The following is a 57,671-nucleotide window of genomic DNA, read 5'->3' as shown; positions in this document are numbered from 1 at the left end:
GAGAGGTGTTAAGATTTGCCATTCTTGCTCTGTCAAATCTCCCAATAAGGAAATATTAATATACTCAGTTAAGTCTAATTCATATTCAAATAAGAGACTCATGGAAATTGCCGAAAATAATTCGGTGGCATCTTCGGGTAAGATTCCAGTGATATCAACTAAAAGAGTAATAGGCTTTTCTGGAGGTGTTTCCATTAATTGAAGGATTACTTCTAGTAATTCCTCGCCAATTTCTTCTTCATAATTTGACCAATCGGGGAAAACAATTAAGTTACTTTCACTGAGATTTAATTTTTGGGTTAGTTGTTGGGCTTTATTTTTCTCGATACTATCTTTAATAATTGTCCAAATATTTCCAATATATTTATCTTGAGAGAAATTATTTTTAATTATTTCTCTTCCTGCTTCGCCCATTTTTTTTGCTAGTTCTGGATTTTCAGCTAATTGAATCATATACTCTGCCATGCCATCCACGTCTCCTTCGTCAACCAAAAACCCTGTTTCGTTTTCGATAATGACATCTTTGATTCCACCATGTCTTGTAGAAACAACGGGGATTCCCATGGCACAGGCTTCCACAACAGAAATAGACGTACCTTCTGAATCACCATAGCTAGGTTTTAAAGAATGTTGTACAAATGCTCTAGCTATACTTAGATTTTTGGCTACTTCTTGATGAGATACTGCACCGAGAAAATCTATATTTTGTTCTATTCCTAATGATTTAGCTAATATTTTACAAGATTCTAATAATACACCTTCACCCATCATAATTAATTTTGCTTGAGGATATTTTTGACAAACTTGGGCAAAGGCTAAAATTGTTAGGGTTGGAGCTTTTTTGTCAACAAAACGCCCTACTGCAACAAAAGTAATAGCTGATTTTTCTGGATGAGACTGTGTGAATAATGATAAATCAACGCCACAGGGATTATAGTACAGTTTTTCTTTAATTGCCCCCAGAGATAATAAGTGTTTTTCCATATCTCTTGAACCAACGATAATCCCTTCAGCTTGTTCAAAGAGAATAGGATAAAATCTACCTGCATTTTGTAACACATTATGGTGGTAGGCATCGAAACCATGAAAATGAACGATTAACGGAAGATTTAATTCCTTACAAATATCCATCATTGCAACACCAATATGTCCATATTCAGCTAAAACAGCATCTACTTCTCGATCTATAAAAAATTGTTTTAATTCTTCTTTATTCTGTTGTAATGGAAAAGCAATATTTGGTAAGTTAATAGTCTCTGCTGGTAATTTATTTATATGGTCATGGATAAATGTTTCTGAGTAAGCGTTAGGATTTACATGGGCTACAACAACAGTATAAAGTCCTTCTTTTTGTGCTAGTCTTTTTTGATTTCTTATTTGTCTAAGTTCTTGTTTTAAGAAAATATTGGTTTTTTCTATTGTGGAAAAAAAGTTAACTAATCTTTGTTCAACATCTATGATAACCTGAACAAATTTTTCATCTCCTAGAGGATATAATTCTTTCCGTAGAGAGTTAAAAAGAAAATAGCGGTGAAAATATAAATAACCATATTGATTAATTTTGCTCGTTTCAGTGATTCCTCCTTCATGCTTACGATAAATACTCATAACTTTGGGAATTCGACGAATCTTACCTTGAGAAGCAACAATAATAAAAAGTGGCATATCACCACTTGCATATCTTAAAAAATCTTTTGGTAATTTATCCGCACTATTTTTGCGGAAAAGAAATGAAGATGTCTGAAAAGGAGACCATACAGAAATTACATCTTCTAAAGTGAACTCTAAACGATTTATATTATATAAAGTACCTTTAATTTCTCCTAATCCCTTTGCGCAAAGTATTTGAGTATCATGAAAAACTCCTGTACATTCTGGATCTTTTTCTAATACATTTGCTTGTTGCTGAAGTTTGGTTTCATCTGTCCAATAGTCATCCCCTTCTAATAAGGCAATATATTTTCCCCGACAAGCCTCTCTAATACGAATACCATTTAATCTTCCATTACCTGTATATTTTCCAAGGTTTTCTTTAGCTAATAAAACTCTAATTAATTGGGGATATTTTTTCTGATATTCTAAGACAATTTCTGTGGTGCCATCGGTGGAACAGTCATCGCCGATTACTATTTCAAAGGGAAAGTCTGTTTTTTGACAAATAACACTTTGTAGGGCTTCTTGGACGTACTTTTGATGGTTATAGGTGATAAAGCAAACACTGACTAGGGGATTCTCTGTTATTTCTGCCGAGCTTATTTCTTTGGTGTTTTGCTCAATTAATTTGTTGGCTATGTCCCATGTCAGTTGTTTCATATCGTCTTTTTCGGGGTATCACTAGATTATTCTCGATCTAATCTCTAATTTACCCAAGATAATGAATATTGCTAAATGTTATTTTTATATTCCTACATAATTCTTAACATTTATTCTGATAACGATCGCCCTTAACCTTCCAAAAACTTTTTTAATTCATTGGCTATTTAGCTTTTATGTTTGTCTGGTTTCTAAAATGGGATCAGGTGGAGTCTCCCACTTGGCGATCGCCTTCGGTGGTGCTGTGCGATCGCCTTTAATCATAGATTATCATAATGAAAACGACAAGCAAGAAAATCAATTTGAGTGGCACTAATGCGATAAATCAAACGATGCTCTAAATCAATTCTTCTTGACCAAATATTACCCTCCATATATTTTAAAGGTTCTGGTTTGCCGATGCCTTGAAATGGATTTCTCATGACTTCAGTAACTAAATCTAATATTTTTTCCGCCCTTTTTTTGTCATTTTTAAACCACCATTGTAAATCACTTTTAAACTGACTACTAAAACCTGGAACTTGGGGAAAACTTGGCTGTTTATCCTCTGAAGTAGAGTTTTGTTTCTTGTTTTTACTCAATTCCTAATTCCTCTTTCAATTCCTCTAAAGATTGGGGTTTAATTTTACCTGTCATGGATTCTTCTAACGCCTCGAATAAATGATGAGAATTAGCAGGATTTCTGAATAAATAAACGGTTTCAACTAAGCTACGCAAATCAGACTCGGCAATTAAGGCAACATTTTCACCCTGACGACGATTGATAATAAAAACTTGATGATCTTCTACAACTTTATCTAAAAGTTTAAATAATCCATTTCTGGCTTCTGTGGGGGAGGTTATTTCATAGCTAAACATGATTTACTCTCAATTTTTTTTATGTACATAATAATGTACATTTTATCATGGTTTTTATTTTTTGAGATAAAGGCGATCGCACTGCACTATATTTCCCCTGATCGCCCGAATTACTAAAATTCATAGATAATATTAACCAATAGCAAACTCTGTAAATTCTCTTTTATAGGGAGCTTGAAAACCTAATACAATATGCTCTTTTGCTACCCCTGCATCTAATAATTGATTAGCAATACCGACTTCTGTACCATCTCTTTGAATCCAAATTTTATCGTCTTTCAAATCCACATGAATAATCACACCATAAATTCTAGTTTGATCATCCCAACCAATATTTAAAACCTGATAATGGTGATTATGATCATCAAATATTAATTGAATTTCTGTATCATTTTGAGAATGATTAATCGAGTGTTGAGTTAAAATATCCTTGACTAATTGAATATAGTCTATTCTTTCCATAAAACCACCTCTTGCTTAACAGATTTAATAGCTATAAGCACTGCTTGATGAAATAAATCTTTTGCGGACATCTCTTTATCTTCTTTTTGATTACGGAGCAAACATTTCCCCTAACTTAGATAAAACTTCATCTTGAATAGAACTATCAAGAGTACCAAGTTTTTTGACTAAACGAATTTTATCAACAGTTCTAATTTGATCTAAAACAATTAATCCTTCTTTTTCTTGAAAGTTACACCTAATCCGAGTCGGGTAAAGTTTACCTTTACTGGTCATAGGTGCAACAATAACTGTTTTAATATAATCATTCATTTCATCAGGGGAAATAATCACACAAGGACGAGTTTTCTGAATTTCACTGCCAAGAGTAGGATCAAGATTGATTAAGTAAATATCAAATCGCTTCATCTACCACTCCCATTCTTGTTCATCCCAATAGGATAGCGTCTGAGTGTCGCTATCCAATAGTTGATCATCATTTTCAGAAGCCATTTCTTGAAAGGATTTTGCCCAATTTAACCTTACTTTGTTTTCTTCTGAAGCACGAATTATTATTGTGCCGTCTTCAATGGATAAATCAATTTGATCTTTGATTTTGGCAATTTCCAGCAGAGTTTTGGGTAGTCTAACCCCTTGAGAATTACCAATTTTCACTAAACGAGTATGAATAGTATTTTCTATCATTTTTCAATCATTTTCAATTTAAGTAATTACATTGTAGTTACTGTTTTGTACTGATGTCAATATTGTTATCTAAAGTGCGATCAAGCGTAGCTTGCCACTTCGTGATCGCATCTTGTTAAGATAGATTTAAGTTTTCTACTTTGGATAGAATGTTATCCCAATTATATAAACTTATATTTGGATGTTTTTTAATATCAAAATATTGTGGTAAATTTTTCATATTTGAGGGCATTTCTTTTTTCCATTTATGACAAAGTTCTTCTAACAAAGACTGTGGATTTTGACAAAATTTTTCATAATCAATAGTAAAAACCTTTGTTGAATCAATAGAATTTAATCCTGTTTCAATAGCTAAATTTGTTACCATAACTTGCCAAACAGTTTGATAAATTGGCTCAAGATTAATGACTTTGTGATAGTTAGGGGGTTTAAAAGAATACCATTGTTTAGCATCACCAAAAAATTTTTCTCTAGCACGAACTAAAGAATTTGCATTAGTTTTTATATCTCTTTTCACAAATAAAAAATAAGAATTTTCATATAAACTTGATAATAAAGGTATATGCCAATTTAAAATCATTCCTTTCAAAACTAAGGGTAATTTTTTTACCGATTGAAAAGCTCTTAAATCCTTAATAAATTTATCTGTATTTACATCCTTAATAACTTCTGGTGATAATTTTTGAATATCGCCAAAAATAAAAAATCTCCTCCAAAAATACCAAAATTCATGGGGTGACATTACTCCTTTAGTTTTTCCTAAATTAGAAGTAAATAAAGAAGTCTTATTTTTAGTAAAAATTTCTTCTCTAAAATCATATTCTATTAACATTTGCTGTAATTTTGCTCCCAAATAAGGAGCATAATAAAATCGAGAAATAAAATTAGTCGGATAGGTAAATAAACCAGATTCAGTTAAGTATTGATAAACCAATGTTGAGCCACTTCTAGCACAACCCATAATATATAAAATTGGCTCATCACACAAATCTATATCTGAGATTTCTTTTTCTTCTAAAGGATTAAAAAGATTTTCAAAATATTTAAGTAATTCTTCTAATTCCTCTGGTTTTTGATGTTCAATTAATCTTTTTTTATTGTCCATAATCCATAATAGCTTTTATGATCAAATCCATTTCTTCAAAACTGTAACGTTGATCAATTGGTAAGGGTAATAATTGAGATGTTAAATGTTTTTCCCATTCAAAACCCTCAGTTATACGATTAACACATTCTCGCCATAAAATAGGCACAAAAATAAGTTTTTCCCAAAAATATTCATGTTTAATCGATTTTACAGGTAAATAAGGATAACAAAAAGGAATAGAATTATTATCTAATTTTATTACTTCTGACGATAATTGATTATGAGAACCTAATATTTGATCAAGATAGAGATAATTTTGACAGCGTTTTTGAGCAACATCGTTATAATCTATTTGACTGAGAATAATTTCTGATAATTCAGAGATTAAAGCTATTTCATCACCGTTAAGTTTTTCATTATCTTGAAAAATTTTATAACCTTCCTCCAATATTCCTTGATGACGAAGTAATAAATGTTCACAACGATAATTTTGATTTCTTTTCAAGTTATTTAAAGATGATAAATAAATATTATCAGGTGTATAAAGATAAGCACCATCAGGTACACCAAAAAATTTACGAGCAGAATTAAAATATACTGATGTTTTCATTTTTGGTTGATAAAAAAAAGATTGAGTATTATCAACCCATAATTGCTTATTATGCTTTTTAACTAATGTTTCTAAATATTTATTTTTTAAGCCAAAATAATTAATATAAATTAAAATATCATTGGGATTTACAACTAAATTATCAGCTTTTATTTCTAGTTTTTCATTAAGTTCATAAAAAGAATAATTAACATTATAGTTTTCTAAAGGTTCAATTAAAGCATCACAAGTATAATAAGGAATAAAAACTTGTTTTAGTGATTGACTTTTAATGAGAAATTGAAGGCAAGATCGTCCACTTTTTAAAGTTAAATTTGCGTTAGGATGCCAATTTTTCTGCTGTTGATTTAATTCAAGTTCAAAATAACCGCCGATAGGTTTCATTTGCTTAACTCATATTGATTAACCATTGTTAAGATATCTTCGGGAGAGTTCCACATTAAGACATCAATTATAGAAAGATTGGGAATAAAATTTTTAATTCCCTGATTATAAGGTGTAATAATGGGTTGTAAAAAACTTAACTCAATTCCATTGTTTTGAAAAAAGTCTTGATCATATAAATCTTTTCCCCCCGGCAGATTAATATAATGAGTTGTTTTTTCTCTAATGCAAATATCTAAAATTCTATCCTGTCCTTTTAGGTTGTTTTTAGGATAAATTGATGATGTTTCTACTATTTCCGTATTTAAACCAATATAATCCTTTAAATAGATTAAACTACGATATAAAAAACTAGATAAATTATAATTCTCTATTTTAAAAAGTTTGTTTAGTAGATCATAAACCTGATTAAAATATGGGGCTTTACCATAAAATATTTTCAATGTTTTTAACAATTTCTCATGAAATACATCTTTAGAGCTTATATTTATTTCTTTAATTAACTTATTTTGACTAGCTTTATCTAAAGACAAAGTAAACCATTTGGCTTCACCATTAATAATAATTTTATTTCTATTAATCCAACCTCTATTTATATAGTTAACATCATCAAGAATAATGAATTTATCAACTGCATGAATTAATTGAAAATAACCAATATAAGGAAAAAAATAAGGTTGCATAATCGCTAGTTTCATATTAGTTTTAATTTTGACGCTCCATTTTATGACCAATTAATCTCTCAAATATTTGAATTCTTTTTTCTGCTTGTGCTGTGCGAGAACGATAAAGTAAGGTTTTTTCTTGTCCTTTTATTGCTAAATTTTTTAGTTTGTCTCTATGCTGATCATAGTATATGAGGAGGTCAAAAATATCTTGTGAGTTTTCCGTTATTTCTACAACATCTTGACCAGAGATATATGGTGTTTTTAACCTCAAAGGGTTTGTTGAAAATAATGCACATCCACACATTGAACCATCGGGAGACATAGGAAAACCATTAAACTGTCCATCATTTAATAATCTATATGGATTAAGAATAATGTCAATATAGGGGTATAAATCGATTAATTCATCTCTGGAAAGAACTCCATGATAAATAACCTCTTGAGATGGTTTAGGCGCAAAAGAGATATTTTCATAATCCCAGTTTCCCACGATATGAAACCGAAATTTGGAGTCAGTTGAGAATAATGATTTGGTGACTACATCACAGAAAATATCAAAACCCTTATCAAATCCGTTGTTGCCGTAATTATAAGCAACAAAAGCAATATCTAACCGCTTTTTATGGCAAACATCAGGACGAGTTTTTATTTCATTGGCTTCTATTTGAGAAAAGCCACCATAAATAGCTTCACTTCTACCTTTTAAAGAGGGTATTTTTTTCAGCAAATAGTCATTAATAATTTCTTGAGTTGTGATTAAATATCTAAAACTAGGAGATTCGACAATTCTTCTACAGTTTATATCACTGATCTCATTATCAAGAAAAAATCCTCCTCCGGGAGTTATACAAGCACAAAAAGGTATTTTAAATTTTTCAAAGATGGGAAGAAAATTCAAAGTCTCATTAACCATTAAAGAATATGCTAGTTCTGGTTTTAGTATTCCCACTTCATTGATAACATAAAATTTATTTCGCCATAGAGGTTTTTGCAAAAAATGACAATATTTATTAATCGCCCTTTTGATTTCTTCCCAAGTCTTGTAAGTTCTTGAGTTCCCGTGAATACATATACTATTAGTAAAATGCTCTAAATAATAAGAATGTTCAGCATGACGAAAACCACCTATAATAGGTGTTTTGGGATGTATTGTGTCGAAAATAGCCAATTCAACTGGTATATAACCCTGTTTTTCATAAATTAAGTTGTAGTGTTTACGTACACTTTTATATTCTTTATTCAAATTATTCTGTCCTGATGAATTTAGATTTACTATCTTATAATTATCTTTTTGTAAATTACTAAATATATCAGGGGTTATTTCAGAAACAAAATTCAACCCTAAACTATCGCTAATTTCTAAACCCTCCTCTAAAGTTAGGCTAGTAATGACACTAGAAAACATTAGCTCCGCTTCTTCTTGACTAATACCAGTAATATCAATTAAAAGATTAGTATTCTCAAAATTACTGACCTTTTTGATGAGGTTAACTAAATCTTGATATAACAAATCTTCTGGTTGAGTCCAATCAGGAAAAGTGATTAAATTAGCGGTCATATAGTTATGATAATTAGAATAAAATGATTGAGACAACTTAACCTAAATACTCTTGGGCAAATTGTAACATTTCCTTGGCTTGAGAAATAAACTTATCAGCGTCATTTTTATTTAGGTTTGGGTTGATGTGATAATCACCTCAATTTCTTTGATCTTGTGCATCAATTAAATAACGATGATATTGAGGGGGAATTTTCTTACTTTTAACTAAATGTTTACCAACTGCCGAGATTACTGCCGAATGACTAGAAAATGATAAATTTTCTTGTAAAAGTAAGGCTTCAGCTATATAAAATATTGCATAATAAGCTCTGGAAGTAGCAAATTCAGGATAGTCTTTTTAATTCAATTCCTTCGACGCATTTAAACTTCTTTCAGCTTTAATTAATAAATATTCTTGCTCTTTAATCATAAAATAATTCCCTCCCGCCTAACATTAAGAAAAAAAGGAGTTTTACTATTTCTGTAATCAAAACTATTAGTAAATGAGCGAGATATTACCATATCATAATTTAAAGAAAGTTTAGCAATAAAATCGCTAGTTTTTTCGATTTCTTGGGAATAATGAAAATCATTTTTTAAGACGATTAAAATATCCACATCAGAATCTTGACGATAATCTCCTCTAGCACGAGAACCAAATAAAATTATTTTGTCTAATTTATCTTGATATAATTCTTGAGTAAAATTCTTAACTTCTGCCAAAATTTTCCTTTGATCAATCATACTATTACCTAAAGAAGATTGATTAGTTTTAAATACAGTAGCTTTCATTTAATTTACTTTTTTAAATCAGATTTCGCATTTTACCTTTAAGTTTATAGTTAAACCTAGCAAATTTAACACTTCAAAAATAAGAGACATTTCTGGATTATCATTATTAAGCAAATCATTAAATAATTGATTATTTAAGTGTTCTTGACTTGCGATAACAACATCTCGTAAAGCCGAGATAAATAGAGAAACACCACCTTCTTCTAAATAACCGATGACAAATTCTTTATCCGTCATCAAATCACTTTTAAAAGTCTTGTAAAAATCTTTCAATTTCATGGTGATAATCCTCCCATAATTTAACTACTTTTTTTATATCACTTAGTTGACTACTTTTATCCCCTCCCATCAATAAAACGATGATAGTATCTCCAAAGGGACTAAAATAAATTCTATAACCTGAACCAAAATCGAGTTTGATTTCCGAAACTTTTCCAATCTCCTAAATTTCTTTGAGAAATTCTTTTTAATCTCAATAAAATTCTTCTTCGGATTTGTTTATCCTTAATTGCATAATACCATTTTTCAAATAAACAGATACCATTTTCATTTTCCAAAACCTTAATAATAAATTTTTCACTCATATAATAAAAGTTAGATTATTGACTATTTATTGTCTTTATTCGCAATACTACAAGTATTATCAAGAATAAACTTAATTAGATCAGTGATTTTAATGATTTTATCAGGATTCATATTAACTCCCGTGGGCAATAACATGACTTTATTTGATAGTTTCTCTGTTTCTGGTAATAATAAACCTGCATGGGGAAAATAAGATTTATAGGGTTGCATTCGATGACATCCGGGGTAAAAATAACGCCGAGCAATGATATTTTCTGCGGTTAAAATATCTACGAATTTATCTCTACTAATATTAGTTATTTCTTCATCAATTTCTAAAACAATATATTGATAATTACATTGTTCTTGTTGATTGTACGTAAATAATTTAATTCCTTTTATGTCTTTTAATTCTTGTTGATAACACTGATAATTTTGATGGTTAATTTCGATAAATTCATTAATACTTTCGAGGGATGTTAAACCCATTGCTGCACATACTTCGCTCATTTTGCCGTTTGTACCAATATAAATTACGTTATCCAATCCTGAAAACCCAAAATTTTCCATTAAAATTAGTTTTTCCGCTAATTCATCATTATTGGTAACGATCGCACCTCCTTCAAAACTATTTAAAAACTTAGTAGCATGAAAACTTAACACCTCTGCATCACCAAAACTACCGATCATTTTCCCTTGATAAGAACATCCCATAGCGTGGGCAGCATCAAACATTAATTTAAGGTTATGCTTTTTAGCAATGGTCGTTAATGCCTCGATATTGCAAGGTTGCCCCCAAACATGAACCCCAATTATTCCCGTAGTGCGAGGGGTAATCATCGACTCTATTTTATCAGGATCAATGGTATGAGTAATGGGATCTATGTCACAAAATACAGGAGTTATTTCCTGCCACTGTAGGGCGTGGGCAGTGGCGATAAAAGTAAAGGAGGGGATAATTACTTCTCCCGTTAATTCTAAGGCTCTGATGGCTAATTCGAGGGCAATAGTGGCATTACAAACGCTGACGCAATGTTTCACTCCTAAATAATCGGCGATTTTCTGTTCAAATTCTTTAACAAAAGGGCCTCGATTAGTTAGCCAGTTGAGATCAAGCATATCATTGATGCGATTTAAAAATTGAGTGCGATCGCCCAAGTTTGGTCTGCCAACGTGTTGTTTTTCTGAAAATAAGGGTTTGCCACCAAATATTGCTAAATCTTCTATTTTTGTTTTTAGGTTATCACTAATCAAGGTCATAGAAAAATTAATTAATAGTGTTTATGTTTTATCATGCCCTGATTTTGAGTAGATGTGATCGAGCTTTTGGTTAAATTTTGTGATGAGTGGGATTTGGGAAGCCAGTTTTCATCGAGGATTTGTTCAGGAGGTGCGATCGCACTTATGCCAAAAATAGATTAATTTTCTATAAATTATAAAATATACACTAATTATTAAACCCATGAATCGTATTGAAAAAGATAGTATCGGTGAAATAGAAGTAAAAAGCGATCGCCTCTGGGGTGCTCAAACTCAACGCTCTCTCCATCATTTTTCTATTGGGGAAGATATGATGCCCATAGAAGTTATTCGGGCGTTTGCCATTGTCAAAAAAGCCTCGGCTATGGCTAACGAAGAATTAGGGAAATTACCTTTAGAAAAAGCGAAATTAATTATTCAAGTCGCCGATGAAATTTTGCAAGGCAAGTTAGATGAACATTTCCCCTTATATGTATGGATGACGGGAAGCGGAACACAAACTAACATGAATGTTAATGAAGTCATTTCCAATCGCGCCATTCAAATTGTGGGGGGTGAGTTGGGCAGTAAAAATCCCATTCATCCCAATGATGATGTCAATATGTCTCAATCATCTAATGATACTTTTCCTACCGCTATGAATGTAGCCAGTGCGATCGCAATTCAAGAAAGATTAATACCCAAGGTCAAAAAATTAAGAGACGCATTAGCCGAAAAAGCACAAGCATGGAAAAATATTATAAAAATTGGTAGAACTCATCTTCAAGATGCAGTACCCTTGAGCCTAGGACAAGAATTTTCAGGTTATGTGGGGATGTTGGATGATAACCTTACCCGTATTAACCAAGCCTTACCCCATGTCTATCAATTAGCTTTAGGAGGTACTGCTTTAGGTACTGGTATTAACGCCCCCATCGGCTTTGCCACAAAATCGGCTCATCATATTGCCAATATCACTGGTTTACCTTTTGTTAGCGCTCCGAACAAATTTACTGTCATGGGTTCTCATGATGCGATCGTATCTTTGAGCGGTACACTAAAAACCCTAGCCTGTTCACTATACAAAATTGCTAACGATATTCGCTTTCTTGCCTGTGGCCCTCGTGCAGGATTAAATGAGTTAGAATTACCCGCTAACGAACCGGGTTCATCAATTATGCCGGGAAAAGTCAATCCTACTCAGTGTGAGGCTTTAGCCATGGTTGCAGTACAAGTTATGGGCTATGATACCGCCGTTAGTTTTGCCGGAGCGAGTGGGATGTTAGATATGAATGTTTATAAGCCTATGATGATTTATAACATTTTGCAATCAATCAAGATACTTAGTGATAGTTGTAACAATTTTACTGACTTTACCATCAAGGAAATGAAGCCCAATCGTCAACGTATCGAAGAATTAGTTAATCAATCCTTGATGTTAGTCACTGCATTAACTCCTAAAATTGGTTATGACAAAGCCTCAAAAATTGCCCATTTAGCATATGAAAAAAATATCACCTTAAAAGAGGCAACCTTAGAGTTAGGTTATTTAACCGCAACAGAATTTGACGATTGTATTGACTTACGCCAAATGGCTTACCCTCATAGTGAATAGTTGATAATTAAGAATTAAAAATCCCGTTCACGACAGAAGGGAGTGTAAGAGCCTTCGGTGCGAACTCTCATCTTCCCTGAAACCTGACACCTGAAACCTGACACCTCATCTCCCTAATCCCCTAATTTTAATGAAAAAATACCCTGAGTGGGCATTGAAAAAAAAGAAAAGTTGTTCGACTATGAAATAAGAATTCTGCACTTCGTGAGAAAAAAGGAAATGAAATTAAGAACATTATCCAATTTGGGATTGGGGTTAGTATTAGCCAGTGTAATCCATCAGCCAAAAACTTCTGCTCATGGGGTGGCGATCGACTATCAAGCTACAGAAGCGATCGCAATTCAAGCTAAATATGATAGTGGAAAACCAATGAGCAATGCTCAAGTAGTAGTTTATGCTCCTAATAATCCGACTCAGGCTTGGCAAACAGGAGTTACAGATAGTGATGGTAAATTTACTTTTGTACCTGAACCGAATGTTAACGGTAATTGGACGATTAAAGTAAGATCGGCAGGTCATGGTAGTGTAGTTAATATTCCTATTGAGCCATTACAGGCGGAAAATGACCATCAAATTCAAGAAGAAATATCAGAAAATCCTAACACTAATTTGGGGCAAAGCCCCCGTGCTAGTTCGTCCATCACAGGAGAATTATCAACCCCCCAAAAAATTTTAATGGCACTAACAGGTAGTTGGGGTTTTGTGGGTACAGCTTTATTTTTTTCTCGCAAAAAGCAGGAATCAAAAGTTAGTAATTAGTATTAATTATTAATGATTGAAACAATTATTATTTCTCTCATCTCATCTATAATTTCTTATCTCTAATTTTTCTCTAGTTATTTTATGCACATACCTGATGGATTATTACCTCCTGCTGTCAGTATCTCCGGATATGCGATTACAGGAGGTGTAACTTGGTTTTCTTTAAAACAAATTCATAAACAGACAAACTATCAAGAAGAAATCCCTAAAGCATCTTTACTAACTGCGGCTTTCTTTGTTGCTTCTTTAATTCATATTCCCATTCCTCCTTTCAGTATCCATCTCGTTTTAAATGGAGTGATGGGTTTAGTTTTGGGTTATTATGCTTTCCCCGGTATTTTAATTGGCTTATTTTTTCAAGGGATGTTTTTTCAACATGGGGGGTTATCTACCCTCGGAATTAACGCTATTATTATGGGTGTTCCTGCTTTGTTAGCTCATTATATATGGTCTTTTCGTACCACATCTTTTTTTAATACTCCCTTCGGCAAGTCCACTTTAGCCTTTTTGGGAGGGGGGCTAAGTGTTTTTTTATCTGCCTTAATTTTTGTCTTTATTACTATTAATAATATTGCCCCTGATTTAGATATTGACGCAGAAAAAACAGCTATTTTTACTTCTCTAATTGGTTATGCTGTTCAAGCCTTAATTGAAGGAATTTTAACAGTAATGTTAATTAGTTTTTTGGAGAAAGTCAAACCAGAATTAATCGGTCTTGAAAATTCGGAAGGGAGAAGTTAAAACAGTTAAAGAAATAATATGCACTATTATAAGCATATAAACATAATTTTTATCCCTCACAGTTAATCAGGGGATTGCATCATTATGAATGAAATCTTGTGCGATCGCTATCAAATACTTCATCCTCTAGGTAGTGGGGGATTTGGAGAAACCTTTTTAGCAGTGGATTTACACAGCCCAACTCAACGAAAAGTAGTAGTAAAAGCCCTTAAATCCGTTAACCATAATACTAGCTCAGAAATCATTGAAAAATTATTTCTTAAAGAAGCCCAAGTATTAGAAGAATTAGGACAAAATTGTCCCCAAATTCCCACCCTTTACGCCTACTTCTGTCAAGATGATAAATATTATTTAGTACAAGAATACATAGAAGGAAAAAACCTCAGTCAATCAGGGATTCTATCTTCTGATCGTTGTTTAACAATCTTAACATCCCTTCTCGATACCCTCAAATATGTTCACAGCAAAAATATCATTCACAGAGATATAAAGCCTGAAAACATCATTATCCGAGCCTCTGACGGGCTTCCTGTGTTGATCGATTTTGGCGCGGTGAAGGAAACAATGGGGAGTTTCAACACTTCATCAGGTTCAACGGTTTCCTCTGTCGTCATTGGTACAAGAGGATTTATCGCCCCTGAGCAAAGTATGGGAAGAACTGTTTTTAGTACAGATTTATTTGCACTAGGGTTGACCATGATATATAGTTTAACCGGAAAATATCCCATTGAGCTTCCTTCTAACAATTTAACGGGGGAGTTAGAATGGCAAAATTTAGTGGCGAATCTGCATCCTTCCCTTGCAAGGGTATTGGAAAAAGCGATCAAAATGGAAATTTCTAATCGTTATCTCACCGCCGAAGCGATGCAAGAGGATTTATATTTAAGTCAGTTTCAAACCGTTGCAGTTGTTCCTCCGAAAGGCGAGAATATCAAAACTTCTAACATTAATATCGAAAAAAATACTGATCCTATTCCTGTAGTTCAACCTCCTGTAAGTCAGCCAATATATCCAGAGCCAGAAATTAATACTTCAAGTAATAGTTATCCGAAACAGAATGATAAATCTTCATCGAATATTCTGATTATTTTATTAATTTTAATATTAGCTTTATTAGGTTCTTTGGTCGGGTTTTTTATTATTCAAAATATCAATCAAACTCAACAAAAAATAGCTGAAATTGAGCAAGAAAAAGAGCGAATAAAATCACAATTATCAGAAGAAAATCTTAATAAAGAAAGAGAAGAATTAGAGGCTCTAAAACAGGAAGTGGAGCAACAACGCTTGGAGGCGGAAAGGCTTTATCAAAAAGCTAAAGAAGAAGATCGTAATAAAGAGAAAATTAGTAATACTACAGGTTCTTTTGATAGTGGCAGTCAAAATATAAGTGCTATCGTTTTTGATCCCCCTTCCAATATTAGAACAACACCTAATGGGGAAATTATTTGTAGCGTAAATGCCGTTACTTCTATTACTATTAATACTTATGGTTCTGCAAATGGTTGGTATGTAACTGATTTTTGTGGTAGAAATGGCTATATACATCATAGTCAAATCCATTTTGAAAACACTGTTCATGTTGAAAAAAATCCTAGTTGTTTAGTTACTAACATCAAAACTGGACAATTAGCTGTGCGTAAAAGTCCGGGGGGAGAGTCACTTGCTGGGTTAAATAATGATGATGTTGTACAATATATTCGAGGGGATTTTCCTTGGTATTATATAAGAGTAATTGAAGGATCTAATCGCTCTTTGAATGGCAGAACTGGATGGGTAAATGCTAATTATTTAGAATGTGCTTGAGACTAGGAATAAATTTTTAAAAATATAACTTTAGTACATATTAAAGATAATTTTTCAGGAATTAAATTCCACTAAATAAAAGCATGAGTATCTAACAATATTTTCATATAATATCCCCTAATATTTCGGGTGGTAAGGGATCATTAAAATCATCACTCATCCAACCTTTATCCTTAAATAAACCTGCAACTCTTTTTCCATTCGATTTATTTTTTTCAGTTGTTGCTCTAAGGGTAAATCTTTTATTTTCGTTAAAATCATCTCGGTTAAATCAATCGTTTGAGTAGTCATAGGTTTAAGATTATTTATAGTTAACATATTTATCCTGAAGTGTCGAAATTAGTTTATGAGGAAATGCTAAAATCAATTTAAAGATTACTTTGAGAAATTAATAAAAAAAGAAAAAATTTATGGTAACTTTAACAATTACAAAAAATCAAATATTGAATTTAATTGATCAACTTTCTTTATCGGAACAAGAAGAAATATTAAAATATTTAATGCAAAAAACTAATTTAGATCCTGATGATACTCCCAATGAAATAGTGATAGAAGGGATTAAACAAGGGCTTAATGAAGCATTCACGGGGCAAACAATTCCTTTATCCCAGATGTGGGAGGGAATTGATGTCGAATAATTCGTTACCCGTCGAAATTTTATTAACACAATACTTTAAAAAAAATTTGACTCAATTAGCTAAACGTTATCGCTCTATTCGTAAAGATTTAGAGCCTTTAATTGAGTGTCTGAAACTAGGAGAAATTTTGGGGGAACAGATTTCGGGTTCTAATTATCAGGTTTTTAAAGTTCGTCTTAAAAATAGTAATATTCAAAAGGGTAAAAGTGCAGATTATAGAGTTATTTACTATCTTAAAACTAGCAGTAAAATTATTCTAGTGACAATTTATTCTAAGTCAGATTTTTCTGATATTTCAACCAAAGTTATTGAACAAATTATTGCAGAATTTGAAAATCAATAATCAACCTTTTTCTCGTAAATCTATTTATAATTAAGAATTAAGAATTACCAAAAGAGAAGTCAGGAAAAAACTGCACATTATAAGCAGAAGTCCTTTAAAGGATGTCTTTTTATTAACAATAGTATCATATTTTCTTTATTTTAGGGGATGATCCTGCTTTTTACGAAGATAAAACCTTTTATCCTGAAGTGTCGAAATTAGTTTATGAGGAAATGACGAATAAAAATCCTAATCTTCCCTAAAAAATTTGTTTTAAAAAGCTCCTATATTGAGCTAATTATTATTTACCAAATAGTATTAATAGAATAATTATGGAAGATAGAATCGATGGTGAGAATTGGGATTTTTTCTATCATAGCTTGAGCAATGAGTATTCTATCAAAAGGATCTTTATGATGTAAAGGCAAATTTTTTAACTCCCAAATATGCTCTAATTCTATGGACAAAATTTGAAGATTATTAATATTTCTCTGCTTAGTAATTATTTGAGACAATGGATTATCAAAATGTAGTTTATTGATAGATATTTTAATCTGCATTTCCCACACACTAGCAATACTCAAGTAGAAAATATTTTCTTTATCTTCTATTAAACTTAATCCATTTAAAGATAATTTTTCAGGAGTTAAATTCCACCAAATAAAAGCATGAGTATCTAACAAGATTTTTATATAATATCCCCTAATATTTCAGGTGGTAAAGGTTCATTAAAATCATCACTTATCCAACCTTTACCCTTAAATAAACCCGCAACTCTTTTTCCATTCGATTTATTGTTTTCCCCTGAATTTTTGGTATATTTATGAGCAATGAATTCAGTAAAATCTAAAATTTCTTGTTGTTGCTCTAAGGGTAAATCTTTTATTTTCGTTAAAATCATTTCGGGTAAATCAATCGTTTGAGTAGTCATAGGTTTAAGATTATTTATAGTTAACATATTTATTTTATAAAAACTTAAGACAGTTTTTGCAGAATTTTTACTTTGATCAGAGTTTTAGGAAAAGAAGGCAAGAGTATTAGTTTTAATGTACTAGCTGTTTTCATGGAAAAATCTTTTAAAATATTTGAATTGCTTTACTAAAACTAAAAATTAATTTCTCCTGATTCTAATAAGCTCCATTGATTATTATTAATTTTTTTCAATTTTGCAGGTTTTATTACTTTTATATCTTTCCCTAAAGATGCGATCGGAATTTCTCCATGAGTTATAAATAAATTCGCTAAACGGGTTAAAATTAAACTATTTTTATCAAATATTCCTAAAGGATCAGGAAATAAATATAATCCTTTTTCTCCTTGCTTTAATAAATATTGACCGAGAGAATCAGCCTCTAAATAAATATCTTTAGTAGAGCTTTGTAGAAGTTTATTAACAGTTGTTTCAGTGAGTTTTAATTTAGTATTTCCTCCACCCAAAGTAGCAAATTTTTCTGGTTCAAGATGATATAATTCTACCCATTTTATTTCTTCAGGTTCTAGTTTTTGAATGCGTTTTTCTAAAGAATTTAGTTTTATTTTTAACTCATTATTATTTTTATTTAGTTTTTCTAAAACGTTTAATAAGCCTTGAAGACTTGAAGGCATTGTTTCTTGATTTTCTGTTAACTTTTCTAATTCTGCGGTTAACTTTTGAGTGGGGGATGTTTTACCTAAATAAAGTATTCCTTTTTCGATTATTTCCCATTCTTTTCCACTGGGAATCATATTTAATAGGGCTGGTTTAATTATTATATAGTTATCATTATTTGTGTCTTTTTCTCCTTGTATTTTAAACATATTGTGCAGACTTCTTAATCTACTTATTCTTAATTTTTTGCTCTGATTGGGTAATAAATAATATTTTTTCTCATCTAAATTTTCTAATAAAATTATCCAGTAATTACCGCCAATACTCTTTTCTACTATTGTCTTATCCTCAGAGTGCGATCGCCAACTTTGTGCGGTGATAGAAACTTCCACTACATACTCTTCTAAAATAGAAGGAACATCATTATAAATATCTATTAATTTTTCTGGGGAAAATTTTAACGGTTTTGGTTGTATATCCTTGGGAACAGATTTTAAGATAATTGCATCTTTTGATTCAAGTTTTTTTACTCTTTTTTCTAATTTTTGTACATATTTAATAATTTCTTGAATGTCTGATTCTGAATTAGTCATAATCTTATTTACTTCAGTTAAAATGAAGAATTAAAAAACTCCGAACCCCGAACTAATCTAATTTTAATTTTTTTGAATTCCAATACAAAAACGTCCAATTACTGCATCACCATTTTCATTTTCTAGTGTTTCCAGACTTAAACTTTTTAACTTATTCATAAAAATAGATAAATTCTGAGTTTTTGAGCCATCGCCTAATTCTCCGGCATTTACACTCCAATCATTCCACCAGTCTAAACTGGTTACATCATCTAATATTAAATCAACTTCAAATAAATAAATTTGTGGATTAGATAAATTATTAAGATTGAGATTAGTAACAAACTCTAAATTTTGTTTTTGTTCATCCAGTTTCAGATTATCAATTATTAAGGCTTGACGCAAAGTGTTACTAGAGTTTTCGATAAAGTTTTGTTTTTCTTGAGTATTTTCTAAAGGAGTATTATTTTCTTGATTATTAGCCGTTGATTTTTGGGATTCTTCTTTAGCTTCTGTTGATTCTGCGTTAGTTTCTTCTTCTTTTTCTTCTAATTCAGGTTCTTCTATATTCTGATTGTTTTTACCATAGGTAAAGACTTTAGTTTGAGTGATCAAATTATTTTCATTAATAAATAAAGAATAATTATTATTATCATTCGTAGCTAACTGGGGAAAAGCAACAGAGTAGTTAATTTTAGGTTGCATTTCAGTGGGGTTAATCACTTCTATTAAGTCATAAGTATCTTGATTTTGATCTTTAGGAATCACTACCACATTATCATCAGTAAGGCTATAAATTCTTTGTAAATCTCCTGTTTCTGGCAAAACAGAATTGCGTTCTATGGTTGAAAAATTCCCTAAATTGACTGCTTCCTTGAGAATATTTTGACTAGGAAAAATAAACATTTCACTGTAGCTTTGAAGTTGAGAATCTAGTTTTTTTATCTCATTAAAAGAGTCGATTATTTTATCATATTCTCCTATGAACAAAACATAAAAAGGTCGATAGGCTTCGGAAGATTTACCTTGGGTATTATAAATAAATTTAGCACTGCCTGTATTGGGATTAAAGACTGTACCATTAAACTGACTTTTTACTGCCCAGACTCCAATGGTGTAGTTTTTTCTTCCTTCATTGAGATAGTTCTTACTTAAGGCTTCTGCAATTCTACCAGCGTCATCCCCTTCTAAATCTGTAACAATAACCGTTAATTTTTCTTTACCCTGTGGGGGAGGAGTAATAGCGGATTGAATAGGACTAGATACGGGTTTATAAGTACCATCATTGCTATCATAGAAAGTGGTTGACTTCGCAATTTTACGGAAATCATCTCTGGTGATATTTTTTTCGTCCCCGATGCGATGATATGTTACATTTACATTGCTAGTGCCGATAATACTATTCGATAAAACTTCAATGGTTCTGGTATAGTTGCTATTGGGAATCGTGACATAACCTAACATGGAATCACTACCGTCAACGTGAACTGCTATGTCTAGTGTGGGGTTGCTAACATAGTTGGAATTTTCACTCGCCCATTCTGGCATTGCACAGGATATTTCTTCTACAGGTTTTTTTTGACAACCAATGAGAAAAGATAGAGATAGAGTCAGGGGGATAAGATATTTGATAGTTTTTACACGCAGGTTGCCCATGAATTCTTTGTTCTATTATCGATGTCAATTTTAAGTATAAGTCATAGCAATCCGATTTGAATTTGGAAAAAATTATGATCAAGTTTTTGAATTACCGTAAATTTTTTCCTAGATATGAAAGAAAACTTAATAAGTCTTATAGATTGAATGAGTGTAAAATACACCTAATGAGTTTTTATATTTACATTCACTTAATTAATGGTTTGTTAATCGATGAAAGTCGGAGAAATTATTAGGATTATTGTCTTTGCTTTGGTGGGTTTCTTTGTGATGATGTGGTTGCAACCCTTTCTCTATGAGCAAAGATTTTTTGGTGTAATTAAAAGTATTCCTATCCGTGATTGGATTCAACAATATTATGTCGCCGCTTGGATTGTGTTTGGCTTTTCTGTACTATTTACGGTTTTATGGTACATCATTTTACTGAAGAATCAGGGGGGGAGTGCTGATTCATTTAAGTTATTGTGGGTTGTGGGTGCTGGTTTGCTGGTGCTGGTTGTTTCCTTGGCGGTGTATTTTAATAATCAAGATGAAAATGGGGAATTGATTCAAGAAACAATGTTTTCCATGATCGGATTATTCTTGTTTGACTCTCTTTTCCTATTATATTGGTTGCCCACTGTTACTAGCACCCCCGGACTATTAAAGCGTAAAACTGTACCTTTTGCTATTCCTGTAAATGATTTAATGAATCGGAATTGATGTTCATATTGAGGAAAATTTTATGAGTTTTTATGTTATCGGCATTGGTGGCACGGGGGCGAAATGTATAGAAGCGATCGCACATTTGGCTTCTGTGGGTTTAATTCCTACCAATATGTTAAAAGTTTTATATATAGATGCAGATGAAACTAACGGTAATCTACAGCGATCGCAGCGTACGGTTAGTATTTATCAAAGATGTTTTCAACTACTTAAAGGGAAACATCAAGAATGTGCATGGATGACCACAAACCTTGAATCTTATGGAGTTTGGTCACCTTTCACCAACAACAACGCCGATCGCAAACTAGGGTCATTTTTCTCCTACGAAACCTTAAAACAGACTTCTCCCCCATTGGGCAACCTATTCGATGTACTTTACACCGAAGACGAAAGACAAGTATCCCTAGAAGTGGGCTTTAGGGGCAGACCTGCGATCGGATCTAGTATTATGACCCAAATTAACCTCGAAAGCCTTGAACAAGAGCCTTGGCGCAGTTTGATCAACGAAATCGAAAATAATGCGGGGGGCGGTTCTCAAACCAAAGTCTTACTCTGTGGATCAATTTTTGGCGGTACAGGCGCATCAGGCTTACCCACTATTGGACGATTAATTGCCAATAAACTAGAAAAAGACGGGGTAAGAGATAGGGTGAAAATCGGTTGTATTTTTGGCTTACCCTATTTTAATTTTCCTAAAAATAGTAATACAAATGAACAAGTTTACGCCAGTTCCGATCTCTTTTTACTCAACACCGAAGCCGCTTTAAGATATTACAAAGAACAAGCTAACCAGTTTGACACTAAATATCTCATCGGTAATCAGAGTATGGAAAAACTAGGGGATTTTAGCGTGGGAAAAGACACCCAAGTCAATCGCCCTCACTTTGTGGAATTTTACGCAGGTTTAGCCGCCCGTCATTTTTTCTGTGATAATCCCCCCGAAGGGGTACACGTTATGAGTCGCAATGAAGCGGGGATTTTACAGTGGGATGATATACCCCATGTAGAAGAAGTGAAAGCCAAGCTAGTCAACGCGGCCCGTTTTGCCTTTATCTGGTTAGCGGATTTTGAAGATCAATTACAGAAAGCGAAAACTGCTGGTATTAGAGAATTAAACGGTTTAGCGTGGTTTGATAAATTCTTTAGAGGGACAAAAAAATTCATTGGAGGCTACCAAAGACCACATTTACCAGATTTGAGTGAATCTGATCAACAGGATGCCATTAAAAGCGTTACCGCTTGGTGTGAGGACTTTTTGCGATGGTTAAAAGATATTCACTACTGCGATAACGAAAGGGTACAACTGTTCAAAGCAAGAGAATATTTCGGTAATCCTAAGAGTTTGAAAGGGGAAAAATTCTCAGATTTATTGTGGGATGATTCTCGCTCCAAAGAACTATTGCAAGATGATAACGCTATCACTCTCAAAAATAAAATAGGGGAATTAGATACCCGTGATTTTGGCGAACCGAATCAGGGAGTGGCAGGATTAGCAAAAGCGGTTTATGTCTGTTGCAAAGTGTGAATGAATTAAAAATGAAAAATGAAGAATGAAGAATTAACCTAGATTCGGGATGAATTTTCATCTATGAGTGATGGCGAAAAGGGCAAACCCCCTTTTTCCCCCTCAAGAGGGGGGAAGACAAAAGTGAATAGTTGATAATTACTCGTTACTCGTTACTCATTACTTTCTTCTAAAACCTGACACCTGAAACCTGGTACCTGACACCTCTTTCCAAACTCCCTAACCCAATTATTCAGAAATTATTAACTAACAACTATGGCTGATTTACTTTTATCAAAACTAAAAGAAGATACTACCATCACCAGAGGACAACCCGGTAAATGGGATAGTAAAGGCGATGTGGCGTTTCGTGATGTTGCCGATAGCCTTGATTATCAAGCACCCGGGGCGATGAAAAGCGTTAGCTCTGTTCCTACGATGTGGGCTAGACCTCTGATTACAGAAATGGCTCTTTATGATACCAAACACCCCATTCATAAGGTAATGGTGGATCAATGGCGGGGAATGATAGCTGCGATCGCACTGGCGGAGGTAGAGGGATTTGATTTAAAAGCTCAGTTTTTAGATTTATCCCAATATCGTTATCAACCCTTTGGGGATGCTTTATATCAACTGATGCCCGAACCCGTTAACGCCCTTTACACCAGAGATAATAAAAACCCTTGGGAAGAAATTTATGTATTTTTGTGGAAGGGTAAACCCGTTGGTATGAGTAGCCCTAGCACTCTTGTATGCCCATCAGAGGAAGGTAACTGGAATGGGTTGCGATGGTATCAAAATGGGATGTTAGTTAGTCCTGAACCTTATTTAAACCAAGAATCAAAAGAGTTATTGTGGCGTTGGTTAGAGAATTTACAGGCACAAATAGTTAACTATCAAGGTTCACCCACTGCTTTAAATAGCATGATTCGTCTAATTACTCAATTTCGCAACGATTTACAATTAGATGAACAAGGCTTAAACCCTTTACAATTAAGCAGTAATCCGACTTATTTTGGTGAACCCATCAACCGAGGAGCGTTAATTTTACTCAATCAACCTCTAAAAATTCCTCCGAAACCTTCTAACGTCAGAGTGATTCCCAGTGCCGTTAAAACTGCTCAAAAACCTTTAATCATAATTGATCAAAACATTTCTGAATATTGGGGGGTTGCACCACAAAATATCTGGATACATCGTGACAAAACCCTCGCTTCTCTCAATATTAATGATCTCAAAAATGGTACTTTAGTTTGGGATGATGTGAACTGGATCGCATCTCAAGATTTATTTTTAGAGGAATTAGCCTTTGTGGATTTGGAAGGGGCTTTCCCCGGTGCGATCACACCTAAGTCTCAATTACCGATAACTTTTAACGGAAATAAAATCTCTCCTCTGTTACCTCTTAATGAAATTTTATTAGACTATTTTACCCCTGAAGATTTACTCAAAAACATCGAATTAGAGCCTTTTGTGAATGTTAACGGGCAGGGAATTCGCTTAACCTTAACTATCCCCTTATCGGGCATCGGAGAGGGTAATCAGAGGCAATTTAACAGTCTCCGTCTGCAAAAAGATTATATCCTCAAGGAAGAAAACGCCATTAAATATGTACCAGTATTAACGGTATGGCCTAATTTCCGTGCGAAAAACTGGAAAAATTATTATACTTTTTATTACGATGGCGACTATGGAGACGAAACTTTCCAAGTCTATTTCCCCAATCCTACCCAACAACCACGCAGTTTCAAAGATCCTAACGGTACGGGTGCTTACCAACTCTCTACCCTAGAGGAAATGCCCACCCATGTGATTTGTAAAAATTCCTATGGCCATGATATAGGTTTAATTTTACTGCCTACTGTACCCGAAATAAATTCCAGAGGCACATGGCGAGTGGGGGTTGACTTTGGTACTTCTTTTACTAATGTTTATGTTAGAGGCGATAATACAGGAGATTCATTATTAGACATCAACAGGGATTTACAACTTAATGTGACTGAAAGTCCTCTCGGTACTCGTTTACCTGCCCTCATTGAAAATTTTATCCCTGATACATTTTTACCATCAGAGGATCCTTTGCCCTTATGTACGGTTTTAACCACCAAAAATAGCGATCGCAATGTTGATGAATTGCAACCAATTTTAGACGGGCGTATATATATTCCTGATCCTGCGGAATTTGACCCCAATAAACAATGGATTCGCTTAGATTTGAAATGGTCTAACATCAAAGATTCTAAGGCATTTTTACGTCATCTTGCCCTGCACATAAGCGCGATCGCAGCTTCTGAAGGGATGGACGCTATTCAATGGTGTGTTTCTTATCCCAGTGCCTTTTCCTACATTAATAAAATGACCTTCCATCGTAACTGGCAAGACATCGCCACCGAGTTACAACCGAAAACAGGCATTGACTATTCCACTCCCCAAATAGACGATAACCAACGTTTTTGCACCGAAAGTGTCGCTTTAGCCCAATATTTCAACGATAAAGAAAGACATCCCCTTGTGCGTACTACTTGTATTGATATTGGTGGCGGTACTTCCGATATATCCATCTGGGAAAATCGTCGCATTGTTTATCAATGTTCTGTTTTATTGGCAGGAAGAAACATTTTCAGCGAAGTTTTAGCACAAAATCCTCGCTATGCTGAAAAATTGATGCAGGAATTTATTAGTGGTAATTGGGGAAGCACGAGCGAAATGTCTATTATGACGAAAATCGATGTTTGTCTTCGTCACAAAGCCCAAGAATGGCTCAATAATAAACGAGTTTACAAAAACGAAGATCCCTATTTCCAAAGGCTAATAACCATAACTGCGATCGGCGTTGCAGGACTGTACTACTATGTCGGCTTAATTCTCAAAACCCTTCATCAAGAAGGCAAATATAGCCAAGCCCAAATTACCCCCGTTTATGTTGGCGGTAATGCCTCCCGTTTCTTCCACTGGTTATCCCCTACAGGAAAATACGACAGAAACGCTGACTTTAATAAACTCTTAAGTTATATCCTAAGTAAAGCCTCAGAATTTAACGATACCCAAGAACAAACTGTCCTCAGTGAAAGACCAAAACATGAGGTAGCTTGTGGTTTAGTTCTCAATGGTGCTGAATTAACAGGGCTTACAGACAATACCGAAATAGATCCGATCGCAGGGGAAAAATATTACGTTGAATACCAAGACGACGATCAAATATTCAAACAAGAAAAAGACTGGCAATCGAGACTTCACCTTGAAGGTACAATCACCAAATTCGACATCCCCGAATTAACCCACCTCGAAAAATTCCTCTATGAATTTCATGCAGGATTACAGTCTCTCAAAATTCAAACCATCCAACCCTTACCCAAATCCGATTACAAACCGCAAAAACCCAACGAATCCAACGGCGAAAACTCAGAAGAAAGCGAAGACAAAAACGCCCAACTCTGGAAAGAAGTCAAATATCACCTAGAAAACGAACTCCTGGACATCAAAGGAGATGCCAAAATGATACGGGAAAAAACCCCCTTTATCATGGGCTTAAAATCCTTACTCCACGTCTTAGGCAGAAGATGGGCAGACGCATACCGAGACTAACCAACAATCCCATCATTAAATTCCCCCCTTATTAAGGGGGGTTTAGGGGGGATCAAAATACTTTATTCAAGGGAAAGGGAGATTAAAGGAATTGAAAAAATCAACTTATGAAAAGAAACTTAAAAATTAAGTGATCCCTAAATATCCGATTTAGACAAATTTTAGATTAAAAAAAATTAAAGATAAGTTTAGGGGCAAAGGCAAACAAAATTTTCCTAATTCAAAATTATAAAAATTACTATGTAACCATGTTTTCTAAACACGAAAATAAATGTCCCATCTGCGGCACACAATATCAAATTAATCAGGAAAAATGTACAGTATGTTATTGGGATTTAGGAATTTACTTAAACTATAAAAAACAATCACCAGAGAAACTAATTAAAACAGCAGAAAAATGGGCAAGAATAGCTTTTAGTAAAATTAGACAATACCGTAAAGAGAGAAATGAGTTAAGAAAAAAAATGGAAGAATCACCAAACTTTACACAAGAATTATTTGAGATAAAATTAAGACTTTCAGACATAGAAAGAAAACTAGAAAACTTATCGCCAGAACAGCCTTTATCAACAAACATAAAAGAGGAATTAAAACAAGAAATAATTTCCGAAGTAAAAGCAGAGATTAGAGAAATTATCCAAGAATCATTGAAGAAATTACCGATAAATCATATCAGCAATCAAGACAATCAGTTTGATAATTCTTCCTATACTATTGAAACAGAATTTATCGAAAATAAAGAAAACTACCCAGAAAAATCTCCTAATTTAGAAAAAATACCCAATATAGAAATTAATCAATATGAACAATATATTCTCGAACAATATTATAATAATCCCGAATTTTTAGAACAATATGCTTATAAAGTAAATGCTACAAAAAAAACCTTAGAAGACATTTATCTTAACAAAGCTAATCAAATAGTTTTTCAAGAGTCTCACCAAAGTGACTATTGGATAGTGGAATTAAAAAATGGGGGATATTGTTTGCTACCAGACTTAAACCTGAAAATAAACACCAATTTAAAAGCAATTAAAACTATTTTTGAATTAAATAATTATCAAGATAATATATCAAAAAATTTTCGAGTATTAAAAACTGCTAAAGTAATGGAAATTAACAACCAATGGCAGTTAACAGAAAAAGGAGTCTTACAATTTTAATTATTATAATCAAGAGGTGAACCATGAAAAATCAAATCCTTAAATCAATAATTTTATCCTCTCTTATTCCTAGTATTATTACTAATTTTAGCTACCCCGTTTTTGCTCAAAGTAAATCTAATAATTCTCCATCATCTCCTAATTTTCAAGGCTTATTAATAGATATAAAAAATAGTTATGATAATTTTAATGATAGCAATCAATTACTGTTAACAAAACTAGAGGAAGAAAGTAAAAAAAACCCACCTACTACAGATATTGAAGGAGTAGAGACTAAAATCAAAGAAAACTATGATAAATTAGTCACCAGTGTTAGCAATTTAAAAAATCAATTATCAGAAGAAGAAAAAAGAGAATTAAATAATTTATTATCACCACTACAAACAGAAAAGGAAAAGGGATTAAGTGTAGAAGCATTTACCAAATTATTAGAAGATGGACGATTAGATAAAACAGAAATTTGTGAAAGCATACAAATACCTCTAGGGCTTTTTTTGTCTAAGAATGATGCTAATTGTGGCAATTTTAATAATAAAACCTATGGCAAATTATCAGGATTTATTAATACTCAAATAGAAGCGATTGATAAAGAAATAAAAACCGTAGAAAAGCTACCTCGTTTCGGTAATAATTCAGGGGAAACTTCGGGACAAAATAATTCATCTCAAGAAGATAATAGTAGTTTTTTAATTCTTTGGATTGTTAATCTTATTATTGCCTTAGGATTAATTGGAGCATTTATTGGGATTTACTTGCTAAACAAAAAAATAGAAAAAGAAAATCACAAATTATATAATCATATTGAGAAAACAGAAAATAAAATAGAAGAATTATCCGAGAGAAATCAGAATCAAAGTAAACAAGTTACTAAGCAAGATGCTCAGATTAAAAATTTAAAAAATAAGAATGATTCTTTGCAAAAAGAAATAGAAAATCTGACATCTCAAATAAATAATATTTTATTAAAAGTTAATCCTCTTGAAAAGCAATATAGTAGTAATCAGACACAACCGCAAAATGAGATTATCACTGATGAAAATAATGAATTAAAGCCTGAATTAGAAGAACAAACTAAGTCTGAACCTGAACCTGAATATCTACGTTTAGCTCGATCTTATCAAGAAAATCCCCATAATTTAGTTCAAAATGCCATTAGAGTAAGCATGACGAAGGAAACCTTAAACAAAATCTTAGCAGGTACATGGGAAGGTATTGTTGAATTAGAAGAAAATAATCGTCAAGGAGAATTTTACATTATTAATAATAATAGTGGTCAATTTTATCTATTTTTAGACCCAGATACTAAGTTTAATGTGCCTACTTTACAGAATATTAATAAATCTCAATTATTTATTTGTAAAGGAAATATGTCTCAAGGTTTTAAGGGTAATGAAATTCATATTATTAAACCTGCAGTTGTTCAAGAAAATAATAATAATTGGCGGTTAGCCGAATCAGGAGAAATTCAATTAAGTTAAACTAATTATTTATATTGCGATCGCATTTAGTGAAAGTCTAACGGAAATAAAAAGCTACTACAGGGCTTTAACAAAATTTTGAGCTAATAAATCAATACCTGTAATTGCGGTACCAACAACGACACAAAAACAGCCCTTATCAAGAGCTTTTTTAGCTTCTTCTGGGGTTTTAATTCCCCCCTCACAAATAATAGGTGTATCAATTTCCCTGACTAATTCTTCTATTAAATCAAAATTAGGAGGAGTAAATTGTCTTGTGTCTTGGGTATATCCATAAAGAGTTGTACCAATAAAATCCACTCCCAAATCTCTGGCGATAATCGCATTTTCTTTCGTGTCAATATCCGCCATTACTAACTTATGCAAATTTTGTTGGATATGGGAAATTATTTCTTCCAGTGTTTCCCCATTAGGGCGTTTTCTTTGGGTAGCATCGATAGCAATTATATCAGCCCCTGCCTCCGCAACTGCGATCGCATCTTCTAAACGAGGAGTAATATAGACATCAGAATCTAATCCCATTTGTTTCCATAAACCGATAATGGGAATATCAGGTAATAATTTTCGTACTGCTTTGATGTGATTGGGGCTATCAATACGTAATCCTTTTGCTCCCTGATTTACACAAGCTAAGGCTATATTAGCAATAATATCGGGATTGTGTAAAGGCGAATTGCTAGGAGCTTGGCAAGATATAACAAGACTAGATTGTAATTCTTTCATCGAGATTATTAATTGTGGCTTTCTTAATTTTTAAGTAAGCTAGGAGTACATCTTAAAGTTTACTGGTTAGGGTAGGGAAAAGGGAAGATGGAAAATAAGTAATGAGTGGAGAAGGAGAGGAAAGATTAGTACAAAAGTTAACTGGTAAACGATAACGAGAGTGTTTTGTTTGTGAAATATTTTTTAATCAATTCTTAATATTTTCGACAAATATTTAAAATTACGATAACTATTTTGATGAAAGGCAATTAAAATGGCTATTATTTCTTTTAAACAAAGACATTTTGCTCTTATACGTCTTCCAACTCCACTCGATAAAAGTTTCTTTTGGAATAAAGTAAAGGTTCAAATGTTTGAGTCCAATTATCAAAATCACAGAATATAGGTGATATAAATTAAATATTTGTTTCATGTTTTGATCAGAGACATTCTTGTATTTCAATTTTATCTAAATTTAATGAAAAATAATTGATAAGACAAAGTTTTAGAATTAATTATGTCAGAATAGCAAAAAATGGTAAAATTTTAACTCAAATTACAACCTTCATTTTCACTTCAATTTTAGTTTTAAATAAATGAAAATAGAGTCTTTAAATAAAAAAGAGCTTGAAAACTATTGTCATAAGTATGGTATTAAAATACAAAGTAATAATACAAAAAAACAATTATTAGAATTAATTAATAAGGATAAATTTAATAAAATTACTAATGCTATTAAACAAGGAAAACAATTAGAGTTGTTAATATCACAAATTCGTTTAATTTCGGAAGAATATGCTTATCAATTAAAAATGCAAATTGATTTAAGAGTGGATATAAACCGATTAGAGTAATGTTTTATTATCCTCAAAGAGAACAAGCTATCAAGATTCAACAAACTTTAGAAACAGTTTACAAGGGTGTAAATGGCGAATATTATGCTGGAGAACAAGCATGGAATTTTATTAGAAATCGTACAGGATTTGATTTAAAACAGATTTTAATAGATATTGCCGATCAAAAAACACCAGAAAAAAGTTAAATTATGGAAAAAATAATTAAAGGAAATTGTCTTGAAGAATTGAAAAATATTGACTCAGAAATAGTAGATTTAATTTATTTAGATCCACCATTTTTTACACAGAAAAAACATTCTTTGACAACCCGTGATAATAGGATAAATTATCAATTTTATGATATTTGGCATAGTCTAAATGATTATTTATTTATGATGAAAAAATGTTTAATTGAATGTAAAAGAATTTTAAAAAAAACTGGTAATATTTTTTTGCATTGTGATAAATCTGCTTCTCATCATTTAAGAGTTTTATTAGATCAAATATTTTTGCCTGAAAATTTTAGAAGTGAAATTATTTGGTCTTATAAAAGATGGTCAAATTCTAAAAAAGGTTTACTTAATTCTCATCAAACTATTTATTTTTATTCTAAAACATATGATTTCAAATTTAACACTATTTATACTGATTATTCTCCCACAACAAATGTTGATCAAATATGGCAATTAAGAGAAAAAAATGATTATGGTAAATCTGTTTATAAAAAGGATAAAAATGGTAATATAATTTTAGCTCAAGAGAAAAAAGGTGTTCCTTTATCGGATGTTTGGGAAATACCCTTTTTAAATCCAAAAGCAAAAGAAAGAGTTGGTTATCCCACGCAAAAACCTGTTTTACTTTTACAACAAATTATTAATATTTCTACTGATGAAGGTGATTTAGTTTTAGATGCTTTTTGTGGTAGTGGCACAACTTGTGTCGCCGCTAAATCTTTGCATCGTAATTTTATTGGCATTGATATATCAGAAGATGCGATCGCACTTACTCAAAAAAGATTAAATGAGATGATTATAACTAATTCTAAACTTTTGGAAAAAGGAAAAACAAGTTATATAGAAAAATCAGAAGACGAATTATTTTTATTAAAAAGTATTAATGCGATTCCTGTACAAAGAAATAATGGAATTGATGGTTTTTTGAAGAGACAATTTAATGAAAAACCTATCCCAGTTAGAATACAAAAAAAAGATGAAACTTTAGAGAATGCGATCGCATCTATTAATAATTCGGAACAAGCAAAAAAAAGTGATTTAAAAATAGTAATTCAAACTAATAACTATCATCAGTTATTTCCTTTAGAAGATGAAAAAATCATTGTTATTAAATCTTCTGAGTTATTGATTAAAGAAGAATTACAAAAAGTGAATATGATGGTTTATAATAAATCAAATTAAAATTATATCTTAGATATTCAAATATAAATAATTATCATGAATCAAAAACAAAACTATTTATTAATGGCTGAATATAACAGTTGGATGAATGAAAAAATTTACAGCATATGTAAGCAAATACCTCATGAAAAACTACATCAAAATTTAGGAGCTTTTTTTCTTTCTATTATTGGCACTTTAAATCATATTTTAGTAGCTGATATTATTTGGCTAAAAAGATTTTCCGACCATCCTAAAAATTATTCTAGTCTTGACTATATCAGAAGTATTAAAAAACCTCATTCCCTAAATCAAATAATATACGATCGCATTGAGGATTTAACGTTAGAGCGGGAGAAAATTGATCAAATAATCAAGGACTTTATTTTAGAAATTACAGAGGAAGACTTAGAAAATAGTTTCAGTTTCAATAATATGAAAGGAGAACATTTTAATAAAAAATTTTCTTATATTATTCTACATTTTTTCAATCATCAAACCCATCATCGAGGACAAGTTAGTACTTTATTATCACAACTAAATCTTGAGCTTGGGATCACTGATTTATTAGTTTTAATACCATCTTTTGATTTAACCTCTTGATTAAGATAAATTAGGTGATTTTCGGTGCTAAAGTATAATAGGACACATTTTTTATGATTTAGATAAAGTATGGATGCGATCGAAGTTAAAGGTATTCGCAGTTATGGTTATACAGGGTTATTTCCCGAAGAAAGAAGTTTAGGACAATGGTTTGAGGTAGATTTAACTCTATGGGTGGATTTACAACCTTCTGCAAAAAGCGATGACATAAAAGATACATTAGATTATCGTCAAGCCATCACTATTGTTAAGCATATTATCAAAACCGCTAAGTTTGCGTTGGTAGAAAAATTAGCCGAGGTTATTGCTCAAGATTTATTGGAGATGGAGAAGGTAAATCAAGTTAGGGTAAAACTATCTAAGCCAAATCCCCCTATTCCCGACTTTGAAGGTTCAATTACTATTGATATTACTCGCTCAAAATAAGGAGCAAAGGTGAATAGTGTTGGGGTGAATAGTTGATAATTACTCGTTACTCATTGCTTTCTTCTAAAACCTGAAACCTGAAACCCTGTACGGGCGAATGGCCATTCGCCCCTACTTCTCCCTCATCACCTCATCACCTCATCATCTCATCTCCCCAACACCCTAACACCTGCAACCTGACACCTAACCTTTTCCGATATTCTTAAACCGAACTGAGGTTAAATAATTCCCTAAACGGGTTGGTTGTTGGTAAACTTTTTTAAGGGTGTTTATATCTCTGGGTGAAATTTGGGGGATTTCTCTGGTATGAGCATAATACATTATATCCTGTGGATTGTCACTATGTCCCCAAATACCTAGGGCGTGTCCCATTTCGTGACTAATATTACTGACTAAATACTCAAAAATTTGATTCGGATTAACTGCGATCGCCATTTTGTGTTTTAATAAGGGAGGATTATCCTCTGTTAGATAAAACCTAACGCTTGTTGTGGCCGCTCGATTACGGGGTAAATCATATAATCCTGTTTCGGGGTTGATTTCGGCTTTAATGGCAGGAGGTTGACGAGTTATAACTATGTCGGCAATGTCTGCATTGTCTATCTGCCTTATTTCTATATATTCTTGCCAAGGTGCGATCGCATCTTTTACCGCTTTTTGCCACTGTTGAAATGATTGCAAGGCCGAAGGTGATAAATCATCTTCGGCAGGAGATTGAATGTAAACTTTGACGGGAAAATCAGTCCAAATCAAAGCTCCTGCCGGGTGAGTATCCAGTTGGGAAAAATAGTTTTCTTGGTTGTCTGAGTGCCAATTTTGTAAAGTTTGCGGCAAAGGATAAGTTTTAAAAGGGGGTAAAGATGATTCTGCTTCCTGACTAATGCTAGGTATAGCAAAGATAAATCCGATAAAGGTAATCAAAAATAAGGGAAAAATAACTTTAGTCAAAAAACGAATTGTTGGAGAAAGCATTTTAGTTTTTAGATTTCGGTTCTCATTAAATTAAGTAAGTCTAATTATCAAGAATAAAATGAGAAGGCAAAGGGATAAAATCACCATGTTTCCATGCAGTTTCTAACCATGGTTGTTTAGCAGATAATATATTTTTCATCGCTTCTTCTACAGTCTCTCCCTCAGAAATACATCCTTCTAAATCTTGAATCATAACAGTATATCCTCCTTCATTTTCGGGATGAAAAGTAATGAGATAATTTAAGTTCAAATAATCTTCTAATGCGGTTAATTTATCTTGAGTTTTCATCAGTGTATTCTCCTAATTTTAATCAGAGTTTAATCCTTTAAGATAGCACTCCTAAATCATTTGTAAAAAATTAATTATTAGAAAAAACGATGTAGAATTATCTAAAATTCTCAATAATCAACGATAACAATTAACTTATGGCAGATTGGAAAGTGATTGAAGGGGGTATAACCGCTCCTAAAGGGTTCAAATCTTCTGGAATTACCGCAGGGTTAAAACCCTCTAATGCCCCTGATTTAGCATTGATTTGGTCAGAAACAGAGGCGATCGCATCAGGAGTATTCACGACTTCAGAAGTAAGAGCGGCTTGTGTGGACTATTGTCGCCAAAGACTTCAAGACAAAGCTAGTGCCAGAGCAATTTTGTGTAATGCAGGACAAGCAAATGCGGCTACAGGAGAACAAGGTTGGCAAGATGCTTTAGATAGTGCCTCGGCTTTAGCTAAGGAATTAAATATAGATGCTAATAGTATCTTACTCGCTTCTACGGGGGTAATTGGGCAAAGAATCAAAATGGATGCTATGTTAAACGCCATTCCTCAATTAGTTAGTGAATTATCTGAAGATGGAGGAGAAGCCACCGCTAAAGCCATTGTTACCACCGATTTAGTAACCAAATCCATTGCCTTAGAAACGATGATAGATGGGCGCCCTGTGCGCATTGGAGGTATTGCCAAAGGTTCAGGAATGATTCATCCTAATATGGCAACGATGTTAGGATTTATTACCTGTGATGGGTTAGTTTCTACCCAGTTATGGCAACAGATGTTAAAACGGGCGGCGGATAAAAGTTTTAATCAAATTACCGTTGATGGTGACACTAGCACTAATGATAGTTTAATCGCCCTAGCCAATGGTCAATCTCGCACCCCTGCCATTACCAGTCTCGATGAAAATGGACAAAAACTAGAAGCCATGCTCACTGAAGTATGTCAGTATTTAGCAAAAGCGATCGCACGAGATGGAGAAGGAGCAACTTGTTTGATAGAAGTAGAAGTAACAGGGGCATCTACCGAAGCATCTGCCCGTCAAATTGCTAAAACCATTGTTGGTTCATCCCTTGTCAAATCGGCTATTTTTGGACGAGACCCCAATTGGGGAAGAATCGCCGCCGCCGCAGGTAGAGCAGGTGTACCATTTAAGCAAGAAGATTTAATGATTAAATTAGGGGATTTTCTCTTAATGGAAAAAGGACAACCTTTAAACTTCGATCGCACTTCTGCTAGTAATTATCTCAAACAAGCGGCCGCAGGGGAATACCTAAAGAATGATACCGTCTTAATTTCCGTTTCCGTGGGTGATGGTAGCAGTAGCGGTAAAGCATGGGGTTGTGATCTCAGTTACGATTATGTCAAAATCAACGCTGAATATACTACTTAACTCTGAGTTCGGAATTAAGATAAAAAAGGGCAAAGGTAAATAGTGAATAGTGAATAGTTGATAATTACTCGTTACTCATTACTTTCTTCTAAAACCTGAAACCCTGTAGGGGCGAATGGCCATTCGCCCCTACTTCACCCTCTCCCCTCATCACCCTGACACCTGAAACCTGCCACCTGAAACCTGACACCTACCTTTATTCAATATTCTTAAATAGAACTAGGGTTATATTATGTATTGGAATATTTTTTTACCTGTTTTTGTGATTATTCTGAGAAATATTTTTCCTATCTCTTTACTTTTAGCCATTATTTTTGCGTGTTTTCAGAGAATAGAACATTCAGGATATTTTCGTCAAATTTATTTGGGAATTTCTGGGGGGATAGTTGCTTCTATTTTGGTTGGCTCAGTCATTTCTCAAGGAATTAATAATATTGATTCAACCAGTAATAATGCTTGGATTTTCACTCCCTTGATTCTTAATATTTTTGTCTTTATCGCTATTTCTTTACTTATTTGGTTTATCTTGTGGTTTTCTCAACAGGCAAATTTTTGGCAAAATTTAGGTAGCACAAATGAGCTTTTAATGGGAAAAAATTTACGATTAACTATTTTTTCTTTGGCTTTATTTTTAGTTTTAATCAAAGGAATAAATATTTTTTTGCTTTTAAATGTTATGCCTGAGAATAATTCTACTTACGTTAATTTGGCAGTAATAGCATCTCTACTTTTAACAGTCTTGATGACCCTTGCTTTTGTTTATTTACAAACTAGATTAACTAATCATGTCTTTTTTAGAATTGCAGGAATATTTTTAATTTTGGTTACAGGAGGATTAATCATTGATAGTTTATATAACTTAGATGAAAGTCTTTTATTTATCAATGAATTAGACACTACAGCAAATTGGTGTTTATTCGAGCAAAATTCTTGTTTATTGGGTTCAATATTATGGTCTAGCCATGAAATTTTACCAGAAGATAAATTTCCCTTTATTTTGATGAAAATAGTTTTTGGTTATCACGATATAGTATATATTATCCCTCTAGCTATTTATTTACTATTTGTATTTATAGTGGGTAAATTTTATTTTCAAAACCTAAAAAATTTATCTTGATACAAAATCAATGTTAAATTAAAAAAGAACAAAAAATAATCTATTAACTATTAACAATGAATCTCCATAGTAATACAGAACAGAAATTACAAAATCGCCGATTTCTGGCGGGGGAATGTATTTTTCGAGAAGGAGATAAAGGTAATATTGCTTACATTATCGAAAAAGGTTTAGTAGAGATTACCACGGTGGTTAATGATTGTCCTACAGTTTTAAATACTTTGAAAGAAGGTGAAATGTTTGGAGAATTAGCATTAGTTGATGGAAGCCCTCGCTCTGCTTCTGCTTATGCAAAAACTGATGTAGTTTTAACGGTTGTAACGGGTGAACAGGTAAGAAGTAGAATTGATGATGCTGACCCCATTTTAAAGTTATTATTAATTGTGGTAATGAAGTATTTTCGTTTAGAAACGGGAAGATTAAGAAATAGTAAAATAGATATTTCAACAGAAGATATAGAACAAAAAAAACAAGAATACCAATCAAAAATACGTCAAGCAATTGATTTAATACGTTTAGAAAGTGATTTACGCAATGGTTTTAAAAGAGGGGAATTAACTTTATTTTATCAACCAATTATTAATTTAAAAAATAATCAAATTGCAGGGTTTGAAGTATTATTACGCTGGTTTTGTCACAAGAGAGGTCATATTGCTCCAGATATTTTTATTCCTTTAGCCGAATCAACTTCTCTAATTATTCCCATTGGAGAATGGATTTTAGATCAGGCATTAGACACAATTAAAAAGATAAAAACTATAACAGGTAAAGATATTTTCCTAAGTATTAATGTAGCTGAAAAACAAATTTCTGATGGCAATTTCCTCCCAGTTTTAAAAGAAAAAATTAACCAATCAATGGTCAAGCCTAGTCAAATTAAACTGGAGATTTTAGAGAGAAGTTTATTTGAAGGAGAAGACGCACTTTTTTTAGTAGAATTTTGTCGAGATTTTGGTTTACCTTTAGTTATAGATGATTTTGGTACTGGTTATGCCAATTTAGCCTATCTTAAAAACTTCCAATTTGATACAGTAAAAATCGATAAATGTTTTGTACAAAACTTAGATAGTAATTGTAAAGATCAAACAATTTGTCGTGCTTTAATTGATTTATCTCACGGTTTAAATATGACGACTGTTGCTGAAGGTATTGAAAATGAAAAACAATTAGATATTTTGCTTAATTTGGGTTGTAATTTCGGACAAGGATATTTATTCTCTCCTCCTGTTTGCCTAGAAGATGCGATCGCACTTTTGCAAATCCATTAAATAGTTATAATGGAATGGTGAGATAAGATATGGGAATGATTTTAAGGTCAAAGTAAAATGGGCAAAGGTTATTTATCTAATGTATTGATTGTGGAAACAAGTAACGCTTGTACCTCATTTACTTTATCTATTGTTAAATCTATCCATTCAATATTTTCAATTATTTTTACTTCTTTACTAATAATTAATTGAGTTTCTAATTCTCTGGAAGAACCTAATGCTATATGCAAAAATTGGAGATATTCTTTAGTGGATTTTCTTCCGTAACCTTCTGCTATATTACTTGGGATAGAGATGGCACAACGATTCATTTGAGAAACTAATCCATATAATTCTTTTTTAGGATAATTATTAGTTAATTTATAGACAATAACGGCTAAGTTTTTAGCTTTTTGCCAAATAAATTGATCTTTATAATTTGCCATGATGACAGAAAAAATACGATAAAATAACTGTTTTAATACATAGTATTGAGGTGTTTATCCTAACATAAAATATTGCACAATTATCCCCCTAACCTTTGCCCTTTGCCCCTTGCCCTTTGCCCCTTGCAAACAAACCCATTAAATTTTATTCCGAACTAAGTTATAATTGGGTCTGAATCAGCAAAACCAACCATTGTCAATCATAGTGGAAGTAACTTTTTTAGGTACAAGTTCAGGTGTACCAACTAAATCCAGAAACGTCTCTAGCGTTGCCCTAAGACTAACTCAAAGGGGAGAAATTTGGTTATTTGATTGTGGCGAAGGTACTCAACATCAACTTTTGCGTAGTGATTTAAGAACATCTCAACTGAAAAAAATTTTTATCACCCATATGCACGGGGATCATGTTTTTGGTTTAATGGGTTTGTTGGCTAGTTGTGGTTTGGGGGCGGATGCAAAAGATATTGAACTTTTTGGGCCTCCGGGGATTGAGCCTTATTTAAAATCCTGTATGAAGTATTCTTATACTTATTTCCCCTATGGTGTCACCATAAAAACCGTTGAACCGGGCTTAGTCTATGAAGATGAAGAATTTACCGTTACTTGTGAACTATTGAAACATCGAGTTACAGCCTATGGTTATCGGGTTTCAGAAAAAAATAAAGCAGGAATTTTTGATGTAGAAAAAGCGAAAAAAGCAGGTATTCCTTCTGGGCCTCTTTATGGCAAATTAAAAGCAGGAGAAACCATCACTCTCGAAGACGGTAAAACCTTTTCAGGAGTTGACTTTTGCGGTCCTACAGAAATAGGAAGGAAATTTGTTTACTGTACAGATACAGTTTTTTGTGAAAATGCGATCGCACTTGCGGAAGATGCAGATGTTTTAATTCATGAGGCTACCTTTGCCCATCAAGACGCATCGATGGCATTTGAAAAGATGCACTCTACCACCACGATGGCGGCACAAGTAGCATTAGCGGCACAGGTAAAAAAATTAATCATGACTCATTTTAGTCCTCGTTATGCTCCGGGTAATCCCATTCAAATGAAAGATTTACTCTCAGAAGCAAGGGCAATTTTTCCCGAAACCATTTTAGCCTACGATTTTTTCCGCTATGACATTCCCCGTCGTCGAGACAAAAAGATTTAAAATGCTATGGACAATAAATAGTCAAGGATTGATAATAATTAATCAAGAATAAATGCGGATGATAGGTTGCAATTTTGAAATTCTTTTATCGTTGGTGGCAAAAATACGGAAGACAAGTCATTTGGGGGTTAATTAGTTTAATCCTCACTTGGTTTATATATCGTCATCAGGGTTTTTTATTCAATGAATTGTTATATCGTTTGTCACCCTCTTGGTTATCATCTCCAAGTTTTGATCGTCAAGCACTTTATGAGCAAAGAACTATACAGGAATTAAGTAATAAAATTGAAACTTTAGAAAGTGAGAATCAAAAGTTAAAACAGATTGTTAATTATCAGGAAAAATACTCTGCAAATCTAATTCCCGCTAGAGTTATTGGCAGAAGCCCAGATGCTTGGTGGCAAATTATTACTATTGATGTGGGTAGTAATGATGGTGTGAAAAGAAATCAAGCTGTGATGAGTGTAGGAGGATTAGTGGGGAAAATTAGTGAAGTCACAAGTAATACCAGTCGGGTATTATTAGTCAGTGATTACAATAGTCGTGTTGGGGCTTCCCTTCCTCGCACGGGTTATCAAGGATTCATCAAAGGGCAATCCACTTCTATTGGTTTGATGGAATTTTACGACAAAGTATCTGATGTCAAAGTGGGAGACGTGGTGACAACTTCTAATTTAAGTAGTATATTTCCCCCTGATATTCCTATTGGTAACATAGTTGCGATCGATCTTAATAAAAGTCCAGCCCCCGAAGCAGAAATAGAATTTACTGCCCCCGTGGATTTTTTAGATTGGGTATTAGTTGATTTAAGTAGTAAGTCTGTTTTTGAAAACTAGAAATAAATCAATTTAATCTATAAATAAAAATTAAGTAAACATTAAAAAAATATTTATTTTTATCAGCTTATAATCTTAAGGATTTATAATTCTATCTATCATCTAATTAAACTATAAATCTAGGGAGAAAAAGAAAAAATAATTTAGAGTAAACTGTTTTTAAAGTTGGCATAATCTGTTTATAAACTTTGCATATATATCTTTGTCAACTTGTTTGTATAGCTTAATAGCTTTTAGTTTTTTATGTCTTAACGTTTAAAATAAGACTATTTACTACTTGCTCCAAATTAAATAATACTATAAAAAATAGCCTGTTAAATTAAAATAAATATATGGTTTTTAAAAAGACAAATTATATATTTTCAAGTATTTAGCCATATAAAAAATAAGATTACTGATAATTATTTAACGTTTTTAATGATATTTGTTAATAATCTTTAAATTGACAGATTTATTTTTTTTGTGTCATTGGTTTCATGGTTTATCGATTTTTTAACACATAAATTAGGAGATTTTTTCTATGAGTCAAGAAGCCGTGATTGAGTTTTTTGAGGCTGTGTCACAAAACGAACAGTTACAAGAAAGATTAATGAATATAATCGAATCATCAGAAAATGATCGGGAAGATGTTGCAACATTCGCTAGTGAATCGGGTTATGAAATTACTGCGGATGAACTTTGGGCAGAAATTCAAAAACGCCAAGCAGATTTTTCTCAGCGACAAGAGGCAGGAGAGTTAAGTGATGAAGAGTTGGAGGCTGTAGCTGGTGGAGAGTTTGTGGCAACAGCAATGAGTATTTTTGCTGTAACTGCTTTTACTGCAGGTCAAACAATTCTACTAACAACAAAGGTTAAATGGTAAGATAAGACTCAGATTTTGTATCTAGCCAAAAATAGACTGGTGAAGTTAGGAAACAGGAAACATTAGAGGGGAGGGAATTACAAGTAATTGTAATTCAGAATCTCCCATTACAATCTTTGATTTAATGGTAAGAGTCGTCAACATATCTATTGGGTGAGGGGATAGCCTCCCCTTGTTATTACTCAGACGCTTAACTTTTCACTACCCTAACCATTAAACTTAGATGCAAACAGCTTAATATGGGGTATATGAGAGTATTATTGATTGAAGATGAAAAAGATTTAGGAATAGCAATAAAGCGATCGCTCCTAGGACAAAATTATGTGGTAGATTGGGTAAAATCAGGACAAGAAGGATTAGATTTATTAGAAAATTCTAATATTAGCTACAATGTAGGCGTTTTTGACTGGTTGTTACCTGAATTATCAGGCATTGAATTATTAAAGATAATTAGGAAAAAAAATAACCCTTTACCAGTGTTAATGTTAACTGCAAAAGATGCAATGGAAAATAAAATTCAAGGGTTAGATGCAGGAGCTGATGACTATTTAATTAAACCCTTTGATATGTTAGAATTGTTTGCGAGAATTAGGGCATTATTGAGAAGATCACAAGAGATTAAACCATCACAACTAAGGGTCAAAAATTTGATTTTAGATTATCAAACTAATACTATTCAAATCACATTAAAGACAGATAAAATTAAGATCATTCCCTTGACAAAAAAAGAATTCCACCTCTTAGAATTTTTTATGCGTCATCCCCAACAAATTTTAACTAGAGATCAAATATTAGATCAACTTTGGGAAATAGGATCTGATACTATTAGTAATGTGGTAGCCGCTCAAATTCGTCTGCTAAGAAAGAAACTTAATCAATATGGTTATGGTGATTTAATTGAAACAGTTTATGGTTTAGGTTATCGTTTAAAATTGGATAGTTAGTTAAGTGAAATTTTGTCCATGTTGTTCAATATATTCATTAATAATTAATTCAATTAAGTTTTGGTAGGAAATATTATTTCTATTTGCTTCTTGCTTTAAAAAAGATAAATTTTTTTCTGTTAATTCTACTGGTATTTGAATTTTTATTCCTTTTAAAGTTAATTTTTCTGGTGGAGGTAAAAAGTCTTCCACTATTTCACCAAATTCTAAATCTTCATCAGTATATCTTATTTTGTTGTTCATATAGTTTATTTCCTTTTCGCCAATAACCCGCACCAAAAATTCTAATTCTTTGATGCCTATAAGTAAATCTTACAGTAATTATACCTTCATTCACTTTTCCAATGCAGAAAAATCTGTCTTCGTTTATACTATGGCTACAATCTTTAACAATAATTCTGTTTTTATCAAGAAAGGCTAATTGTGCCAATTCAAAAGATACATTATGTTTATCTTGATTAATTTTATTTTTTTTCTCATCCCATTCAAAACTTTCAATCATTACACAATTCTTATTTTATTTTTTATAATATATTGCACTAATTTATCATACTCAAAGCTGACTAATCAGAAATTCAATACTATTAATCTTTATTTATTGTTTTGACAATTTATGAGAAATTTAATTAATAATTGATAAAGAATAATTTAAAATATAAATATTTGAAACTTTAAGAATATTTAATAACTCATTATCATTGATTGAACTCAATTCGGCACTTTGTGAAAAGAAACAGGCTATTTCATCAAACTAAAATATCTCTAACTTGTTGGTATGCTAGTGTTTTTTCTGGCATTATTTCTCTAGGTGCTTTTTTTGTTTATGAAGCGATCGCACACGCTCATTATATAACTATTAATCAAGAATTAAAGACCGTTGCTGGAACCTTTCATGATACCCTTGAACCTTTATTGATTCAACCTAATAAGCTAGAAAAAAATGTCAAAGAAATCATCTTAGATTTGTGCTTGATTGATGAAAAATGTGGAAATCAATCTTACAAAAATCGTTACATAAAAGGATTAATTCAGCAGGGAAAATACTATCTGAAGTTTTATGATTTATCAGGTAATTTGCTAGGTAATGCAGGAGTTAAAATTGATAATTTATCCCTTAATTATTCCTTAGAAGAATTTACAAGTATTCAAGATAATCAAAATAATAATTATCGTCAAATATCCTTACTTTTACACACTAAAGAAAATAAAGAATGGGGTTATTTGCAAATAGGCAGAAGTTTAGAAGATTTTGATCGATATGTAAATAATATAAAATGGTTGTTATTATTAGGTTTACCTTTACTGATTATTTTGGTGATCATTGCCAGTTGGTATTTAGCAGAAAAAGCAATACAACCCTTAGCTCAATCTTACCAACAAATGCAACAATTTGGTTCTGACGTTGCCCATGAATTGCGTACCCCATTATCAGCGATAAAAGCAACTATTGATAGTGTTTTTTTAAGTCACAATTTAACCTTAGAAGACAGTCAAGAAACTTTTAAAATTATTCATCGGCAAAATGATAGACTAATTAATTTAGTCAATGATTTATTAATCCTCACTCGTCTTGATTCAGGCTTAGAAAATACGGATAAAATCAAAAAAAATAAAATCAATTTAGCTGATTTAATCAATGATTTAACCGAAGAATTATCTTATTTAGCATTAAAGAATCAGGTTAATTTAACAAAAGAAATAAAAGAGAGTAAGGTTTTTATCCTCGGTAATGAAGAACAAATATATAGATTATTAGCAAATTTAACTATTAATGCTATTAATTATAATCAAAAAAATGGTCAAGTTACTATATTTTTAGAAACAACAAAAAAAGAAGTCATTATAAAAGTAATTGATACAGGAATTGGTATTAATAAAGAAGAACAAAAATTAATTTTTAATCGTTTTTATCGAATCAATAAAGCAAGAAATAGAGAGAAAGGCAGTTGCGGATTAGGTTTAGCTATTGCAAATGCGATCGCGCTTAATCATGGTGGTAGAATAATTTTAGAAAGTCAAGAAAATCAAGGCAGTATTTTTACCGTTTATTTACCGAAAATCATTTCATCCTAATTTCATATTCTTTTGACAGAATCAAAGGTAAAGATAAAAAGAGAGAAACAGTCATGACAAAAGCAAGATTAATAAAAAAATCAACAGCTATGGCAACGATGACTATTATTAGCAGTATTGCTTTTTCCTTCAATATACCTAGTTATGCCCATGAAAACCACGAAAATCACGAAAATAAGGCTATAACTGCCAGTGTTTGGGATAAATCCACCGTTAACTATAACGGCAGTAAGAAGATTACCGTATATAGTAGCCCATCTTGTGGATGTTGTGGACAATGGATTTCTCACATGAAAAAACACGGCTTTGAGGTGACAGACATAAAAACCGATGATATAGAGGCGATTAAGAGGAAAAACAATTTACCCCCTGAATTAGCATCTTGCCATACTGCTATTATTAACGGTTATGTGATGGAAGGGCATATTCCCGCCAATGATATTAAGCGTTTTCTAAGCCAAAAACCCAGTAATCTTAAAGGATTAGCTGTTGCAGGGATGCCCATTGGTAGCCCCGGTATGGAATCTGATAAAATAAAACAACCCTTCTCTGTCTTAAGTTTCAATAATAAGGGAAATATTACAGTATTTAATCAGTATAAAAATTACTAAAGATAGTTTTTCTACTGTAAGCATAAGTTTTTCGTAAATTCTTATTGCTTTTCTCTTTTTCCTTTTCCGTAGCACAACCAGAAAATTTTAAGATAGAATTATAAAGTACAAGTTTATGTACTTATTGTCATGTTAACCAAACAAACAAATTATACCAATTTACGCCAGAATCTAGCCTCAATATTAGATGAAATCATCGAGGATCGTGGTATTGTAATTGTCAATAGAACAGGGAAAGAAGATGTAGCAATGTTGTCAGCTCAAGAACTGTCTAGTATGATGGAAACCCTATATCTACTTAAATCTCCGGCTAATGCGAGAAAATTATTAGCGGCAATGGAGCGTGCAAATGAACTAGAATGTGTTAAAATCGAGTCACAGAGCGTATCTGAACTTTGTGAGGAATTGAAAATTGAGCAATAAGGCCAGCAATAAGGCCGTTATTTTTGATAGTCAATTTAGGGATGACTTACGCTGGTGGTTTCGCAAAGATAAAAAAGTGAGTGAGAGAATTTTAAATTTAATCGAAGCTACTATATTAAATCCTACTGAAGGTATTGGTAAACCAGAACATCTTAAATATTTACCCGGTTCAACATGGTCAAGAAGAATAACTCAGGAACACAGATTAGTCTATCAAATAAGTTCTGATAAAATTATTTTTTTACAATGCCGATACCATTATTCATAATATCATAAAATGAAAATTAATCGTCGTCAATTACTAAACTTAACCCTATTTGCTACCACAGCAATAATAATTAAAAACCTTCAGCAAAATTCTAATCAAGATACATTATGGGCTAATGAATTAAAACCACAAATATATAAAAGTAAAAATGGTTTATTAGAAGTAGAATTAATCGCCCAAGAAACTCCTGTAAATATAGATGGAAAAACTGCTTATTTACTTACTTATAATGGGCAAATTCCAGCTCCTCGTTTAGAAGCAAAAGCAGGAGATAAAGTTAAAATTAAATTTACGAATAAACTAGCTCAACCCACAAATATACACTATCACGGCTTACATATTTCCCCTACAGGTAACGCAGATAATGCCTTTTTAGAAATTCAACCAAATCAAATCTTTAATTATGAATTTACCATTCCCGACAATCACCCCAGTATGACGGCTTGGTATCATCCTCATTTACACGGATACACAGCACAACAGTTATCAGGAGGATTAGCTGGATTATTTATTATCAGAGGAGAATTAGACGATATTCCCGAAATAAATTCAGCAAAAGAAGAATTTATCGTTTTACAAGATTTCCCCTTAGACAACAACGGCAGGTTAACTGATTCTCGAATGATGTCACTAATGATGGGTAGAGAAGGGGATGTCATTACAGTCAATGGAGAAATTAAGCCTCAAATTAGCCTTAATAAAGGAGAATGGTTAAGATTAAGGATTTTAAACGCTTCTACCTCTCGTTTTTATAACTTATCTCTCGATGATAACCCCTTTTATTTAATTGCTACCGATGGAGGTGCGATCGCATCTCCCCAAGAAATGACAAGATTACTATTAACTCCGGGGCAAAGGGCAGAAATTATGATCAAAGGAGAGAATAAGCAATCATCTCTTAAACTGATTAACTTACCCTATAATCGTGGGGGAATGGGTATGATGGGTAACGGTATGATGGGGGGTGGCATGATGGGAAGAAGAAATAACAACTCCCCGCAAATTTTGGCGACTATTAACCTTAATCAGTCTAATCAAAATAATCAATCTGTCTCATTGCCAAATCAGTTAAATACTATTACGGCTTTGCCCTCATCTAGTCAGGTAAGAAGTTTTACCCTTAATCATGGCATGGCTAACGGTATGGCATTCTTAATTAATGGCAAATCCTATAACCATCAACGTATTGATACGGAAGTAAAATTAAATACCGTAGAAGAATGGGAATTGATCAACACTGGTATGATGGATCACCCTTTTCATATTCACGTTAACTCATTTCAAGTGATTAGCCGTAATGATATTCCCGAAAATTTATTAGCTTGGCGCGATACGGTGTTAGTCAAACGAGGAGAAAGGGTAAAGATTCGCATTCGGTTTGAGGATTTTACTGGTAAAACTGTTTATCATTGCCATATTTTAGATCATGAAGACTTAGGCATGATGGGTAATTTGCAAATTAATAGTGAATAGATTTCAAAAGGGCAAAGTGAAAAGGGCAAGGGGCAAAGGTAATTAATAACTTACGTTACACACTTATTCATGTTTTAAGTTAAGGGAGGTTTCAGGTTTCAGGAAATAATAAAAATGATTGAACTAAAAAGTTATCGAGATTTGACATTTTGAACTAAAATTGTATTAAAGTGCAAATCTGGACGGGGTTAACCAGTGTGACTTATAATAGTAAACGCTGTTTTTTATAATAAATAAGCTAAATATTTAAAAACTATGAGTAAATATACACTAAATGGTACTAGACGTAAGCAGAAAAGAACCTCTGGTTTCCGCGCCCGTATGAGAACCAAAAATGGTAGAAAAGTAATTCAAGCTCGTCGTAATAAGGGTAGAAAAAGATTAGCAGTATAAAATTACTGTTAAATAAGGAAGCTAAGTTTAGCATTTTAAGTTTGATATTACTAATCATTAAATTTACTGTGAAATATAGGTGGGACTACCATCAAAGCATCGACTGAAACGGCGTTTAAATTTCCAATCTGTTTATCAACAGGGTATTCGCCGCTCTAGTCGTTATTTTATTGTCCGAGGGTTACGGGTGGATGAGTCTGTTTCTGTTTATACCCAAATCGGAATTAGTGTTAGCCGTAAAGTGAGTAAGAAGGCGGTGGTTCGTAATCAAATCAAAAGGCATATTCGAGTTGCTTTTCGCTCTTTGTTGCCAAAGATTTCATCCCCTTGGTTTATTGTGATTGTGGTAAAACCTGAAGTTAAAGAATGCAATTATGAACATTTTTTGAGAGAATTAGAGAAGTTGTTAATTAAGGCGAATATAATCAATGGGTATTAGAGAAGACGTATTTTATGAAGGAGGTCCTCATGTGGGGGATCTAATTATCAATATTCTATTGGCATTTACTGTTATTTGCTTACCTTTAACGGTGGGAGCGATCGTACGTTCTATTTGGTTGCGCTATCGTATTACTGATCGTCGTATCTCTGTTACTGGTGGTTGGATGGGACGCGATCGCACCGATATTATTTATTCGGAAATTGTCCGAGTGGTAAAAGTGCCTCGTGGTTTAGGTTTTTGGGGTGACATTGTGGTTACTTTAAAAGATAAAAGTCGTTTGGAAATGCGAGCATTACCTCGTTTTCGGGAAATTTATGACTACATAGCCGAAAAAGCGGCAGATAAAACTGGTAAACCCATAGATGCGATCGCAAAATAAGATTCATTGACCATTACTTTTTCTTTGGATTAATGATATAGAGCTTTGCATCTTTAGCCATTAGATTAGTTATCAGCAATTTTTACTTATCATTTACATTCTGGGACATTCTGGAAAAAAATAGATCCAAAGTGATGTCGTCAATAACTTAAAATAGACTATGTTTTTCCTAAAACACATTCAATAATTAACTATTATTTTAAAGCGTTAGAGTATTTGTTAATAATTGCTGACAATCAAATTAAATAAAGTAAAAGTAGAAAAAACGAGATCAAAATGGATTTTGGTATAGGTTTTATATCCACAAACATCATGTTGCCAATCCTTGACTTCTTCTATGGGATTGTGCCTAGTTATGGATTCGGAATTATTGCCCTAACATTAGTCGTTAGGTTTGCGGTTTATCCTCTGAGTGCAGGACAAATTCGCAATATGAGAAAAATGCGTATCACTCAGCCTTTGATGAAAGAAAGACAGGCAGAGATTCAGAAAAAATATAAAGATAATCCCCAAAAACAACAAGAAGAAATGGGGAAATTAATGCAGGAATTAGGCAATCCTCTAGCGGGGTGTTTACCCTTGCTGTTACAAATGCCCATCCTATTCGCTTTGTTTGCTACCCTCAGAGGTTCACCATTTGCGGATATTAACTATACCGTTGATGTGCAAATCTTTCCCCAAGAACAAATCGAGCGTATTCAACCTCAACCCTTTGCCACAAAAGCTCAAAACGTGTTCATCAATGACGGGGTACATAATCGTATTTCTGCCATTCTACCGGCTGGAAACAAGTTAGTGGTAGGGGAAAAAGAACAAATTGAATTGCAAACCACAGAAGGCAAATCATTACAATCTATCGTTAGCGAATATCCAGACAGTCATTTACAACCCCGTTGGGAAGTTACCAAAGGGCAAGAAAGAGTCATGGTGACTGAAGATGGTGAGATTCAAGCCCTTTCCACTGGAGATGCAACCATTCAAATAACTATCCCCGGTATTGCCGCCGATAAAGGGTTTTTGTTTATTAAAGCCCTCGGACGTGTAGGAGTTGTCGGCGATGATGGTACGATTAACTGGGATATTCTCGGAATGGTTATCTTTTTCGGTTTCAGTATTTATCTTAACCAAGAATTATCTGGTGGCGGACAAAATACTGGCGGAAATGAACAGCAACAAACGGTGAATAAAATTACACCGGTTATTTTCTCTGGGATGTTTTTATTTTTCCCCCTTCCTGCAGGGGTTTTAATGTATATCGTTATTGCTAACGTTTTCCAAACGATTCAAACTTTAATTCTCATGAGAGAACCTTTGCCAGAGAACTTGCAAAAAATTGTGGCAGAAAGAGAAAAAGCCAATAAAACCAGAGATAATCTTCCTTTTGAGAAAAAAAATCTGAAAAAGAAAGAAAAAACTTCTTAGTAGTGTAGTAGGAATTAATTGATAAATTATGGATGAACAAATCCAAAGGGGTAAAAAATGGTTAGAAACATTACTAACTTTAATGGGTGTTCCTGCCAGTGTTACCATTGGTAGAGTTGAACAAGAAGAAAGAGCAATTTCCTGTTGGCTAACCATTGATGAAACTAAATTAACTCCCACCGTCATTGAAAATTTGATTGGAAAAAAAGGTGAAACCATTGATGCTTTACAGTATTTAGCTAATGTCTTGTTAAATATAGGAGTATTAGATGGGGAAGAACGTTTTTTCACAGTGGAGTTAAATGGTTATCGTATTCGCCGTCAAGCTGAACTAATGGCGATCGCACAAAAGGCCGCCGATAGAGTTCGTATTACGGGAATGCCAGAGGAAATACGCTATTTATCATCGGTAGAAAGAAGACAAGTCCATAGCTTTTTGGAAAAATCAGGAGATTTAGCCACAGAAAGCGAAGGAAATGAACCCGATCGCCGTTTGATCGTAAAATTAAGACGATAGATAAGATTAGGTGTCAGGGATAGGGGGATAAGGGGATGGGGGATGAGGGGATGGGGGGAAGTAGGGGCTAATGGCTATTCGCCCGTACAGGTGTTCGGAGTTTTTAATTCTTAATTCTTAATTTTTCCTTTGCCCCTTGCCCCTTGCCTCTTGCCTCTTGCCTTTTGCCTTTTGCCTTTTACCCTTTTGAAATCTATTCATTATTCACTGATGGAAACTATTTATATTCCACAACTGCTGAAAATGCCTGAGCAAACCATGGAAATCAAGTTGTGCGATCGCATCTCAGGCTTAACCACTCTTACCCCCGTAAAAGGAATATTTCAAGTACGTCATGGGGGCAACTTCTTAGACTTACAATTACAAGCAGATACTATCCTTACATTAACGTGCGATCGATGTTTACAAACATTTAATTATCGTTTAGAAGTCGATACCTCAGAAATTATTTATCTTAAATATGAAGCCGAATTAAATCAATATTATCCCCCCGAAAGAGAAATTACAGGGGAAGATTTATGGGAAAGTTTACCCCCCGATGGAGAATTAATTATCGAAGAATGGATTTATCAACAACTATCTTTAGCCATTCCCTTACGCAGTTTATGTAGTAATGATTGTCAACCCCCCGGCAAAACATCCACAGATAACAATAAAAACGATAAACGTTGGTCAGCTTTAGCTAATCTGAAATCATTGATGGATAACTAGAAAAAAATTAATTATTTGAAGGGACGATCATTTAATTCTTAACTTAGAATAATTAGGATAAGCTAGAGACAAAAACATGACCATTATCCGCAAAAGAGATGATTGACTCCTCCGACTATTCCCTATCAGACTCTAAGAAAAATAAAGTAACCGCAGAAGCCACTCAGAATCAAAAAAACCTTTGGCGCTGGTTTACCTACCTAACTTTATTATCTGTAGGAGGAGGATTAAGCTACGGATGGTATTTCACCACAGAAAAACTAAATCCCTTACTAGAAAAATCTATTAGTAATTACCTTTCTCGTCCCGTTGAACTAGGTAAAATAAATACGATTTCCTTTAATCATTTAACCATCGGGAAAACAATTATCCCCTCTACTGCCACGGAAAATGATTCTGCCATCGTAGAAGAAATTATAGTCCATTTCAACCCCCTAAAACTACTATCAAAAAGAATAGACTTAGACATCACTCTTAATCAAGGAGAAATTTACCTACAACAAGATAAAAATAATAGTTGGTTAAGACTAAATATTAGTAACCAAAAAAGTAGCTTACCTTGGGGATTAAGTATCAATGTTAATGATATACAACTAAATAGTGGTAACTTATTCGTCAAAAATAATCTCAACCCAGAAAAATACTCTCAATTAAATATCAACCTAGCCAATTTCATCTTTGAAGAAAATAAAAATTTATTCAATGTAGAAGGAAATGTTGTTGCAGGGGGAAATGTCAACCTAACTGGATGGAGAATTCCCTCAGATAACCAATGGGTGTTAAATATTAACGCCGAAAATATCTTGACAGATACCTTCAATCAACTCAATTTAGTTAGATTACCCTTACAAATAAACTCAGGTAAACTACAGAGCAATCTTACCCTTGAATTTCAAAATGAAACCCTTGATAGTATTGAAGGTAAAATTAACGTTAACCAAGTAGATGTTTCTTTTTCACAATTACCTTATCCCTTAGTTAACAGCAATGGAGATATAAACCTATCAACAGATGGAGAAATTAAACTAGATAACATTACAACTAATTTAGGCTTAATTCCCACTCAAGTTACAGGCATTATCGATAAAAATAGAAACTTAAATATTAATGCCAATATTACTAATTCTTTAACTGTTGACGATGTGGCTTCCTCTTTGAAGTTAACCCCATTTAATTTAGAAACAGAGGGAAAAATTAAAGGAAATGTTAGCTTAACAGGTAATGTCTATAATCCGATAGTTAAAGTAAAAATTGCCAATGCAGATGAAGAAATTAAAGTTGCCAAAATTCCTCTTGATAAAATAACCGCTAATTTAGCTATTGTTGACTCTCAGTTAAATATAGAAGATGTCACCATATTGCCGAAAATAGGAGGTGAAATAAAAGGTAGCGGTTTTATCAACTTACAAAAAGCTAACAGCAAATTTAGTATTGATTGGCAAGGAAAAGAAATTGATGGTGAAAAACTTCTCAATCTTTATCAAAAAACATTACCAATTTCTCTGGGGAAAATTTCAGGTAATTATAATTTTTCTGGAGATTGGCGAGAATTTTCTAATTTTCAATTAATAGGTGCTTCTAATATAACGTTGCCTCAAGGAGAAGCAAGGGTTAAAAACCTACAACTCAACTCTGATTCATGGTTAGCCAATATAGAAATTTCCCAAGGAAGTTTACGGGATTTATCCTTCATTAACTGTGAAAAATTAAAATGTCAAGATTCTATACTTCAGGGGAATTTTAATTTAAGTGGTAATACTCAAAACCTAAACCAAGAAAACTTAAAGCTAGAAGGGGATTTTTCTTTTAACCTAGGAGAAAATCAGATTGTATTAGAAAATACCTATCTCAAGAATAATAACTGGCAAACCACCTTGGAGGTTAATAATTTTCCCCTTACTCAACTTTTATCTTTATCGAATAATCCAGAAAATCAATTTCTCAATGTGCCTGGAATTGATAAAGGTAATATAACAGCAGGTTTAATTGTTAAGGGAGATTTAGATAATCAAGAAAATATAAATATTGAAGGGCAAGGGGATATATTTTTACCTCAAGGAAAAATTAAAGTTAATCAAATCAAAGTTGCAGAAAATAATTTTGTTGCCAACACCTTTACAGAGGGTTTTTCCCTTTCCCAACTTAATAATAGTTGGGATGGGCAAGTCAAAGGAGATTTAACGGTAAAAGGGAATGTGAATTCTATTACCCCAGATAAAATAAGTGTTGATGGTAATTTATCTTTTGCTCAGGGAATTAGCTTAATTTCTCAACCAGTGACAGTATCTTTTGGCTGGAATGGAGAATATTTACAAGTTAATCAGGCAGTTAGTGACAATTTTCAAGCAAGGGGAATAATTAATTTAGATACCAAAACTCAAACCATAAAAGATTTTGATTTGGATGTGACTACTCAACAAATGAGTTTGTCAAAACTATCTTTACCTGCTTCTTTGAGTTTACTTAATTATCAGGGTAATGTTGATTTTCAAGGTAAATTAATTGGGAATCTTTCCCAACCTCAGTTAAAAGGAGATGTTACCCTTAACAAATTTGAGGTAGCCAGTTTAAACTTTTCTCCTCTCCGAGGTGAATTATCTTTTTCTCCACAGCAGGGATTGGATTTAACTTTAAATGATAGTAACAGTGAAGATAAATTAGCCGTAACCCTAGACAGTCAATTAAAACCCCAAGAAATCTATCTGCAAAAAGACACCACACAATTAAGAGGTTTAAGGGAGTCAGAAAATTTCGTTATTGATATGAGTGAGATACCTTTAGGTAAGGTGACAAAATCTTGGAAAAATTATCTACCGACAGAAATCAAAGAAGTAGGGGGTATTCTTTCTGGGGAGGTAAGTTTCAATCTAAATAACTATAGTGTTAGTGCATCAAAAATAACCATTACAAAACCCCGTTTAAATCATTTTCACGGGGATATTCTCACCAGTGAAGTCATTATTAAAAATGATGTGATTGAATTTCTCAATGGTAATTTACACCATCAGGAAAACGAGTATAAGTTTACGGGAAAATTAGTTTCTTTGACTAATAGTCCACAATTAAGATTAGGTATAGAAATTGAAGATGGAGATATTCAAAATCTTCTTACCAGTTGGGAATTTTTTGAGTTTGCTGATATATCAAAAGGCTTTCAGCCAAGGGAATACGCCTCTGCAAAAGATTTATATTCTGCGAATAGTAATAGTAATAACCGATATTCGGCTGAAAATGATACTATTTCGGTTGTTTCTGATAAATCTGCTTCTCCATCTTCAGAGAGTAATTTATCTGCTAATCCCCCGCTTTTTGCCATTAATTCAGAGGAAGATTCTCTTTTAGAGACAATAGACACTTTGAAAAAAGTTGAGAATAATTTGAAGTTAAAAAGGGAGAAAATTTTAGATAAAAACTTACCTTCTTTAGAGGAATTAACAGGTAAATTTAATGGTGTTATAAACTTAGGTTTTTTATCTCAGGATGGTGTTAAAGCTGATTTTGATTTTCGTGGGGATAGTTGGCAATGGGGGGATTACGAAGGCAATTTTTTACAGGTTACGGGTAGTTATCATAATAATTTACTTACATTTCTCCCCGTGATCATTAAAAGCGATGAAACAATTTTATCTTTAACTGGGACTTTTCAACCTGAAAGAATATCTGGAGAGGTGACTTTATCTAATTTTCCTCTTTCTCAAATAGCTGATATAGCTAATTTACCTGATACTTTAAATATACAAGGAAATGTCAATAGTGCGATCGCAATTAGTGGTAGTGAAAAAAATCCTCTGGCAAAAGGAAATATTGAGGCTATTGATGTACAAATAAATAATAAAAATATTGATCAAACTAACGCTAGTTTCGGCTTAAGAAATTCTCGCATTGATTTTTTAGCTAGTAGTAATTTAACTAATAATAATGAATCATTAAAACTAATAGGAAGCCTTCCTTTTCAAATTTTTCCTAATTCCTCAAAACCTAATAATAATGATTTTAAACTTGATATAAACTTAAATAAAGATGGTTTTACTTTGCTCGATATAGTCACTAATAATCAGTTAAAATGGTTAGAAGGAGACGGCAATATTGATTTGAATATAAGAGGAAAATATAATCAAGAAAAAAACTCTATTAAAGAAGTTAATACAGAAGGCATCATAACATTAAACAATGGGGTTGTCCAAGGAAAAGCTATTGATAATCAAACGATTTCAAATATTAATGGTCAAGTTTTATTTGATTTTAGCCAATTAAACATTCCTAATTTAGTGGGAGAATTTAGTGGAGGAAGCATCAGCTTGAATGGTAGTTTACCTCTGATTGACCCTCAATTGAATAATCAATTGTTGAGTTTAAATGTTAGTGATTTAAGTTTAAATATTGATGAGTTATACAGAGGAAATGCTTCTGCTGAGTTAAATATATCTGGAAGTTTTATTCGCCCTAATTTGGGAGGAGAAATTAATTTATATGATGGACAGATTGAGTTAAGCAAAAATCAATCAGAGAACATAATCACTGAGCAAGGTTTAATTAATAACATTAATATCAGCGATTTATATATTAATTTACAAGATAATATTATTATTGAACAACCTCCCATTTTAAATTTAAGAGCTAAAGGACAACTAAACTTAAAAGGCAAATTAAATAATTTATCCCCCCAAGGAATAATAAAATTAACTGACGGTAATATAAACTTATTTACAAGTCAATTAAGTCTTGCCAATAACTATAATAATACAGCGAAATTTACTCCTGAAAATGGTTTTAATCCTTATCTTGATTTACAGTTGGAAAGTTCAGTAACCGAGACAAGTCGCTATCAATTTGCAGATACATCTAATAGTAATGAGATTAGGGATTTAACTAATTTTTCTATCGATACAGTTCAAACAATTAAAATTAAAGCAGGAATAAAAGGATGGAGTGATAATTTAGAAAATAATATAGTATTAAGTAGTAGTCCTCAAAGAAATGAAGCAGAAATTATCGCCCTTTTAGGAGGAGGTTTTTTCAATAATTTAACCGAAGCAAATGGTAATCTTGATTTAGTTAATTTAGCTAGTGCGGCATTTTTAGGTGGTGTACAAGGAGAAATTCAAAAAGCATTTGGTTTTGATGAATTAAGATTATTTCCTACTCAAATATTAAACCCGGAAAACCGCATTTCTACTCTTGGCTTAGGGGCGGAATTAGCTTTAGATTTGACTGATGATTTGTCTATTTCTATTATGAAAATATTAACTAATGAACAATCTCCTAGATATAGTATTCGTTATCGTCTTAACGAACAAACTATTTTTAGAGGTTCAAGTGATTTTGAACAAGATACAAGAGGAGTTTTAGAGTTTGAACATCGTTTTTAATATTATCAAGAGAATTATTGTTAACTGAAAAAATACACAAAGTTTGCTTCATATTTTGTAGTTTTGTGGGAGGCAACATAATAATATGAAGTATAATGTAATAGTTGGTAGGGAAAACTGTTTTAAATAAACTTGGAGTAGTTATGAAAGATAGTAACAACTTAGAACAAATAAGAAATAAAGCTAATAAAAATCGTTGGATAGCTGGAGTTTTAACGTTTTTTGTTGCTCCGGTAGGTTATTTTTATACCCTTCGTTATAAAGCTGCTTTAATTTCATTTATTGTTTATATAATTTTGGTAGGGGCATCGGAAGAAAATGAAACAATGGAAACATTATTAGGATTTTTTGCTATCAGTGTGACAGTAGAAAATGTTATTTCAATAAACAAGGCAAAAAACAAATTTAAAGAATTAGAAGGAAATACAAATCAGCTCACTAATTACCCTTCTTCTTTTTCTGGAAATAGCCCAGATATAATTATTTTAAAAGCTATAAATAACAGAGGAGAAATGACTGTTTCAGAAATTGTTATCGCCACGGAATTGAGTCCTCAAATTGTCAAAAAAACTCTTTTAGATTTAGAAAATGAGCATTTAATTTACGGTTATAATAGAGAGAGTGATGGTGCTGTTGTTTATAAAAATATCTAATAACAATGAACTTTTATCGTTTATTTAATATCCCACTAACATACAAATGAAAAATATATAAGTTATTAATTTTTGTCAATTCTAAATCAATATTTTTTCAATTACCCACACATAATTTATTTCATTGCTACCGAAATTTTAAATAGATTTTAAGTTGAATTCAGCTATTATTGAAAGGTTAATAAATTTAATTAATATTATGGAAACAATTTTAATTACAGGTAGTAGCGGTTTTATTGGCTTTCATCTAAGTCAGCGTTTATTGAATGATGGCTATTCAGTTATCGGTATTGATAATATGAATGACTATTATGACGTATCTTTAAAACAAGCTCGTTTAGAAATTTTAAAACAACATCATAATTTTCAGTTCTTTCTCTTGGATTTGGTCGATCGCATCT

62 protein-coding genes and 1 pseudogene (2 of these 63 only partly in view) are annotated in these 57,671 nt (G+C 32.6%); 37 read left to right on the top strand and 26 right to left on the bottom strand.

The genetic code is table 11. The annotated features are described in order from the left end of the window. The 15 genes and pseudogenes from CYAN10605_RS17780 to CYAN10605_RS05935 all read right to left on the bottom strand — a co-directional run. Window positions 1-2,313, bottom strand: the 5' portion of a protein-coding gene (locus CYAN10605_RS17780; RefSeq protein ID WP_015219046.1) for a glycosyltransferase. 66 nt of this gene lie to the left of the window's left edge; the window shows 2,313 of its 2,379 coding nt (coding positions 1-2,313); it begins with the start codon at window positions 2,311-2,313; its stop codon lies beyond the left edge, outside the window. A gap of 260 nt (window positions 2,314-2,573) precedes the next feature. Further along, window positions 2,574-2,894: a Txe/YoeB family addiction module toxin gene (locus tag CYAN10605_RS05995; protein WP_015219045.1), complete on the bottom strand. Its 321-nt coding sequence runs from the start codon at window positions 2,892-2,894 to the stop codon at window positions 2,574-2,576. After that, complete coding sequence (locus CYAN10605_RS05990) at window positions 2,887-3,171, bottom strand: type II toxin-antitoxin system Phd/YefM family antitoxin (RefSeq protein WP_015219044.1); 285 nt, start codon at window positions 3,169-3,171, stop codon at window positions 2,887-2,889. The genes CYAN10605_RS05995 and CYAN10605_RS05990 overlap by 8 nt, the downstream gene beginning before the upstream one ends. Before the next feature lie 132 nt (window positions 3,172-3,303). Then, on the bottom strand, window positions 3,304-3,633 hold the full coding sequence (locus CYAN10605_RS05985; protein ID WP_015219043.1) for a XisI protein: 330 nt from the start codon (window positions 3,631-3,633) through the stop codon (window positions 3,304-3,306). Between the two features lie 90 nt (window positions 3,634-3,723). Beyond that, complete coding sequence (locus CYAN10605_RS05980; protein ID WP_015219042.1) at window positions 3,724-4,041, bottom strand: type II toxin-antitoxin system PemK/MazF family toxin; 318 nt, start codon at window positions 4,039-4,041, stop codon at window positions 3,724-3,726. Continuing rightward, window positions 4,042-4,317: an AbrB/MazE/SpoVT family DNA-binding domain-containing protein gene (locus tag CYAN10605_RS05975; protein ID WP_015219041.1), complete on the bottom strand. Its 276-nt coding sequence runs from the start codon at window positions 4,315-4,317 to the stop codon at window positions 4,042-4,044. It abuts the gene before it with no gap. Between the two features lie 115 nt (window positions 4,318-4,432). Next, the gene (locus CYAN10605_RS05970; protein WP_015219040.1) at window positions 4,433-5,422 is read right to left on the bottom strand and encodes a sulfotransferase; all 990 of its coding nucleotides are present in this window, start codon (window positions 5,420-5,422) and stop codon (window positions 4,433-4,435) included. Continuing rightward, on the bottom strand, window positions 5,412-6,398 hold the full coding sequence (locus CYAN10605_RS05965) for a hypothetical protein (protein WP_015219039.1): 987 nt from the start codon (window positions 6,396-6,398) through the stop codon (window positions 5,412-5,414). The genes CYAN10605_RS05970 and CYAN10605_RS05965 overlap by 11 nt, the downstream gene beginning before the upstream one ends. After that, a complete protein-coding gene (locus CYAN10605_RS05960; RefSeq protein ID WP_015219038.1) occupies window positions 6,395-7,096 on the bottom strand; it encodes a WbqC family protein in 702 nt (233 codons plus the stop codon). The genes CYAN10605_RS05965 and CYAN10605_RS05960 overlap by 4 nt, the downstream gene beginning before the upstream one ends. A 7-nt stretch (window positions 7,097-7,103) precedes the next feature. Continuing rightward, entirely contained in the window at window positions 7,104-8,624 is a 1,521-nt protein-coding gene (locus tag CYAN10605_RS05955) for a glycosyltransferase family protein (protein WP_015219037.1), read from the bottom strand. Between the two features lie 139 nt (window positions 8,625-8,763). Beyond that, window positions 8,764-8,943: pseudogene (locus CYAN10605_RS19110) on the bottom strand (HEPN domain-containing protein); the annotation flags it as partial. A gap of 89 nt (window positions 8,944-9,032) precedes the next feature. Beyond that, window positions 9,033-9,398, bottom strand: a complete 366-nt coding sequence (locus tag CYAN10605_RS05950; protein WP_015219036.1) for a nucleotidyltransferase domain-containing protein — start codon at window positions 9,396-9,398, stop codon at window positions 9,033-9,035. Window positions 9,399-9,416: 18 nt separating this feature from the next. Continuing rightward, on the bottom strand, window positions 9,417-9,677 hold the full coding sequence (locus CYAN10605_RS05945; protein ID WP_015219035.1) for a hypothetical protein: 261 nt from the start codon (window positions 9,675-9,677) through the stop codon (window positions 9,417-9,419). Continuing rightward, window positions 9,646-9,789 carry a hypothetical protein gene (locus tag CYAN10605_RS19105; RefSeq protein WP_241212821.1) on the bottom strand — a complete coding sequence of 48 codons (144 nt, stop codon included), beginning with the start codon at window positions 9,787-9,789 and terminating at the stop codon, window positions 9,646-9,648. Before CYAN10605_RS19105 ends, CYAN10605_RS05945 begins: the two co-directional genes overlap by 32 nt. Before the next feature lie 215 nt (window positions 9,790-10,004). Further along, entirely contained in the window at window positions 10,005-11,222 is a 1,218-nt protein-coding gene (locus CYAN10605_RS05935) for a DegT/DnrJ/EryC1/StrS family aminotransferase (RefSeq protein WP_015219034.1), read from the bottom strand. Window positions 11,223-11,424: 202 nt separating this feature from the next. Here CYAN10605_RS05935 and fumC point away from each other — a divergent pair, with 202 nt between their 5' ends. The 4 genes from fumC (at window position 11,425) to CYAN10605_RS05915 (ending at window position 16,122) form a co-directional block, all read left to right on the top strand. Then, window positions 11,425-12,816, top strand: a complete 1,392-nt coding sequence (gene fumC / locus CYAN10605_RS05930) for a class II fumarate hydratase (RefSeq protein ID WP_015219033.1) — start codon at window positions 11,425-11,427, stop codon at window positions 12,814-12,816. A gap of 219 nt (window positions 12,817-13,035) precedes the next feature. Continuing rightward, on the top strand, window positions 13,036-13,575 hold the full coding sequence (locus CYAN10605_RS05925; protein WP_015219032.1) for a carboxypeptidase-like regulatory domain-containing protein: 540 nt from the start codon (window positions 13,036-13,038) through the stop codon (window positions 13,573-13,575). An 84-nt stretch (window positions 13,576-13,659) separates the two neighbouring features. After that, on the top strand, window positions 13,660-14,319 hold the full coding sequence (gene cbiM / locus CYAN10605_RS05920) for a cobalt transporter CbiM (protein ID WP_015219031.1): 660 nt from the start codon (window positions 13,660-13,662) through the stop codon (window positions 14,317-14,319). An 84-nt stretch (window positions 14,320-14,403) separates the two neighbouring features. Beyond that, a complete protein-coding gene (locus tag CYAN10605_RS05915) occupies window positions 14,404-16,122 on the top strand; it encodes a protein kinase domain-containing protein (RefSeq protein WP_015219030.1) in 1,719 nt (572 codons plus the stop codon). Window positions 16,123-16,278: 156 nt separating this feature from the next. Here CYAN10605_RS05915 and CYAN10605_RS19285 read toward each other — a convergent pair whose 3' ends face one another. Continuing rightward, complete coding sequence (locus CYAN10605_RS19285) at window positions 16,279-16,413, bottom strand: hypothetical protein (protein ID WP_015219029.1); 135 nt, start codon at window positions 16,411-16,413, stop codon at window positions 16,279-16,281. Window positions 16,414-16,532: 119 nt separating this feature from the next. Between CYAN10605_RS19285 and CYAN10605_RS05910 the strand changes: the two genes are divergently transcribed. Both CYAN10605_RS05910 and CYAN10605_RS05905 read left to right on the top strand, forming a co-directional pair. Further along, window positions 16,533-16,760, top strand: coding sequence for a hypothetical protein (locus CYAN10605_RS05910; RefSeq protein ID WP_015219028.1), 228 nt, complete (start codon window positions 16,533-16,535; stop codon window positions 16,758-16,760). Then, a complete protein-coding gene (locus tag CYAN10605_RS05905; RefSeq protein ID WP_015219027.1) occupies window positions 16,750-17,103 on the top strand; it encodes a type II toxin-antitoxin system RelE/ParE family toxin in 354 nt (117 codons plus the stop codon). The genes CYAN10605_RS05910 and CYAN10605_RS05905 overlap by 11 nt, the downstream gene beginning before the upstream one ends. A 284-nt stretch (window positions 17,104-17,387) precedes the next feature. Here CYAN10605_RS05905 and CYAN10605_RS05900 read toward each other — a convergent pair whose 3' ends face one another. The 4 genes from CYAN10605_RS05900 to CYAN10605_RS05885 all read right to left on the bottom strand — a co-directional run bounded on the left by CYAN10605_RS05900 (window position 17,388) and on the right by CYAN10605_RS05885 (window position 20,898). Further along, window positions 17,388-17,765 (bottom strand): type II toxin-antitoxin system VapC family toxin, encoded by a 378-nt coding sequence (locus CYAN10605_RS05900; RefSeq protein ID WP_015219026.1) that lies wholly within the window; start codon window positions 17,763-17,765, stop codon window positions 17,388-17,390. Window positions 17,766-17,770: 5 nt separating this feature from the next. Further along, window positions 17,771-18,013: a type II toxin-antitoxin system VapB family antitoxin gene (gene vapB / locus CYAN10605_RS05895; RefSeq protein ID WP_015219025.1), complete on the bottom strand. Its 243-nt coding sequence runs from the start codon at window positions 18,011-18,013 to the stop codon at window positions 17,771-17,773. 173 nt (window positions 18,014-18,186) lie between these two features. Then, entirely contained in the window at window positions 18,187-19,263 is a 1,077-nt protein-coding gene (locus CYAN10605_RS05890) for a hypothetical protein (RefSeq protein WP_015219024.1), read from the bottom strand. A gap of 63 nt (window positions 19,264-19,326) precedes the next feature. Then, a complete protein-coding gene (locus CYAN10605_RS05885; protein ID WP_015219023.1) occupies window positions 19,327-20,898 on the bottom strand; it encodes a hypothetical protein in 1,572 nt (523 codons plus the stop codon). 213 nt (window positions 20,899-21,111) lie between these two features. Here CYAN10605_RS05885 and CYAN10605_RS05880 point away from each other — a divergent pair, with 213 nt between their 5' ends. From CYAN10605_RS05880 to CYAN10605_RS05860, 5 genes are all read left to right on the top strand, one after another. Then, window positions 21,112-21,600 carry a hypothetical protein gene (locus CYAN10605_RS05880; protein ID WP_015219022.1) on the top strand — a complete coding sequence of 163 codons (489 nt, stop codon included), beginning with the start codon at window positions 21,112-21,114 and terminating at the stop codon, window positions 21,598-21,600. A 22-nt stretch (window positions 21,601-21,622) separates the two neighbouring features. Further along, window positions 21,623-23,128, top strand: coding sequence for an FtsZ/tubulin family protein (locus tag CYAN10605_RS05875; protein ID WP_015219021.1), 1,506 nt, complete (start codon window positions 21,623-21,625; stop codon window positions 23,126-23,128). 255 nt (window positions 23,129-23,383) lie between these two features. Beyond that, a complete protein-coding gene (locus CYAN10605_RS05870) occupies window positions 23,384-26,692 on the top strand; it encodes a hypothetical protein (protein WP_015219020.1) in 3,309 nt (1,102 codons plus the stop codon). 248 nt (window positions 26,693-26,940) lie between these two features. Continuing rightward, window positions 26,941-27,855, top strand: a complete 915-nt coding sequence (locus CYAN10605_RS05865; RefSeq protein ID WP_015219019.1) for a histone H3 family protein — start codon at window positions 26,941-26,943, stop codon at window positions 27,853-27,855. A 23-nt stretch (window positions 27,856-27,878) separates the two neighbouring features. Continuing rightward, window positions 27,879-29,333, top strand: a complete 1,455-nt coding sequence (locus CYAN10605_RS05860; RefSeq protein WP_015219018.1) for a coiled-coil domain-containing protein — start codon at window positions 27,879-27,881, stop codon at window positions 29,331-29,333. Window positions 29,334-29,390: 57 nt separating this feature from the next. Here the strand turns inward: CYAN10605_RS05860 and CYAN10605_RS05855 are convergent, their stop codons facing one another. Then, window positions 29,391-30,056 (bottom strand): N-acetylmannosamine-6-phosphate 2-epimerase, encoded by a 666-nt coding sequence (locus CYAN10605_RS05855; RefSeq protein ID WP_015219017.1) that lies wholly within the window; start codon window positions 30,054-30,056, stop codon window positions 29,391-29,393. A gap of 575 nt (window positions 30,057-30,631) precedes the next feature. On the opposite strand from CYAN10605_RS05855, the gene CYAN10605_RS19005 reads away from it, so the two are divergent. From CYAN10605_RS19005 to folB, 5 genes are all read left to right on the top strand, one after another. Then, window positions 30,632-30,889 carry a hypothetical protein gene (locus tag CYAN10605_RS19005; protein WP_015219016.1) on the top strand — a complete coding sequence of 86 codons (258 nt, stop codon included), beginning with the start codon at window positions 30,632-30,634 and terminating at the stop codon, window positions 30,887-30,889. Beyond that, window positions 30,889-31,077: an ApaLI family restriction endonuclease gene (locus CYAN10605_RS19000; RefSeq protein ID WP_015219015.1), complete on the top strand. Its 189-nt coding sequence runs from the start codon at window positions 30,889-30,891 to the stop codon at window positions 31,075-31,077. Before CYAN10605_RS19005 ends, CYAN10605_RS19000 begins: the two co-directional genes overlap by 1 nt. Window positions 31,078-31,080: 3 nt before the next feature. Further along, window positions 31,081-32,286 carry a DNA-methyltransferase gene (locus CYAN10605_RS05840; RefSeq protein WP_015219014.1) on the top strand — a complete coding sequence of 402 codons (1,206 nt, stop codon included), beginning with the start codon at window positions 31,081-31,083 and terminating at the stop codon, window positions 32,284-32,286. A 36-nt stretch (window positions 32,287-32,322) separates the two neighbouring features. Continuing rightward, window positions 32,323-32,868, top strand: coding sequence for a DinB family protein (locus CYAN10605_RS05835; protein WP_015219013.1), 546 nt, complete (start codon window positions 32,323-32,325; stop codon window positions 32,866-32,868). A gap of 69 nt (window positions 32,869-32,937) precedes the next feature. Further along, window positions 32,938-33,294: a dihydroneopterin aldolase gene (gene folB / locus CYAN10605_RS05830; RefSeq protein ID WP_015219012.1), complete on the top strand. Its 357-nt coding sequence runs from the start codon at window positions 32,938-32,940 to the stop codon at window positions 33,292-33,294. Between the two features lie 183 nt (window positions 33,295-33,477). Here the strand turns inward: folB and CYAN10605_RS05825 are convergent, their stop codons facing one another. Together CYAN10605_RS05825 and CYAN10605_RS05820 are read right to left on the bottom strand one after the other, a co-directional pair. Beyond that, a complete protein-coding gene (locus CYAN10605_RS05825) occupies window positions 33,478-34,266 on the bottom strand; it encodes a matrixin family metalloprotease (protein WP_015219011.1) in 789 nt (262 codons plus the stop codon). Between the two features lie 40 nt (window positions 34,267-34,306). Beyond that, entirely contained in the window at window positions 34,307-34,555 is a 249-nt protein-coding gene (locus CYAN10605_RS05820) for a type II toxin-antitoxin system HicB family antitoxin (protein WP_015219010.1), read from the bottom strand. A 137-nt stretch (window positions 34,556-34,692) separates the two neighbouring features. On the opposite strand from CYAN10605_RS05820, the gene argJ reads away from it, so the two are divergent. The 3 genes from argJ to CYAN10605_RS05805 all read left to right on the top strand — a co-directional run bounded on the left by argJ (window position 34,693) and on the right by CYAN10605_RS05805 (window position 38,319). Then, entirely contained in the window at window positions 34,693-35,934 is a 1,242-nt protein-coding gene (argJ, locus tag CYAN10605_RS05815) for a bifunctional ornithine acetyltransferase/N-acetylglutamate synthase (RefSeq protein WP_015219009.1), read from the top strand. A 232-nt stretch (window positions 35,935-36,166) separates the two neighbouring features. Beyond that, entirely contained in the window at window positions 36,167-37,051 is an 885-nt protein-coding gene (locus tag CYAN10605_RS05810; RefSeq protein ID WP_015219008.1) for an FTR1 family iron permease, read from the top strand. Between the two features lie 56 nt (window positions 37,052-37,107). Continuing rightward, window positions 37,108-38,319 (top strand): EAL domain-containing protein, encoded by a 1,212-nt coding sequence (locus CYAN10605_RS05805; RefSeq protein WP_015219007.1) that lies wholly within the window; start codon window positions 37,108-37,110, stop codon window positions 38,317-38,319. A gap of 68 nt (window positions 38,320-38,387) precedes the next feature. On the opposite strand, the gene CYAN10605_RS05800 is transcribed toward CYAN10605_RS05805, so the two are convergent. Then, complete coding sequence (locus CYAN10605_RS05800) at window positions 38,388-38,744, bottom strand: four helix bundle protein (RefSeq protein ID WP_015219006.1); 357 nt, start codon at window positions 38,742-38,744, stop codon at window positions 38,388-38,390. A gap of 205 nt (window positions 38,745-38,949) precedes the next feature. On the opposite strand from CYAN10605_RS05800, the gene rnz reads away from it, so the two are divergent. From rnz to rppA, 4 genes are all read left to right on the top strand, one after another. Next, window positions 38,950-39,894, top strand: a complete 945-nt coding sequence (gene rnz / locus CYAN10605_RS05795) for a ribonuclease Z (protein WP_015219005.1) — start codon at window positions 38,950-38,952, stop codon at window positions 39,892-39,894. Between the two features lie 74 nt (window positions 39,895-39,968). Further along, window positions 39,969-40,730 (top strand): rod shape-determining protein MreC, encoded by a 762-nt coding sequence (gene mreC, locus CYAN10605_RS05790; RefSeq protein WP_015219004.1) that lies wholly within the window; start codon window positions 39,969-39,971, stop codon window positions 40,728-40,730. Between the two features lie 520 nt (window positions 40,731-41,250). After that, window positions 41,251-41,592, top strand: a complete 342-nt coding sequence (locus CYAN10605_RS05785) for a Nif11-like leader peptide family natural product precursor (RefSeq protein WP_015219003.1) — start codon at window positions 41,251-41,253, stop codon at window positions 41,590-41,592. A 248-nt stretch (window positions 41,593-41,840) separates the two neighbouring features. Further along, on the top strand, window positions 41,841-42,536 hold the full coding sequence (gene rppA / locus CYAN10605_RS05780) for a two-component system response regulator RppA (RefSeq protein ID WP_015219002.1): 696 nt from the start codon (window positions 41,841-41,843) through the stop codon (window positions 42,534-42,536). Here the strand turns inward: rppA and CYAN10605_RS05775 are convergent, their stop codons facing one another. Then, entirely contained in the window at window positions 42,537-42,779 is a 243-nt protein-coding gene (locus CYAN10605_RS05775) for a hypothetical protein (RefSeq protein WP_015219001.1), read from the bottom strand. Beyond that, complete coding sequence (locus CYAN10605_RS05770) at window positions 42,754-43,038, bottom strand: BrnT family toxin (RefSeq protein ID WP_015219000.1); 285 nt, start codon at window positions 43,036-43,038, stop codon at window positions 42,754-42,756. Before CYAN10605_RS05770 ends, CYAN10605_RS05775 begins: the two co-directional genes overlap by 26 nt. A 221-nt stretch (window positions 43,039-43,259) precedes the next feature. Between CYAN10605_RS05770 and rppB the strand changes: the two genes are divergently transcribed. The 14 genes from rppB to CYAN10605_RS05705 form a co-directional block, all read left to right on the top strand. Continuing rightward, window positions 43,260-44,609 (top strand): two-component system sensor histidine kinase RppB, encoded by a 1,350-nt coding sequence (gene rppB / locus CYAN10605_RS05765; protein WP_015218999.1) that lies wholly within the window; start codon window positions 43,260-43,262, stop codon window positions 44,607-44,609. Between the two features lie 53 nt (window positions 44,610-44,662). Beyond that, window positions 44,663-45,220 carry a DUF411 domain-containing protein gene (locus CYAN10605_RS05760; protein WP_015218998.1) on the top strand — a complete coding sequence of 186 codons (558 nt, stop codon included), beginning with the start codon at window positions 44,663-44,665 and terminating at the stop codon, window positions 45,218-45,220. Between the two features lie 129 nt (window positions 45,221-45,349). Further along, a complete protein-coding gene (locus tag CYAN10605_RS05755) occupies window positions 45,350-45,643 on the top strand; it encodes a type II toxin-antitoxin system Phd/YefM family antitoxin (RefSeq protein ID WP_015218997.1) in 294 nt (97 codons plus the stop codon). Beyond that, window positions 45,633-45,911, top strand: coding sequence for a Txe/YoeB family addiction module toxin (locus CYAN10605_RS05750; RefSeq protein WP_015218996.1), 279 nt, complete (start codon window positions 45,633-45,635; stop codon window positions 45,909-45,911). The genes CYAN10605_RS05755 and CYAN10605_RS05750 overlap by 11 nt, the downstream gene beginning before the upstream one ends. A 9-nt stretch (window positions 45,912-45,920) precedes the next feature. Continuing rightward, window positions 45,921-47,384: a multicopper oxidase family protein gene (locus tag CYAN10605_RS05745; protein ID WP_015218995.1), complete on the top strand. Its 1,464-nt coding sequence runs from the start codon at window positions 45,921-45,923 to the stop codon at window positions 47,382-47,384. A gap of 255 nt (window positions 47,385-47,639) precedes the next feature. Then, complete coding sequence (gene rpmH, locus CYAN10605_RS18105; RefSeq protein ID WP_015218994.1) at window positions 47,640-47,777, top strand: 50S ribosomal protein L34; 138 nt, start codon at window positions 47,640-47,642, stop codon at window positions 47,775-47,777. A gap of 79 nt (window positions 47,778-47,856) precedes the next feature. After that, window positions 47,857-48,216, top strand: coding sequence for a ribonuclease P protein component (gene rnpA / locus CYAN10605_RS05740; RefSeq protein ID WP_015218993.1), 360 nt, complete (start codon window positions 47,857-47,859; stop codon window positions 48,214-48,216). Beyond that, window positions 48,206-48,598 carry a PH domain-containing protein gene (locus tag CYAN10605_RS05735; RefSeq protein WP_015218992.1) on the top strand — a complete coding sequence of 131 codons (393 nt, stop codon included), beginning with the start codon at window positions 48,206-48,208 and terminating at the stop codon, window positions 48,596-48,598. The genes rnpA and CYAN10605_RS05735 overlap by 11 nt, the downstream gene beginning before the upstream one ends. A 276-nt stretch (window positions 48,599-48,874) precedes the next feature. Continuing rightward, window positions 48,875-50,020, top strand: coding sequence for a membrane protein insertase YidC (yidC, locus tag CYAN10605_RS05730; protein ID WP_015218991.1), 1,146 nt, complete (start codon window positions 48,875-48,877; stop codon window positions 50,018-50,020). A gap of 28 nt (window positions 50,021-50,048) precedes the next feature. Further along, entirely contained in the window at window positions 50,049-50,537 is a 489-nt protein-coding gene (locus tag CYAN10605_RS05725) for a Jag family protein (protein WP_015218990.1), read from the top strand. A 210-nt stretch (window positions 50,538-50,747) separates the two neighbouring features. Further along, complete coding sequence (locus CYAN10605_RS05720; RefSeq protein WP_015218989.1) at window positions 50,748-51,248, top strand: YceD family protein; 501 nt, start codon at window positions 50,748-50,750, stop codon at window positions 51,246-51,248. 98 nt (window positions 51,249-51,346) lie between these two features. Then, the gene (locus tag CYAN10605_RS05715) at window positions 51,347-56,617 is read left to right on the top strand and encodes a translocation/assembly module TamB domain-containing protein (protein WP_015218988.1); all 5,271 of its coding nucleotides are present in this window, start codon (window positions 51,347-51,349) and stop codon (window positions 56,615-56,617) included. Window positions 56,618-56,760: 143 nt separating this feature from the next. Then, window positions 56,761-57,270: a transcriptional regulator gene (locus CYAN10605_RS17775; RefSeq protein WP_015218987.1), complete on the top strand. Its 510-nt coding sequence runs from the start codon at window positions 56,761-56,763 to the stop codon at window positions 57,268-57,270. Window positions 57,271-57,469: 199 nt separating this feature from the next. Beyond that, window positions 57,470-57,671: the beginning of an NAD-dependent epimerase gene (locus CYAN10605_RS05705; RefSeq protein WP_015218986.1), read on the top strand. The gene runs 788 nt beyond the window's last position; only the first 202 of its 990 coding nucleotides appear in the window; the start codon lies at window positions 57,470-57,472; its stop codon lies beyond the right edge, outside the window.

Source organism: Cyanobacterium aponinum PCC 10605 (assembly GCF_000317675.1).
In the GTDB taxonomy this organism is placed as follows: domain Bacteria; phylum Cyanobacteriota; class Cyanobacteriia; order Cyanobacteriales; family Cyanobacteriaceae; genus PCC-10605.
The sequence above is the reverse complement of the archived record's forward strand: the minus strand, read 5'-3'. Positions and strand labels throughout refer to the sequence as shown.

What these genes read in the sequence shown, in the direction of transcription:
- CYAN10605_RS05990 (WP_015219044.1), bottom strand. Translation starts at nt 3,171, where the DNA reads ATGTTTAGCTATGAAATAACCTCCCCCACAGAAGCCAGAAATGGATTA.
- CYAN10605_RS05985 (WP_015219043.1), bottom strand. Translation starts at nt 3,633, where the DNA reads ATGGAAAGAATAGACTATATTCAATTAGTCAAGGATATTTTAACTCAA.
- CYAN10605_RS05980 (WP_015219042.1), bottom strand. Translation starts at nt 4,041, where the DNA reads ATGAAGCGATTTGATATTTACTTAATCAATCTTGATCCTACTCTTGGC.
- CYAN10605_RS05975 (WP_015219041.1), bottom strand. Translation starts at nt 4,317, where the DNA reads ATGATAGAAAATACTATTCATACTCGTTTAGTGAAAATTGGTAATTCT.
- CYAN10605_RS05970 (WP_015219040.1), bottom strand. Translation starts at nt 5,422, where the DNA reads ATGGACAATAAAAAAAGATTAATTGAACATCAAAAACCAGAGGAATTA.
- CYAN10605_RS05965 (WP_015219039.1), bottom strand. Translation starts at nt 6,398, where the DNA reads ATGAAACCTATCGGCGGTTATTTTGAACTTGAATTAAATCAACAGCAG.
- CYAN10605_RS05960 (WP_015219038.1), bottom strand. Translation starts at nt 7,096, where the DNA reads ATGAAACTAGCGATTATGCAACCTTATTTTTTTCCTTATATTGGTTAT.
- CYAN10605_RS05955 (WP_015219037.1), bottom strand. Translation starts at nt 8,624, where the DNA reads ATGACCGCTAATTTAATCACTTTTCCTGATTGGACTCAACCAGAAGAT.
- CYAN10605_RS05950 (WP_015219036.1), bottom strand. Translation starts at nt 9,398, where the DNA reads ATGAAAGCTACTGTATTTAAAACTAATCAATCTTCTTTAGGTAATAGT.
- CYAN10605_RS05945 (WP_015219035.1), bottom strand. Translation starts at nt 9,677, where the DNA reads ATGAAATTGAAAGATTTTTACAAGACTTTTAAAAGTGATTTGATGACG.
- CYAN10605_RS05935 (WP_015219034.1), bottom strand. Translation starts at nt 11,222, where the DNA reads ATGACCTTGATTAGTGATAACCTAAAAACAAAAATAGAAGATTTAGCA.
- fumC (WP_015219033.1), top strand. Translation starts at nt 11,425, where the DNA reads ATGAATCGTATTGAAAAAGATAGTATCGGTGAAATAGAAGTAAAAAGC.
- CYAN10605_RS05925 (WP_015219032.1), top strand. Translation starts at nt 13,036, where the DNA reads ATGAAATTAAGAACATTATCCAATTTGGGATTGGGGTTAGTATTAGCC.
- cbiM (WP_015219031.1), top strand. Translation starts at nt 13,660, where the DNA reads ATGCACATACCTGATGGATTATTACCTCCTGCTGTCAGTATCTCCGGA.
- CYAN10605_RS05915 (WP_015219030.1), top strand. Translation starts at nt 14,404, where the DNA reads ATGAATGAAATCTTGTGCGATCGCTATCAAATACTTCATCCTCTAGGT.
- CYAN10605_RS19285 (WP_015219029.1), bottom strand. Translation starts at nt 16,413, where the DNA reads ATGACTACTCAAACGATTGATTTAACCGAGATGATTTTAACGAAAATA.
- CYAN10605_RS05910 (WP_015219028.1), top strand. Translation starts at nt 16,533, where the DNA reads ATGGTAACTTTAACAATTACAAAAAATCAAATATTGAATTTAATTGAT.
- CYAN10605_RS05905 (WP_015219027.1), top strand. Translation starts at nt 16,750, where the DNA reads ATGTCGAATAATTCGTTACCCGTCGAAATTTTATTAACACAATACTTT.
- vapB (WP_015219025.1), bottom strand. Translation starts at nt 18,013, where the DNA reads ATGACTACTCAAACGATTGATTTACCCGAAATGATTTTAACGAAAATA.
- CYAN10605_RS05890 (WP_015219024.1), bottom strand. Translation starts at nt 19,263, where the DNA reads ATGACTAATTCAGAATCAGACATTCAAGAAATTATTAAATATGTACAA.
- CYAN10605_RS05885 (WP_015219023.1), bottom strand. Translation starts at nt 20,898, where the DNA reads ATGGGCAACCTGCGTGTAAAAACTATCAAATATCTTATCCCCCTGACT.
- CYAN10605_RS05880 (WP_015219022.1), top strand. Translation starts at nt 21,112, where the DNA reads ATGAAAGTCGGAGAAATTATTAGGATTATTGTCTTTGCTTTGGTGGGT.
- CYAN10605_RS05875 (WP_015219021.1), top strand. Translation starts at nt 21,623, where the DNA reads ATGAGTTTTTATGTTATCGGCATTGGTGGCACGGGGGCGAAATGTATA.
- CYAN10605_RS05870 (WP_015219020.1), top strand. Translation starts at nt 23,384, where the DNA reads ATGGCTGATTTACTTTTATCAAAACTAAAAGAAGATACTACCATCACC.
- CYAN10605_RS05865 (WP_015219019.1), top strand. Translation starts at nt 26,941, where the DNA reads ATGTTTTCTAAACACGAAAATAAATGTCCCATCTGCGGCACACAATAT.
- CYAN10605_RS05860 (WP_015219018.1), top strand. Translation starts at nt 27,879, where the DNA reads ATGAAAAATCAAATCCTTAAATCAATAATTTTATCCTCTCTTATTCCT.
- CYAN10605_RS05855 (WP_015219017.1), bottom strand. Translation starts at nt 30,056, where the DNA reads ATGAAAGAATTACAATCTAGTCTTGTTATATCTTGCCAAGCTCCTAGC.
- CYAN10605_RS19005 (WP_015219016.1), top strand. Translation starts at nt 30,632, where the DNA reads ATGAAAATAGAGTCTTTAAATAAAAAAGAGCTTGAAAACTATTGTCAT.
- CYAN10605_RS19000 (WP_015219015.1), top strand. Translation starts at nt 30,889, where the DNA reads ATGTTTTATTATCCTCAAAGAGAACAAGCTATCAAGATTCAACAAACT.
- CYAN10605_RS05840 (WP_015219014.1), top strand. Translation starts at nt 31,081, where the DNA reads ATGGAAAAAATAATTAAAGGAAATTGTCTTGAAGAATTGAAAAATATT.
- CYAN10605_RS05835 (WP_015219013.1), top strand. Translation starts at nt 32,323, where the DNA reads ATGAATCAAAAACAAAACTATTTATTAATGGCTGAATATAACAGTTGG.
- folB (WP_015219012.1), top strand. Translation starts at nt 32,938, where the DNA reads ATGGATGCGATCGAAGTTAAAGGTATTCGCAGTTATGGTTATACAGGG.
- CYAN10605_RS05825 (WP_015219011.1), bottom strand. Translation starts at nt 34,266, where the DNA reads ATGCTTTCTCCAACAATTCGTTTTTTGACTAAAGTTATTTTTCCCTTA.
- CYAN10605_RS05820 (WP_015219010.1), bottom strand. Translation starts at nt 34,555, where the DNA reads ATGAAAACTCAAGATAAATTAACCGCATTAGAAGATTATTTGAACTTA.
- argJ (WP_015219009.1), top strand. Translation starts at nt 34,693, where the DNA reads ATGGCAGATTGGAAAGTGATTGAAGGGGGTATAACCGCTCCTAAAGGG.
- CYAN10605_RS05810 (WP_015219008.1), top strand. Translation starts at nt 36,167, where the DNA reads ATGTATTGGAATATTTTTTTACCTGTTTTTGTGATTATTCTGAGAAAT.
- CYAN10605_RS05805 (WP_015219007.1), top strand. Translation starts at nt 37,108, where the DNA reads ATGAATCTCCATAGTAATACAGAACAGAAATTACAAAATCGCCGATTT.
- CYAN10605_RS05800 (WP_015219006.1), bottom strand. Translation starts at nt 38,744, where the DNA reads ATGGCAAATTATAAAGATCAATTTATTTGGCAAAAAGCTAAAAACTTA.
- CYAN10605_RS05785 (WP_015219003.1), top strand. Translation starts at nt 41,251, where the DNA reads ATGAGTCAAGAAGCCGTGATTGAGTTTTTTGAGGCTGTGTCACAAAAC.
- rppA (WP_015219002.1), top strand. Translation starts at nt 41,841, where the DNA reads ATGAGAGTATTATTGATTGAAGATGAAAAAGATTTAGGAATAGCAATA.
- CYAN10605_RS05775 (WP_015219001.1), bottom strand. Translation starts at nt 42,779, where the DNA reads ATGAACAACAAAATAAGATATACTGATGAAGATTTAGAATTTGGTGAA.
- CYAN10605_RS05770 (WP_015219000.1), bottom strand. Translation starts at nt 43,038, where the DNA reads ATGATTGAAAGTTTTGAATGGGATGAGAAAAAAAATAAAATTAATCAA.
- CYAN10605_RS05760 (WP_015218998.1), top strand. Translation starts at nt 44,663, where the DNA reads ATGACAAAAGCAAGATTAATAAAAAAATCAACAGCTATGGCAACGATG.
- CYAN10605_RS05755 (WP_015218997.1), top strand. Translation starts at nt 45,350, where the DNA reads ATGTTAACCAAACAAACAAATTATACCAATTTACGCCAGAATCTAGCC.
- CYAN10605_RS05745 (WP_015218995.1), top strand. Translation starts at nt 45,921, where the DNA reads ATGAAAATTAATCGTCGTCAATTACTAAACTTAACCCTATTTGCTACC.
- rpmH (WP_015218994.1), top strand. Translation starts at nt 47,640, where the DNA reads ATGAGTAAATATACACTAAATGGTACTAGACGTAAGCAGAAAAGAACC.
- CYAN10605_RS05735 (WP_015218992.1), top strand. Translation starts at nt 48,206, where the DNA reads ATGGGTATTAGAGAAGACGTATTTTATGAAGGAGGTCCTCATGTGGGG.
- yidC (WP_015218991.1), top strand. Translation starts at nt 48,875, where the DNA reads ATGGATTTTGGTATAGGTTTTATATCCACAAACATCATGTTGCCAATC.
- CYAN10605_RS05725 (WP_015218990.1), top strand. Translation starts at nt 50,049, where the DNA reads ATGGATGAACAAATCCAAAGGGGTAAAAAATGGTTAGAAACATTACTA.
- CYAN10605_RS05720 (WP_015218989.1), top strand. Translation starts at nt 50,748, where the DNA reads ATGGAAACTATTTATATTCCACAACTGCTGAAAATGCCTGAGCAAACC.
- CYAN10605_RS05715 (WP_015218988.1), top strand. Translation starts at nt 51,347, where the DNA reads ATGATTGACTCCTCCGACTATTCCCTATCAGACTCTAAGAAAAATAAA.
- CYAN10605_RS17775 (WP_015218987.1), top strand. Translation starts at nt 56,761, where the DNA reads ATGAAAGATAGTAACAACTTAGAACAAATAAGAAATAAAGCTAATAAA.